Annotated in this window: 59 protein-coding genes and 3 tRNA genes; 29 read left to right on the top strand and 33 right to left on the bottom strand. The window is 69.9% G+C overall.

Translation table 11 applies throughout. The features are described from left to right. The 3 genes from ACLNEE_RS13080 to aroC form a co-directional block, all read left to right on the top strand. Positions 1 to 757 (top strand): photosynthetic reaction center family protein (locus tag ACLNEE_RS13080; protein WP_412007211.1); only part of this gene is annotated, 757 nt, incomplete at its 5' end. 205 nt (positions 758 to 962) lie between these two features. Further along, on the top strand, positions 963 to 1,835 hold the full coding sequence (locus ACLNEE_RS13085; protein ID WP_412007212.1) for a bile acid:sodium symporter family protein: 873 nt from the start codon (positions 963 to 965) through the stop codon (positions 1,833 to 1,835). An 80-nt stretch (positions 1,836 to 1,915) separates the two neighbouring features. After that, entirely contained in the window at positions 1,916 to 3,007 is a 1,092-nt protein-coding gene (gene aroC / locus ACLNEE_RS13090; RefSeq protein WP_411424667.1) for a chorismate synthase, read from the top strand. Positions 3,008 to 3,043: 36 nt separating this feature from the next. Here the strand turns inward: aroC and ACLNEE_RS13095 are convergent, their stop codons facing one another. From ACLNEE_RS13095 to psbO, 4 genes are all read right to left on the bottom strand, one after another. Beyond that, positions 3,044 to 3,703, bottom strand: a complete 660-nt coding sequence (locus ACLNEE_RS13095; RefSeq protein WP_411424666.1) for a bifunctional 4-hydroxy-2-oxoglutarate aldolase/2-dehydro-3-deoxy-phosphogluconate aldolase — start codon at positions 3,701 to 3,703, stop codon at positions 3,044 to 3,046. Continuing rightward, positions 3,687 to 5,531, bottom strand: coding sequence for an ATP-dependent zinc metalloprotease FtsH3 (gene ftsH3, locus ACLNEE_RS13100; protein WP_412007213.1), 1,845 nt, complete (start codon positions 5,529 to 5,531; stop codon positions 3,687 to 3,689). The genes ACLNEE_RS13095 and ftsH3 overlap by 17 nt, the downstream gene beginning before the upstream one ends. Positions 5,532 to 5,602: 71 nt before the next feature. Further along, positions 5,603 to 6,763, bottom strand: a complete 1,161-nt coding sequence (sat, locus tag ACLNEE_RS13105) for a sulfate adenylyltransferase (protein WP_411422155.1) — start codon at positions 6,761 to 6,763, stop codon at positions 5,603 to 5,605. 146 nt (positions 6,764 to 6,909) lie between these two features. Then, the gene (psbO, locus tag ACLNEE_RS13110) at positions 6,910 to 7,722 is read right to left on the bottom strand and encodes a photosystem II manganese-stabilizing polypeptide (RefSeq protein WP_411422154.1); all 813 of its coding nucleotides are present in this window, start codon (positions 7,720 to 7,722) and stop codon (positions 6,910 to 6,912) included. A gap of 139 nt (positions 7,723 to 7,861) precedes the next feature. On the opposite strand from psbO, the gene ACLNEE_RS13115 reads away from it, so the two are divergent. Beyond that, entirely contained in the window at positions 7,862 to 8,215 is a 354-nt protein-coding gene (locus tag ACLNEE_RS13115) for a hypothetical protein (protein ID WP_411422153.1), read from the top strand. Here ACLNEE_RS13115 and coaBC read toward each other — a convergent pair. Together coaBC and isiD are read right to left on the bottom strand one after the other, a co-directional pair. After that, positions 8,118 to 9,437 carry a bifunctional phosphopantothenoylcysteine decarboxylase/phosphopantothenate--cysteine ligase CoaBC gene (coaBC, locus tag ACLNEE_RS13120; RefSeq protein WP_411422152.1) on the bottom strand — a complete coding sequence of 440 codons (1,320 nt, stop codon included), beginning with the start codon at positions 9,435 to 9,437 and terminating at the stop codon, positions 8,118 to 8,120. The genes ACLNEE_RS13115 and coaBC overlap by 98 nt on opposite strands. Next, a complete protein-coding gene (isiD, locus tag ACLNEE_RS13125; RefSeq protein WP_411422151.1) occupies positions 9,427 to 9,636 on the bottom strand; it encodes a protein IsiD in 210 nt (69 codons plus the stop codon). Before isiD ends, coaBC begins: the two co-directional genes overlap by 11 nt. 31 nt (positions 9,637 to 9,667) lie before the next feature. Here isiD and ACLNEE_RS13130 point away from each other — a divergent pair. The 4 genes from ACLNEE_RS13130 (at position 9,668) to ACLNEE_RS13145 (ending at position 11,210) form a co-directional block, all read left to right on the top strand. Further along, positions 9,668 to 9,740 (top strand) — tRNA-Ala (locus ACLNEE_RS13130). Positions 9,741 to 9,769: 29 nt separating this feature from the next. Next, entirely contained in the window at positions 9,770 to 9,934 is a 165-nt protein-coding gene (locus tag ACLNEE_RS13135) for a PCP reductase family protein (RefSeq protein ID WP_411422150.1), read from the top strand. A 53-nt stretch (positions 9,935 to 9,987) separates the two neighbouring features. Then, positions 9,988 to 10,185, top strand: coding sequence for a hypothetical protein (locus ACLNEE_RS13140; RefSeq protein WP_186697351.1), 198 nt, complete (start codon positions 9,988 to 9,990; stop codon positions 10,183 to 10,185). Positions 10,186 to 10,871: 686 nt separating this feature from the next. Then, a complete protein-coding gene (locus ACLNEE_RS13145; protein ID WP_411422149.1) occupies positions 10,872 to 11,210 on the top strand; it encodes a DUF565 domain-containing protein in 339 nt (112 codons plus the stop codon). On the opposite strand, the gene ACLNEE_RS13150 is transcribed toward ACLNEE_RS13145, so the two are convergent. Both ACLNEE_RS13150 and ACLNEE_RS13155 read right to left on the bottom strand, forming a co-directional pair. Beyond that, positions 11,197 to 12,237: an aspartate carbamoyltransferase catalytic subunit gene (locus tag ACLNEE_RS13150; protein WP_411422148.1), complete on the bottom strand. Its 1,041-nt coding sequence runs from the start codon at positions 12,235 to 12,237 to the stop codon at positions 11,197 to 11,199. The genes ACLNEE_RS13145 and ACLNEE_RS13150 overlap by 14 nt on opposite strands. Positions 12,238 to 12,264: 27 nt before the next feature. Beyond that, on the bottom strand, positions 12,265 to 12,909 hold the full coding sequence (locus tag ACLNEE_RS13155; RefSeq protein WP_411422147.1) for a DNA-3-methyladenine glycosylase: 645 nt from the start codon (positions 12,907 to 12,909) through the stop codon (positions 12,265 to 12,267). On the opposite strand from ACLNEE_RS13155, the gene ACLNEE_RS13160 reads away from it, so the two are divergent. Continuing rightward, on the top strand, positions 12,908 to 13,045 hold the full coding sequence (locus ACLNEE_RS13160) for a hypothetical protein (protein WP_411422146.1): 138 nt from the start codon (positions 12,908 to 12,910) through the stop codon (positions 13,043 to 13,045). The two genes, ACLNEE_RS13155 and ACLNEE_RS13160, sit on opposite strands and share 2 nt — an antisense overlap. A gap of 32 nt (positions 13,046 to 13,077) precedes the next feature. Here the strand turns inward: ACLNEE_RS13160 and ACLNEE_RS13165 are convergent, their stop codons facing one another. Then, positions 13,078 to 13,368 (bottom strand): DUF6679 family protein, encoded by a 291-nt coding sequence (locus tag ACLNEE_RS13165; protein WP_411422145.1) that lies wholly within the window; start codon positions 13,366 to 13,368, stop codon positions 13,078 to 13,080. 64 nt (positions 13,369 to 13,432) lie between these two features. Here ACLNEE_RS13165 and ACLNEE_RS13170 point away from each other — a divergent pair, with 64 nt between their 5' ends. Together ACLNEE_RS13170 and gatC are read left to right on the top strand one after the other, a co-directional pair. Then, positions 13,433 to 14,239, top strand: a complete 807-nt coding sequence (locus ACLNEE_RS13170; protein ID WP_412007214.1) for a creatininase family protein — start codon at positions 13,433 to 13,435, stop codon at positions 14,237 to 14,239. A gap of 81 nt (positions 14,240 to 14,320) precedes the next feature. Further along, positions 14,321 to 14,614, top strand: coding sequence for an Asp-tRNA(Asn)/Glu-tRNA(Gln) amidotransferase subunit GatC (gene gatC, locus ACLNEE_RS13175; protein ID WP_411422143.1), 294 nt, complete (start codon positions 14,321 to 14,323; stop codon positions 14,612 to 14,614). 24 nt (positions 14,615 to 14,638) lie between these two features. On the opposite strand, the gene crtR is transcribed toward gatC, so the two are convergent. Together crtR and ACLNEE_RS13185 are read right to left on the bottom strand one after the other, a co-directional pair. Further along, the gene (crtR, locus tag ACLNEE_RS13180; RefSeq protein WP_411422142.1) at positions 14,639 to 15,661 is read right to left on the bottom strand and encodes a beta-carotene hydroxylase; all 1,023 of its coding nucleotides are present in this window, start codon (positions 15,659 to 15,661) and stop codon (positions 14,639 to 14,641) included. 55 nt (positions 15,662 to 15,716) lie between these two features. Next, positions 15,717 to 15,798: transfer RNA gene (locus tag ACLNEE_RS13185), tRNA-Leu, on the bottom strand. A gap of 140 nt (positions 15,799 to 15,938) precedes the next feature. Between ACLNEE_RS13185 and ACLNEE_RS13190 the strand changes: the two genes are divergently transcribed. Both ACLNEE_RS13190 and ileS read left to right on the top strand, forming a co-directional pair. Continuing rightward, positions 15,939 to 16,562, top strand: a complete 624-nt coding sequence (locus ACLNEE_RS13190) for a Ycf66 family protein (RefSeq protein ID WP_411422141.1) — start codon at positions 15,939 to 15,941, stop codon at positions 16,560 to 16,562. Positions 16,563 to 16,652: 90 nt separating this feature from the next. Next, positions 16,653 to 19,634 (top strand): isoleucine--tRNA ligase, encoded by a 2,982-nt coding sequence (gene ileS, locus ACLNEE_RS13195; protein ID WP_411422160.1) that lies wholly within the window; start codon positions 16,653 to 16,655, stop codon positions 19,632 to 19,634. Positions 19,635 to 19,696: 62 nt separating this feature from the next. Here ileS and ACLNEE_RS13200 read toward each other — a convergent pair whose 3' ends face one another. Genes ACLNEE_RS13200 through ACLNEE_RS13210 form a run of 3 tightly spaced genes read right to left on the bottom strand, consistent with a single transcriptional unit; the run spans position 19,697 to position 21,302 of the window. Continuing rightward, positions 19,697 to 20,326: a methyltransferase family protein gene (locus ACLNEE_RS13200; protein WP_411422140.1), complete on the bottom strand. Its 630-nt coding sequence runs from the start codon at positions 20,324 to 20,326 to the stop codon at positions 19,697 to 19,699. A 39-nt stretch (positions 20,327 to 20,365) separates the two neighbouring features. After that, positions 20,366 to 20,671: a DUF7734 family protein gene (locus ACLNEE_RS13205; RefSeq protein WP_411422139.1), complete on the bottom strand. Its 306-nt coding sequence runs from the start codon at positions 20,669 to 20,671 to the stop codon at positions 20,366 to 20,368. After that, positions 20,661 to 21,302: a DUF3177 family protein gene (locus ACLNEE_RS13210; RefSeq protein ID WP_411422159.1), complete on the bottom strand. Its 642-nt coding sequence runs from the start codon at positions 21,300 to 21,302 to the stop codon at positions 20,661 to 20,663. Before ACLNEE_RS13210 ends, ACLNEE_RS13205 begins: the two co-directional genes overlap by 11 nt. A 35-nt stretch (positions 21,303 to 21,337) precedes the next feature. Between ACLNEE_RS13210 and ACLNEE_RS13215 the strand changes: the two genes are divergently transcribed. The 4 genes from ACLNEE_RS13215 to ACLNEE_RS13230 are packed head-to-tail and all read left to right on the top strand — an operon-like array spanning position 21,338 to position 25,658. Next, positions 21,338 to 22,615, top strand: a complete 1,278-nt coding sequence (locus ACLNEE_RS13215; RefSeq protein ID WP_411422138.1) for an FIST signal transduction protein — start codon at positions 21,338 to 21,340, stop codon at positions 22,613 to 22,615. Continuing rightward, positions 22,615 to 23,307 (top strand): tRNA (guanosine(46)-N7)-methyltransferase TrmB, encoded by a 693-nt coding sequence (gene trmB / locus ACLNEE_RS13220; RefSeq protein WP_411422137.1) that lies wholly within the window; start codon positions 22,615 to 22,617, stop codon positions 23,305 to 23,307. Before ACLNEE_RS13215 ends, trmB begins: the two co-directional genes overlap by 1 nt. A gap of 17 nt (positions 23,308 to 23,324) precedes the next feature. Then, on the top strand, positions 23,325 to 24,650 hold the full coding sequence (locus ACLNEE_RS13225; RefSeq protein ID WP_411422136.1) for an IctB family putative bicarbonate transporter: 1,326 nt from the start codon (positions 23,325 to 23,327) through the stop codon (positions 24,648 to 24,650). Positions 24,651 to 24,656: 6 nt separating this feature from the next. Continuing rightward, on the top strand, positions 24,657 to 25,658 hold the full coding sequence (locus ACLNEE_RS13230) for an N-acetylglucosamine kinase (RefSeq protein WP_411422135.1): 1,002 nt from the start codon (positions 24,657 to 24,659) through the stop codon (positions 25,656 to 25,658). 67 nt (positions 25,659 to 25,725) lie between these two features. On the opposite strand, the gene glmM is transcribed toward ACLNEE_RS13230, so the two are convergent. Both glmM and ACLNEE_RS13240 read right to left on the bottom strand, forming a co-directional pair. Then, entirely contained in the window at positions 25,726 to 27,114 is a 1,389-nt protein-coding gene (gene glmM, locus ACLNEE_RS13235; RefSeq protein ID WP_411422134.1) for a phosphoglucosamine mutase, read from the bottom strand. A 116-nt stretch (positions 27,115 to 27,230) separates the two neighbouring features. Then, positions 27,231 to 27,467, bottom strand: coding sequence for a hypothetical protein (locus ACLNEE_RS13240; RefSeq protein ID WP_411422133.1), 237 nt, complete (start codon positions 27,465 to 27,467; stop codon positions 27,231 to 27,233). Between the two features lie 27 nt (positions 27,468 to 27,494). Here ACLNEE_RS13240 and ACLNEE_RS13245 point away from each other — a divergent pair, with 27 nt between their 5' ends. Then, positions 27,495 to 29,498 (top strand): transglycosylase SLT domain-containing protein, encoded by a 2,004-nt coding sequence (locus ACLNEE_RS13245; protein WP_411422132.1) that lies wholly within the window; start codon positions 27,495 to 27,497, stop codon positions 29,496 to 29,498. Here the strand turns inward: ACLNEE_RS13245 and ACLNEE_RS13250 are convergent. Further along, positions 29,495 to 29,971, bottom strand: a complete 477-nt coding sequence (locus ACLNEE_RS13250) for a hypothetical protein (protein ID WP_412007215.1) — start codon at positions 29,969 to 29,971, stop codon at positions 29,495 to 29,497. The two genes, ACLNEE_RS13245 and ACLNEE_RS13250, sit on opposite strands and share 4 nt — an antisense overlap. Further along, entirely contained in the window at positions 29,971 to 30,384 is a 414-nt protein-coding gene (locus ACLNEE_RS13255) for an NIL domain-containing protein (protein ID WP_411422130.1), read from the bottom strand. Before ACLNEE_RS13255 ends, ACLNEE_RS13250 begins: the two co-directional genes overlap by 1 nt. Before the next feature lie 78 nt (positions 30,385 to 30,462). Between ACLNEE_RS13255 and ACLNEE_RS13260 the strand changes: the two genes are divergently transcribed. Beyond that, positions 30,463 to 31,026, top strand: a complete 564-nt coding sequence (locus ACLNEE_RS13260) for a thioredoxin domain-containing protein (RefSeq protein ID WP_411422129.1) — start codon at positions 30,463 to 30,465, stop codon at positions 31,024 to 31,026. 7 nt (positions 31,027 to 31,033) lie between these two features. Further along, positions 31,034 to 31,759 (top strand): FAD-dependent thymidylate synthase, encoded by a 726-nt coding sequence (thyX, locus tag ACLNEE_RS13265; RefSeq protein ID WP_411422128.1) that lies wholly within the window; start codon positions 31,034 to 31,036, stop codon positions 31,757 to 31,759. On the opposite strand, the gene dcd is transcribed toward thyX, so the two are convergent. Both dcd and ACLNEE_RS13275 read right to left on the bottom strand, forming a co-directional pair. Next, positions 31,760 to 32,353, bottom strand: a complete 594-nt coding sequence (gene dcd, locus ACLNEE_RS13270; protein ID WP_411422127.1) for a dCTP deaminase — start codon at positions 32,351 to 32,353, stop codon at positions 31,760 to 31,762. A gap of 11 nt (positions 32,354 to 32,364) precedes the next feature. Then, positions 32,365 to 32,994: a cob(I)yrinic acid a,c-diamide adenosyltransferase gene (locus ACLNEE_RS13275; protein WP_411422126.1), complete on the bottom strand. Its 630-nt coding sequence runs from the start codon at positions 32,992 to 32,994 to the stop codon at positions 32,365 to 32,367. 209 nt (positions 32,995 to 33,203) lie between these two features. Between ACLNEE_RS13275 and ntcA the strand changes: the two genes are divergently transcribed. The 3 genes from ntcA to ACLNEE_RS13290 are packed head-to-tail and all read left to right on the top strand — an operon-like array spanning position 33,204 to position 35,707. Further along, complete coding sequence (gene ntcA, locus ACLNEE_RS13280; RefSeq protein WP_411422125.1) at positions 33,204 to 33,944, top strand: global nitrogen regulator NtcA; 741 nt, start codon at positions 33,204 to 33,206, stop codon at positions 33,942 to 33,944. A 57-nt stretch (positions 33,945 to 34,001) separates the two neighbouring features. Beyond that, complete coding sequence (locus ACLNEE_RS13285) at positions 34,002 to 35,213, top strand: DUF3084 domain-containing protein (protein WP_411422124.1); 1,212 nt, start codon at positions 34,002 to 34,004, stop codon at positions 35,211 to 35,213. Continuing rightward, positions 35,210 to 35,707 carry a RuvC family protein gene (locus ACLNEE_RS13290; protein ID WP_411422123.1) on the top strand — a complete coding sequence of 166 codons (498 nt, stop codon included), beginning with the start codon at positions 35,210 to 35,212 and terminating at the stop codon, positions 35,705 to 35,707. Before ACLNEE_RS13285 ends, ACLNEE_RS13290 begins: the two co-directional genes overlap by 4 nt. On the opposite strand, the gene ACLNEE_RS13295 is transcribed toward ACLNEE_RS13290, so the two are convergent. Genes ACLNEE_RS13295 through psbH form a run of 4 tightly spaced genes read right to left on the bottom strand, consistent with a single transcriptional unit; the run spans position 35,704 to position 37,182 of the window. Continuing rightward, positions 35,704 to 35,961: a DUF3146 family protein gene (locus ACLNEE_RS13295; RefSeq protein WP_411422122.1), complete on the bottom strand. Its 258-nt coding sequence runs from the start codon at positions 35,959 to 35,961 to the stop codon at positions 35,704 to 35,706. The two genes, ACLNEE_RS13290 and ACLNEE_RS13295, sit on opposite strands and share 4 nt — an antisense overlap. Before the next feature lie 4 nt (positions 35,962 to 35,965). Beyond that, complete coding sequence (gene pth / locus ACLNEE_RS13300) at positions 35,966 to 36,595, bottom strand: aminoacyl-tRNA hydrolase (protein ID WP_411422121.1); 630 nt, start codon at positions 36,593 to 36,595, stop codon at positions 35,966 to 35,968. 26 nt (positions 36,596 to 36,621) lie between these two features. Further along, positions 36,622 to 36,945 (bottom strand): TatA/E family twin arginine-targeting protein translocase, encoded by a 324-nt coding sequence (locus ACLNEE_RS13305; protein ID WP_411422120.1) that lies wholly within the window; start codon positions 36,943 to 36,945, stop codon positions 36,622 to 36,624. Positions 36,946 to 36,981: 36 nt separating this feature from the next. Next, a complete protein-coding gene (psbH, locus tag ACLNEE_RS13310) occupies positions 36,982 to 37,182 on the bottom strand; it encodes a photosystem II reaction center phosphoprotein PsbH (RefSeq protein ID WP_411422119.1) in 201 nt (66 codons plus the stop codon). 113 nt (positions 37,183 to 37,295) lie between these two features. On the opposite strand from psbH, the gene psbN reads away from it, so the two are divergent. Next, positions 37,296 to 37,445, top strand: coding sequence for a photosystem II reaction center protein PsbN (psbN, locus tag ACLNEE_RS13315; protein ID WP_412007216.1), 150 nt, complete (start codon positions 37,296 to 37,298; stop codon positions 37,443 to 37,445). 34 nt (positions 37,446 to 37,479) lie between these two features. Here the strand turns inward: psbN and ACLNEE_RS13320 are convergent, their stop codons facing one another. Continuing rightward, positions 37,480 to 40,413, bottom strand: a complete 2,934-nt coding sequence (locus ACLNEE_RS13320) for an alpha-mannosidase (RefSeq protein ID WP_411422117.1) — start codon at positions 40,411 to 40,413, stop codon at positions 37,480 to 37,482. A 185-nt stretch (positions 40,414 to 40,598) separates the two neighbouring features. Here ACLNEE_RS13320 and ACLNEE_RS13325 point away from each other — a divergent pair, with 185 nt between their 5' ends. Together ACLNEE_RS13325 and ACLNEE_RS13330 are read left to right on the top strand one after the other, a co-directional pair. Continuing rightward, positions 40,599 to 40,718: a photosystem II reaction center protein I gene (locus ACLNEE_RS13325; protein WP_006172424.1), complete on the top strand. Its 120-nt coding sequence runs from the start codon at positions 40,599 to 40,601 to the stop codon at positions 40,716 to 40,718. Between the two features lie 235 nt (positions 40,719 to 40,953). Then, complete coding sequence (locus ACLNEE_RS13330; RefSeq protein WP_411422116.1) at positions 40,954 to 43,401, top strand: DUF3769 domain-containing protein; 2,448 nt, start codon at positions 40,954 to 40,956, stop codon at positions 43,399 to 43,401. Between the two features lie 61 nt (positions 43,402 to 43,462). Here ACLNEE_RS13330 and leuD read toward each other — a convergent pair whose 3' ends face one another. The 7 genes from leuD to ACLNEE_RS13365 form a co-directional block, all read right to left on the bottom strand. Next, positions 43,463 to 44,098, bottom strand: a complete 636-nt coding sequence (leuD, locus tag ACLNEE_RS13335) for a 3-isopropylmalate dehydratase small subunit (protein WP_411422115.1) — start codon at positions 44,096 to 44,098, stop codon at positions 43,463 to 43,465. Positions 44,099 to 44,108: 10 nt separating this feature from the next. Then, entirely contained in the window at positions 44,109 to 45,515 is a 1,407-nt protein-coding gene (leuC, locus tag ACLNEE_RS13340; protein ID WP_411422114.1) for a 3-isopropylmalate dehydratase large subunit, read from the bottom strand. 32 nt (positions 45,516 to 45,547) lie between these two features. Further along, on the bottom strand, positions 45,548 to 45,865 hold the full coding sequence (locus ACLNEE_RS13345) for a hypothetical protein (protein WP_411422113.1): 318 nt from the start codon (positions 45,863 to 45,865) through the stop codon (positions 45,548 to 45,550). A 118-nt stretch (positions 45,866 to 45,983) separates the two neighbouring features. Continuing rightward, entirely contained in the window at positions 45,984 to 47,231 is a 1,248-nt protein-coding gene (locus tag ACLNEE_RS13350; RefSeq protein WP_411422112.1) for a competence/damage-inducible protein A, read from the bottom strand. After that, entirely contained in the window at positions 47,228 to 48,331 is a 1,104-nt protein-coding gene (locus ACLNEE_RS13355) for a glycosyltransferase family 4 protein (RefSeq protein ID WP_411422111.1), read from the bottom strand. The genes ACLNEE_RS13350 and ACLNEE_RS13355 overlap by 4 nt, the downstream gene beginning before the upstream one ends. 68 nt (positions 48,332 to 48,399) lie before the next feature. Continuing rightward, a complete protein-coding gene (gene glyA, locus ACLNEE_RS13360) occupies positions 48,400 to 49,689 on the bottom strand; it encodes a serine hydroxymethyltransferase (protein ID WP_411422110.1) in 1,290 nt (429 codons plus the stop codon). A gap of 150 nt (positions 49,690 to 49,839) precedes the next feature. Beyond that, a tRNA-Arg gene (locus ACLNEE_RS13365) sits at positions 49,840 to 49,913 on the bottom strand. 60 nt (positions 49,914 to 49,973) lie between these two features. On the opposite strand from ACLNEE_RS13365, the gene ACLNEE_RS13370 reads away from it, so the two are divergent. From ACLNEE_RS13370 to ACLNEE_RS13380, 3 genes are read left to right on the top strand one after another with little or no spacing between them, the layout of a single operon-like run. Then, a complete protein-coding gene (locus tag ACLNEE_RS13370) occupies positions 49,974 to 50,213 on the top strand; it encodes a hypothetical protein (protein ID WP_411422109.1) in 240 nt (79 codons plus the stop codon). Further along, on the top strand, positions 50,210 to 50,500 hold the full coding sequence (locus ACLNEE_RS13375; protein ID WP_411422108.1) for a DUF3181 family protein: 291 nt from the start codon (positions 50,210 to 50,212) through the stop codon (positions 50,498 to 50,500). Before ACLNEE_RS13370 ends, ACLNEE_RS13375 begins: the two co-directional genes overlap by 4 nt. A 24-nt stretch (positions 50,501 to 50,524) precedes the next feature. Then, the gene (locus ACLNEE_RS13380; RefSeq protein WP_411422107.1) at positions 50,525 to 50,785 is read left to right on the top strand and encodes a cytochrome-c oxidase; all 261 of its coding nucleotides are present in this window, start codon (positions 50,525 to 50,527) and stop codon (positions 50,783 to 50,785) included. 45 nt (positions 50,786 to 50,830) lie between these two features. On the opposite strand, the gene murJ is transcribed toward ACLNEE_RS13380, so the two are convergent. Next, on the bottom strand, positions 50,831 to 51,626 hold a 796-nt coding region (murJ, locus tag ACLNEE_RS13385), incomplete at its 5' end, for a murein biosynthesis integral membrane protein MurJ (protein ID WP_412007217.1).

The following is a 51,626-nucleotide window of genomic DNA, read 5'->3' on the forward strand; positions in this document are numbered from 1 at the left end:
CGGCGGTCCTTACCAGCTGGTTGTCTTCCACTTCCTGATCGGCGTCTTCTGCTACATGGGCCGCGAGTGGGAACTTTCCTACCGCCTCGGCATGCGCCCCTGGATCTGCGTCGCCTACAGCGCCCCTGTGGCTGCTGCCAGCGCCGTGTTCCTGGTGTATCCCTTCGGTCAGGGCTCCTTCTCCGACGGCATGCCCCTCGGCATCAGCGGCACCTTCAACTACATGCTGGTGTTCCAGGCTGAGCACAACATCCTGATGCACCCCTTCCACATGCTGGGTGTGGCCGGTGTGTTCGGCGGCAGCCTGTTCTCCGCCATGCACGGTTCGCTGGTGACCAGCAGCCTGGTGCGTGAGACCACCGAGAGCGAGAGCCAGAACTACGGCTACAAGTTCGGCCAGGAAGAGGAGACCTACAACATCGTGGCTGCCCACGGTTACTTCGGTCGCCTGATCTTCCAATACGCCAGCTTCAACAACAGCCGCAGCCTGCACTTCTTCCTGGCTGCCTGGCCTGTGATCGGCATCTGGTTCACCGCCCTGGGCGTGAGCACGATGGCCTTCAACCTGAACGGCTTCAACTTCAACCAGTCGATCCTCGACGGCCAGGGCCGCGTGATCAACACCTGGGCTGATGTGCTGAACCGCGCTGGCCTGGGCATGGAAGTGATGCACGAGCGCAACGCTCACAACTTCCCGCTCGACCTGGCCGCTGCGGAAGCCACCCCCGTGGCGCTGACCGCCCCGGCGATCGGCTGAGGCTGAACAGCCCGGCTGAGGCTTACGCCTCAGGATCAACAACGGAATCCCGCTGGCCCCCCTCCCACGAGGGGGGCTTTTTTGTGGTCGCCGTCCGGCTCGGGATCCGCTCCTGCAGTGACGCGCTCCTGCAGTGACAATTCCAGGCAGGTCAGAGCCACCTCCCTAGGGTTCGGGGCACTGGCCTGGCAACGCCCGCGCTCGCATGTTCGCCTCGATCACCCTGTTCACGATCATGCTGGCCCTGGGGATGGGCCTGAACCCTCAGGCTCTGGTCCGGATCCGCCAGCGCCCGGGGCTGTTCCTGAGGGTGCTGCCGGCCTCCTGCCTGCTGCTGCCGCTGGTGGCCCTGGCTCTGCTGCATCTGCCGGTCGGCCAGGGACTGGGGCCCTCCACCCGGATCGGCCTGGCCCTGATGGCCGTGTGCCCCAGCGCCCCCCTCACGCTCCGCAAGGCCGGCCAGAAAGGTGGAGACCGGGAACTGGCGGCGGTGCTGCAGGTGAGCGCCGCCATCAGCGCCATCGTCTCGGTGCCCGTGATGGCCGATGTGTACCGGGCGGCCTACGCCACCACAGCCTGGGACATCGGCCCCCTGGAGGTGGCCCTGCAGGTGGGTCGCACCCAGGTGCTGCCGTTGCTGGTCGGCATGGCGATTCAGGGGTTCAAGCCCGATCTGGCCAACCGGATCGAATCCCCCCTGAACAAGTTGGCCAATGGCCTCTTCCTGCTGCTGGTCGCCGCCGTGCTGTTCAAGGCCGGGCCCAAGCTGCTGCCCTACATCAGCGCCAATGCCATGGGCCTGCTGCTGATGGTGGCGATGGTGGTGATCAGCCTGGGCCTGGGCTACAGCCTGGCCGGCCAGAACCGCCGTGAGCGCATCACCGTGGCCCTGGTGACCTCCATGCGCAATCCCGGCATGGCCCTGATGTTTGCCACCACCCACGCCCGGGATCTGCCGGGGGTCACGGTGGCGGTTCTCACCTATGTGGTGGTGACCGTGCTGCTCTCGATCCCCTTCCTGAAATCGCTCAACCGACTGGAGGCCCAGGAGACCGGGCTGGCGGCCCGGGCGAGCTGAGCACGCCGGCAGGTCGCGCTGCAGGTCGCGCTGTCGCTGCAAGGGACCACCCCCTACGCTCGCTGGATCGGGTGGCAGCCATGGGCAGCAGCTTCGGCCAGCTTTTTCGCATCAGCACCTTCGGTGAATCCCACGGCGGTGGGGTGGGGGTGATCGTGGATGGCTGCCCGCCGCGCCTGGAACTGGATCTGGAGGCGATCCAGCGTGAGCTCGACCGCCGCAAACCCGGACAGAGCAGGATCACGACCCCCCGCAAGGAGGACGACCGGGTCGAGATCCTCAGCGGGCTGCTGGATGGGGTGACCCTGGGCACCCCCATCGCCATGGTGGTGCGCAACAAGGATCAGCGGCCGGGCGATTACAAGGAGATGGCGGTGGCCTTCCGCCCCTCCCATGCTGATGCCACCTACCAGGCGAAATACGGCATCCAGGCCCGCAGCGGTGGTGGCAGGGCCTCCGCCCGTGAAACGATCGGGCGTGTGGCCGCAGGAGCGATCGCCAAGCAGCTCCTCGCCAGGGCGAGCGGCACGGAGGTGCTGGCCTGGGTGAAGCGCATCCACACGATCGAGGCCAGCGGCATCGATCCAGCGGCCGTGAGTCTGGAGGATGTGGAGCGCACGATCGTGCGCTGCCCCGATGCCGCTGTCGCCGACCGGATGATCGAGCGGATCGAGGCCATCGGCCGGGAGGGCGACTCCTGTGGTGGGGTGATCGAGTGCGTGGTGCGCCGGGCGCCGTTGGGTCTGGGCATGCCGGTGTTCGACAAGCTGGAAGCCGATCTGGCCAAGGCGGTGATGTCCCTGCCGGCCACCAAGGGCTTCGAGATCGGCTCGGGCTTCGCGGGCACCCTGCTCAAGGGCAGCGAGCACAACGATGCCTTCCTGCCCACGGCCGACGGCCGGCTGCACACCGCCACCAACAACTCCGGCGGCATCCAGGGGGGCATCAGCAACGGCGAGGAGATCGTGATCCGGGTGGCGTTCAAACCGACCGCGACGATCCGCAAGGAACAGCAGACCATCGATGCCCAGGGGGCGGCCACCACCCTGGCCGCCAAGGGCCGGCACGATCCCTGCGTCGTGCCCCGGGCCGTGCCGATGGTCGAAGCGATGGTCGCCCTCGTTCTGGCGGATCACCTGCTGCGTCAGCAGGGGCAGTGCAGTTTCTGGTGAGGCCCGTGCCCTGCCGCTGAGGCTGGCGCCGCGCCATCAGCAGCGTCTGGGGAGATCAGCCAGTCTCCCGATCAGATCCCCCAGGGCCGACCAGGCATCCGGCGCGTCGAGGCGACCGCCCAGGGCCACGGCATCCACACCCGCCTCGAGCCAGGGCATCACATCCGGCACAGCCAGACCTCCAGCCGCCACGCAGACGGGCAAGGGGCCCAGGGGGTCCCGCAGCCGCCGCCAGTAGCCGCTGCCCACGGTGATCGCCGGGAACAACTTCACGACCGGGCAGCCAAGCTGCCGGGCACGGTGCACGTCGCTGGGGCTCATCACGCCGGGGACCAGCGCCAGTCCGCACTGCCTGGCCTGGCTGAGCAGGTCCTCGTCCAGCACAGGGGAGACGGCATAGGCCAGCCCGGCTGCAGCGGCCGCCTCCAGGGCGTCCCGACCGACCACCGAAGCCGCCCCCAGATTCAGGCGGGGGAAGGCCATCCGCAGCCAGGCGCACTGGGCGCTCCACTGGGGATGGCCGCTCCAGGCAATCTCCACCTGCCGCACCCCCAGGCCCTCCAGCCGCGCCAGGCGCTCACGGAGATCGAGGGGCCGCTCAGCGCGAAGCACCACCAGCAGGGGCTGGTGGTGCAGCGACTGGATCAGGGGCCCGTAGGCGTCGATCGGGCGGGATGGCTCAGACGTACTCGGCAACCCGGACGTCGCTGTGGAGCAGCAGCTCCTGCAGGTCTTCGGCGTCCACCGTCTCCTTCTCCACCAGCAGATCGGCGAGCTCATCGAGCACCGCACGGTTGTTGGTGAGCACCTCGGTGGCCCGGCGGTAGGCCTCCTCCACCAGCTGGCTCACCTCCTCGTCGATGGTGGCGGCGGTGTCCTCGGAGAAATCCCGCTCAGCCGCGATGTCCCGACCGAGGAACATGCCGCCCTGGCTGCGGCCGAGCGCGACAGGGCCGAGACGCTCACTCATGCCGAAACGGGTGACCATCTGGCGGGCGACCCGGGCGACCTGCTGCAGGTCGTTGGAGGCACCCGTGGTGACCTCGTCATCGCCGTAGACGATCTCCTCGGCAACGCGACCACCGAGGGCCACGGCCATCTGGTTCTGCAGATAGGCACGGGAATAGAGGCCCGACTCCATCCGCTCCTCACTGGGGGTGAAGAAGGTGAGACCGCCGGCCTGGCCGCGGGGAATGATCGAGATCTTCTGCACCGGGTCGTAGTCGGGCATCAGCGCGCCCACCAGGGCATGGCCGGCCTCGTGGTAGGCCACGAGGCGCTTGCGGCGCTCGCTCATGACCCGATCCTTCTTCTCCGGACCGGCCATGACCCGCTCGATGGCATCGTTGACCTCATCCATCGAGACTTCGGTGAGCTGGCGCCGAGCCGCCAGGATCGCCGCCTCGTTCAGCAGGTTGGCGAGGTCGGCTCCGGTGAAACCGGGGGTGCGGCGGGCCACCTTGTCCAGATCCACATCCTTGGCCAGGGTCTTGCCACGGGCGTGGACCTCGAGAATCTGCAGACGGCCGCTGTAGTCGGGGCGGTCGACCACCACCTGGCGATCGAAACGACCCGGACGCATCAACGCCGCATCGAGCACATCCGGGCGGTTGGTGGCCGCGACGATGATGATGCCGGTGTTGCCCTCGAAACCATCCATCTCCGTGAGGAGCTGGTTGAGGGTCTGCTCACGCTCGTCGTTGCCGCCGCCGAGGCCGGCGCCACGCTGGCGGCCCACCGCATCGATCTCATCGATGAACACGATGCAGGGGGCGTTCTTCTTGGCCTGCTCGAAGAGGTCGCGCACGCGGCTGGCACCGACGCCCACGAACATCTCCACGAACTCGGAGCCGGAGATCGAGAAGAAGGGCACACCCGCCTCACCGGCCACGGCCTTGGCGAGGAGGGTCTTGCCGGTGCCCGGAGGACCGACGAGCAGGACACCCTTGGGAATCTTGGCGCCGACGGCGGTGAAGCGATCGGGGTTCTTGAGGAAGTCGACCACCTCGGTGAGCTCGAGCTTGGCGCCCTCGATGCCGGCGACATCACCGAAGGTGACCTGGGTCTGGGGCTCCATCTGGACCCGCGCCTTGCTCTTGCCGAAACTCATGGCGGGGTTGCCGCCGCCGCCCTGGGCCCTGCGCAGCAGGAAGAAGAGACCACCGAGCAACAGGAGGGGGAAGATCAGACTCCCGGCGGCCTGCTGCCAGGCCGCCGGCTCACGGCTGGGCTGCACGGCGATGTCCACGTCGTGGTCCGTGAGCAGCTTGAGCAGGTCCTTGTCAGGGGCGAGGTTGACAACGGCGCGGCGGCCGTCATTCTCGACCACCTGGGCCGTGCCGCGGTCCGGGGAGATCACCACCCGGGAGACTTCGTTGTCCTGGACGGCCTCGACGAAGTCGCTGTAACGCAGCGTTCGCGGAGCATTGGCCGGATCGGGGCGATCGAGGAAGGCCGTGCCCACGGCGATCAGGACGACCACCAGGAGGACGTACAGACCCGCGTTGCGCCAACGTTTTTTCACGGCCACGCCTCAGCTGAGAAAGAAGTAACAGAATGTTAACCGGCCCCCGGGCCCGGAGGCCGGGCGGGGCGTCAGGCCGCAGCCCGAAGCACCTCGACCACACTACGGAAGGCGAACCATTCGGGGATCTCCTCGCCGCCCCGCAGCATCTGGCGGAACTGGGTGCCGCTCAGCTTCTTCACATGGAGACCCCGCGCCTCGGCATGCTCCGCGGTCACGTAGCCCTCCTCCTCGGTGTAGACGAGGTTGAGGGAGGGCACGGTCTCCATGCCCAGCTCGGTGGCGTTGTCGCGGGCGAAGTCCTGGGCCTGATACGGCCCATAGAAATCTTCGCCGGTGAGGCTGGATTTGCAGCCCGCCATGTCCCGACCGATGATGAAGTGGGTGCAGCCGTAGTTCTTGCGGATGATCATGTGCTGCAGGGCCTCCCGGGGACCGGCCATGTGCATCGAGTAGGGCAGGTAGGCCCAGCGGATGCGAGGGTTGTCGACCTCGGCCGCCAGGCGCTCGTAGGTCTGGAAGCGCACCGCTCCGGCGATGTCGTCATCCTGGGTGGGCCCGCAGGTGGGGTGCACCAGCACGACTCCCTGGGCGCTCACGTTGCCGGCATCGAGCGCCCGGGTGAACAGTTCGTAGTGGGCACGGTGAATGGGATTGCGGCACTGGAACGCCACCACGCTCTGGCCTTCGGGCAGCGTGGCCCGCACCTCCGCCGGGGTCTTGCAGGGGAACACCCGCCGGGGCAGCTCCAGCCCCTGAAGCTGTCCCCCCAGGTAGAAACGGCCCCGCTCGCCGCTGATCATCCGCACGGCGGGATGCTCGATCGAGGTGGTGCCGTAGCAGCCCTGGGCCTCCCTGGCCTTGTCGGGCTCCCACTTGCTCTCGACGGTGAACACGGCGAGTTCCTGGCCGTGGTAAGTCAGCAGCAACCGGTCGCCGATGGCGATGCTCTCGTCGTCGGTGTCGAAGACGATCGGCAGGCCGAACAACAGGCCACTGGTGGTGCGGTTCGTCGCCACCACCGCGTCATAGTCCTCCTGGTGCATGAAGCCCCGCAGGGGCGAGAAGCCCCCCACCACGAGCAACTCGACATCGCAGGCATTGCGGTCGCTGCACTCGACCCGCCGATCCGCACTGGCCCGCACCGCCTCCCGCTGCCCCTCGGTCACCATCAGATCGACGAGCGACCCGCCATGGGGTGCAATCAGACCGGTGGTGAGGGTGGCGGACATCGGACGCGTCGGACGTGGATCGGGCTGGATTCTCCCAGACCGGGGCCATTCCATAGAAAAAGGGGGCCTTCAGGCCCCCCGGGAAAAGGGGACCCTCAGGCCCCCGGGGAGTGGACGGCCGATGGACGGGCCGGCAGCTGGCGCGCTCAGGCCTTCTCCAGGCGACCGTAGAGCTGTCCGGTGATCTTGACGTCCAGGGCCTGCTTGGTGCCCATGTCGGTGTCAGACGGCTGGATGGCCGTGAACACGCCGGCGAACTCGCCGGTGGCGGGATCGACCTTGGTGATGGAGAGGTCCATGGTGCCGGTACCGTCCACATAACGCTTCACGGTCTCACCCGTGAAGTCGTCTCCGGCCGGCACCAGGCCCACGGCACTGCTGTAGCCGGTGGTGAGGCCCCGGGCCTTCGGATCCAGGAAGTTGGAGGTCCGGTAGCTCGGCACGCGGTAGCTGCCCGTGAAGTCGGTGCTGGTGCTGATGGAGGCTCCGTCAGCCTTGGCCTCGAGTTCCTTGCTGGAGAAGACGAACGGCACCTCTTCCCCACCGGGCAGCAGCACGGTGATCAGCTGGAAGTCGAGGCCGCCCAGCTCCTTGAAGCTCAGGCCGCCCCCGGTCACGTTGAGATCGCCGTAGACCTGATCAAGGCTGGTGGTGTAGCGGGTGAGGATCTTGCCGGCGACGAACTGGGACTCCTGCCGCTTGTTGGCGGGCTCTCCCTTCACATAGACCTCGCTGGGGTGCATGCAGATCTCCTGCAGCTTGTAGTCACCGGAGGGGTCGAGGGCAATGGATCCGCGGGCCGAATCCGGGAGGGTCGGGCAGTCATTGGCCAGACCGGTGTTGTGGATGTCGTCGTAGGTGAGGCTGGAACGGTCCCCGGCCTTGGCCCCACCGCTGCAGGCGGTCACCAGGGTCAGGCACAGCGCCAGGGCGAGGGCCAGCAGAGGACGAAAACGCATGGGGAGAACGCCGCAGAGAGGGGGCAGGAACTGGGCTGGGGCGGATCCTACCGGTGCAAAACCCTGATTCCCCGTACGATGTCGCGGCTCTCAACAACCTTTATCCGAGAGCCGAATCAACCCGCGCGCGAACCGGAATATGGCCCTGACAGCCGACCAGCAGAACCACCTCGACAGCCTGGTGAACCAGGTGGCCAGCCTGGCCGATGAGCTCGCCGAGCAGCCCGAGGGCCTGCTCGCCCTGCTGCGCCAGCTGGAGCAGCTGCACCGGACGATTCAGGACGGCCCCTTCCGGACCAGCCTCCCCGCCGATCGCAACCATCTCTTCACCCTGCTGCGCCAGATGGAGCAGAGCGGTGGCTGGCCTTACATCCCGAGGCTGCAGCTGCGCACGTTCATGGATCTGCTGCAGCGGGAACAGGCCGAGGCTCCCGCTCCGCTGGAATCCTCCAGCCCGGCGCCGCCGCAGGATCCGCATCAGCTGGCGGCCTGAACATCAGCAACGCCGTGAGCAGGCGATGGGCGATCGCGTGCTTGGAGTCGGCCTCCAGCGGCTCCACCGCATCGCCAGGGCCCAGCAGCCACCCCATGGTCTGCTCGGCCCCGAAGCCAAGGCCGGGCCGATCGATCGGGTTGGCGAACAGCAGATCACAGCCCTTGCGCCGGAACTTCAGCCGGGCCTGCTCCAGCACAGCGCCGGACTGGGCCGCAAAACCCAGAATCCGCTGCCCCGCCGGACGATGGGCAACGAGCTCCATCAACAGGTCCGGCACCGCCTCCCAGCCGCTGCAGAGGGCCTGCTCCAGCTCCCGCTTGCCCAGCTTCTCCGCCAGCGGTTCGGCCCTGCGGTGGTCGGCGACCGCCGCCGCCATGGCGATCGCATCGGCCTCCGGCTGGTTCGCCGCGAGGGCCACGGCCATCTCGGCCGCGGTCCGCACCGGATGGCAGGCGAGCCCCTCGAGCCAGCCCGGCTCCACGGCCAGGGGACCGTGGACCAGGTCCACACGGGCGCCCCGCAGTCGGGCGGCCTGAGCCAGCAGCACCCCCATCCGTCCGCTGCTGGGGTTGGTGAGGCAGCGGGCCGGGTCGAGGGGCTCCCGGGTGGGCCCTGCGCTCACGAGAAGACGCCGCCCCTGCCAGTCCCGCTCCCAGCCCCGCAGCACAAGCGATTCGAGGGCCAGCAGCAGCAGCTCCGGCGCGGCCATCCGGCCCTGCCCCTGGCGATCACAGGCCAGCAGACCCTCGGAGGGCCCAAGCGGCAGGACCCGGGGGAAAGCCCCGAGGCGCGTCCAGTTCTCGCGGACCCCGGGCGACTCCCACATGCCGGTGTTCATCGCGGCGGCCGCCAGAACGGGCACCTCGCAGGCCAGCAGGGTGCTGGCCAGCAGGGTGTCGCCGAGGCCGTGGACCCAGCGGGCCAGGGTGGTGGCGCTCAGGGGTGCGAGCAGCACCAGCTCAGCCCATTCGGCCAGGTCGATGTGGAGAGGCCGGGAGGTGCGATGGCTCCACTGATCCGCCTCCAGGGCGCAGGGCTGGCGACTCAGGCAGGCCAGGGCCTCCGCACTCACCAGCCGCTCGGCGCTGGGAGTCAGCACACAGCGCACCTCCGCACCGCGCTGGACCAGGGCACTCACGAGCAGGGGGGCCTTGACGGCGGCGATGCTGCCGCTGATGCCGACCAGAATCCGCCGCCCCGCCAGCGGATCAGTCTTCATCAAAGGGCTCCTGATCCACCAGGTGGACATAGGGACGGGCCAGCTCAGGCCTGTGGATCGCCAGGGCCCGCATCAGATGCCAGTCGGTGAGTCCGTCAAAGGGGGAGGGGTAGTCGTCCTCCTCAAGGCGCCGAGCCAGTTCCGCCGCCATGGCTTCGTCGAAAGCGGCCAGCCGTTCCGGTGTGATCGACGCGGTCATGGGAGTCGAGGGAGATAATGGGTGGCTGAAGGGGGAATTAGCTCAGCTGGTAGAGCGCTGCGATCGCACCGCAGAGGTCAGGGGTTCGAGTCCCCTATTCTCCATTCGAGCTCACGAACTGGACGCCCGGCCCTTGATCCCCTGGACGCCCGAAGCAGAGCAACACCTGAAGGAGGTGCCCTTCTTCGTCAGGCCAGCCGTCCGCAAAAGGGTTGAAGCCATGGCCCGAGAAGCGGGGCTCGACGGTATCGATGCGGCCTTCTACGCGCAGGCCAGGGCCCGATTCGGCCAGCGCTGACCCCTAGCCTGCCGGCGATAGGGTAAAAGAGACGGCACAGCCGTCGTCCATTCATGTCGCAGTCCAAGCGCGAACAGGTGGTCAGCCACCTGCGCTACATCCGCCAGGAGCTCCGCGAAATGCATCAGGGCGTGATGGAAGACGGGCTCCTCCCCGAGGCGGGCGAGGTCCGCGGCGTGATGGCCCAGATGGAAGCGCTGCTCGAACTGCTCGAGGGGAAGTCCTCCCGCAAGAAGGAGAGCGACAGCTGAGTCCAGCCCTTGCGCTGCACCCTCGGGCGTCAAGGGCCTCAGGGGACGCTCCGGTAAACGGCCCCAGCCCCTTGCTCTTCACAACTCGGAACGCTTCTTTAACGGCGTCCCCATCATCCGGCCCGGCCCCGCAGGTGCACCGGGCTTTTTTCATTGGAATCCCCTATCAGTAGCGGGGAACTGCTGTCAACACGCCAGAGATGGTGTAGACAAGTGGTGGCAGGGTCGGGTCGGGTGATGGGGATCATCCAATCGCTTCCCCCCCTGCCAACCCCTTTCCTGACATCGCCCCGATCCTGACCTCCATCCCGATCCTGACCTCCATTGTGGGAGATTCCTGTCAGGTGGGACATCCTTCCCGGAGACATCCGATCGGAACGGAATTCTCCTGTAGGTGATCCGTCCTGTGGATAGCCCGTCCTGTGGATAGCCCGTCCTGTGGATAGCCCGTCCGGTTGGAACCCGTCCGGTTGGTGACCCGTGCTGTTGCTGACCCGTGCTGTTGCTGATCCGTGCGGGGGGCGATCCGCTCGAGGCTGTTCCCCGGCAACGGGATCCGAAGTCCTGGCCAGGGCTCGCGCCAGACCCCAGACTGGGCCGACGCTCAGAACCGCCGCCAATCGCCCGTCGGATGGGCCCATGCCTGACCGCTTGCCTCGACCCGTCCCGGTCTTCCCCTGTTTCCCGTGGCGAATCTCCAGCAGACCCGCTTTCAGCAGACGGTCGCTGAGGCCGGAACCCGGCTCCAGACCTGGGCCGAGAACCCCTGGCGCCGCCTGTCGCTGCAGCTGATCGTGCTGCTCGGCAGCTTTTCGATCGGGGGGGCGGTGCCCTCGATCAGCGGACAGTTGTCCCAGATTGACCCGATCGGAGCCCTGGTCTGCGTCGCCGCCATGGAGATCGCGATCCGCGCCCGGAGACCCCTGCTGCAACAGCAGCGGGGGGCGCTGGGCCTCAGCCTCCTGGACATGGCCCGCATCGGCCTGCTCTACGGGTTGCTGCTGGATGGCTTCAAACTGCTGTGAATTCGGCCGGGGCCATGGCTTCCGCCGCCAGCAGGTAAAGCAGGGCCATCCGCATCGGGATCCCGTTGCGGACCTGTTCCTCCACCAGGCTGAGGGCCGGATCATCCAGCAGCGCACCGGCGATCTCCACTCCGCGGTTCACCGGCCCGGGATGGAGCACCGGAATGGTCCGGCCGCAACCGGCCAGGCGTCGGTGCGTCAGCCCATAGGCCCGGTGGTAGGCCTCCAGGCTGGTGAGCAGGTGCTCACGCATGCGTTCCTTCTGCAGCCTCAGCGTCATGACCGCATCGGCCCCGGCCAGGGCCGCATCCAGGTCACGGCTGACCCGCACCGAACCGCGTCGGGCCACCGGATCGGCCGCCTGACCGGGAGGCGGTGCCGCCACGAAGGCGGCGAACTCGGCGGGGACCAGGGTGGGAGGGCCGCACAGCACCACATCCACGCCACAGGCGGTGAGGGCCCAGAGATTGGAGCGGGCCACCCGGGAGTGCAGCACATCTCCCACGATCACGATCCGCTTGCCCCGCAGCACCTCCGGGGTTGGGGCCTCCGGAGCGAAGTGGCGGGCCAGGGTGAACAGGTCCAGCAGCCCCTGGCTGGGATGGCTGTGCAGCCCATCGCCGGCATTGAGCACCGCCACCCGTTCGCCAGCCCTGTCGAGGTCCTCCGCCAGCTGCTGGGGAACCCCGGCGCAGCGGTGGCGGACCACCAGCACATCGGCGCCCATCGCCACGTAGGTGCGGGCCGTATCGAGCAGGCTCTCTCCCTTGGAGAGGGAACTCGAGGCCGGAGAAAAACTCTGGACGTCGGCGGACAGCCGACGGGCGGCCAGCTCGAAGCTGCTGCGGGTGCGCGTGCTCGGCTCGAAGAACAGACTCGTCATCATCCGGCCCTGCAGGGCCGGGAGCCTGCGGGCACCGGTGAGCGGCATGGTGCGGAACCGCTGGGCCAGCTCCAGCACCATGGTGAAGTCCTCGAGCGAGAAGGCCGCCAGATCGATCACATGCCGGTGACCCCAGCTGCTCAAGACGCGGGAAGCGCACGCATCCACAACCTAGAGGCCGACGCCTGACGGCTCCAGTGCCACCCCGGGCCGGGGGGGTTGGCGATCGCCTGGAGCACGGCGGCTGACGCTGCGGCTGGAGCGGAGATACCAGCGCCAGAGCAGCTCTCTGCCCTCGCGGATGCCGATCCGCTGGGCCTGGGTGAGCACCGGTGCAGGGCCCAGGGTGCTGGGCCGGGGCGCCAGCCACAGGCCCGAGGCTGGATGCACGGGCAGGCCGTCATGGCGGCGGTCAAGACCGAAGCGCCTGGCCAGCAGGGCCGGACCGGCCGCCACCCGCTCGGGCTCCCCGGGCACGGCCACAGCCCGCAGCAACACGCCGTTGGCCCAGTCGGATCGCCCCGTCACCACGTTGACGCAGTGGTGGATGCCATAGCTCACATACACATAGAAACGACCTGGCTCACCAAACAGCGTTTCGTTGCTGGGGGAACGACGCCGGTGGCCGTGGCAGGCGGGTTCCTCCTGGGAATAGGCCTCCGTCTCGACGATCAGCCCGCTCAGCAGGCCGCCGTCGTCGAGGCGCCTGACCAGCCGGCAACCGACCAGTTCGGGTGCCACCTGCTCGGCGGGTCGCGCAAAAAAGCCCGCGGGCAGCAGACTGGGGCCATTCCATTCGAGCTCTCTCACGGCCATGGACTCCTCCGGTTTCACCCTGGCCACGGTCCTGCTGGCCACCAGCGGACTGTTCTGCCTGGCCACCCTGTTCTTCGGCACCAAGGGTGGCTACTACGACACGGACAACTACGACGGCAACGGCACGGCCCACTGACGACTGATTCCCAGCGGCACCGCCGGGACGGCTCAGCTGCTCAGCCGCTCCGCTTCGGGACAGTCCTCCGAGGTGGGAATGTCATCCATGCCGCTGCGGCTCACATAGGCCAGGCGGGTGCTGACGGCACCGATCGAGTCGAGCCGCACGCTTTCCTCCCAGCTGTGGGTTTCGTCGTCATCCTCGGCGTCGTAGCGGAGGGTGACCAGATCGCCCTCGATCTCGGTGATCAGGGCCTCTTCAATCCAGCGCTGCTGATCGCGCAGGAAGACCCAGACCGGGCGCTTCTCGGCACAGAACTGGTACAGCTTGCGGTGCAGCATGGCCCCACTGGCTCAGCACGCTGATGAATCCTAGGCAGACCCACCCGTGCCGCCGCTGTTCACCATGACCCAACCCGAAGCCTTGACGACCCTGCCCCGACCGGCGAGCACCACCGAGGCCATCCGGCTGCAGCTGCGCAGCTGGCCCGAGGTGGAGACCTACCTCCAGGACTGCAAAGGGGTGATCGTGCCGCTGGGCTCCACCGAGCAGCACGGTCCCACGGGAGCCATCGGCACCGATGCCCTCACGGCCGAGGCCGTGGCCCTGGAGGTCGGCCGCCGCTGCGGGGTGCTGGTCACCCCCGCCCAGGCCTTCGGGATGGCCGAGCACCATCTGGGCTTTGCCGGCACGGTGAGCCTTCAGCCCAGCACCCTGCTGGCGGTGCTCCACGACGTGGTGCTCTCGCTGGCCAGACACGGCTTCGAGCGGATCTTCGTGATCAATGGCCACGGCGGCAACATCGCCACCGCCAAGGCCGCGTTCGCCCAGGCCCACGCGAGCGCAGCGGCGCGGGGCCTGCCGCAGGCGGAGCGGCTGCGCTGCCGGCTGGCCAACTGGTTCATGGCCCCCCCCGTGATGCAGAAAGCCCGGGAGCTCTACGGCGAGCGGGAAGGGCACCACGCCACCCCCAGCGAAATCGCGCTGACCCTGCATCTGGAGCCGAGCCTGGTCGCCAAGCAGCGACCCCTGCCGACTCCTGCGCCGGCGGGCCCGATCCACGGCCCCGAAGACTTCCGGCGGCGCCATCCGGATGGCCGCATGGGCTCCGATCCCTACCTGGCCAGCGCCACGGACGGAGCGCTCTTCCTGGATCTGGCCGCCACCGCCCTCAGCAGCGATCTGGAGCGCTTCCTGGCGGAAGAAGCCTGAACCGATGCCGGGAACGGATGCCTGTACCGCTGGGGGGTGGGCAGGCCCGAGCGCTAGCGTCGGCCCAGCCCTACCGGTCGGATGAGCAGGATCAGCGCTGACGATGTGCGCAAGGTGGCCGACCTGGCCCGCCTCGCCCTTCCGGACGACAAGATCGCCACCTACACAGGCCAGCTGGAACGCATCCTGGATTACGTGGCCCATCTCGAGGCCGTCGACACCGAGGGGGTCCCCCCCACCACCCGGGCTGTGGAGGTGGTCAACGTCACCCGCGAGGACCGGGTGGAGGCCACTCCCGTGCGCGAAGCGCTGCTCGACCTGGCGCCCCAGCGCGAAGGCGATTTCTTCCGGGTGCCGAAGATCCTGGCTGACTGAATCGCAGCTCCCCCCTGGTGCTCCCTAGCGAACGGGTGAGACCGCCGTGCGGTGGAGCACCTCAAGAACCCGCCGGCGGGCATGGCGGGTCGGCATCAGGGCGGCCAGGGGGCGCAGCTTGCTGCGACGTTTGCGATGGCTGCGAACGCCGAGCAGGATGTCGTAGAGGAAATTCAGGCCGTCGGCCCGGGTTTCGAACAGACCGAGGCGCTGGGGAGATCCTTTGGCGTCAAGAATGTGCTTGGTGGCGTGATAGGCAGGCCGGTATTCGAACCAGGGAATTGATGGCCAGAGATGATGAATCAGATGGTAGTTCTGGCCCATGATCAGCCAGTTCATCAGTCGGCTGGGGTAGACCCGGGCATTATGCCAGCGGTTGCGTGATTGAAATGGGCGGTGCGGGAGGTAGTCGAAAAAGAGACCGAGGGTGACGCCCACCATCAGGGCCGGGGCGAACCAGCAGTTGAAAATGAAGGGCAGAAATCCGAACTTGGCAGCAGCCAGAACGATGGTGAGAAAAACGCCCCTGGCAATTCCCCACTCGAGCAATTCGTAGCGACGCCAGAGACGGCGACGGAAGAAAAACACCTCGTGGTAGAAGAATCTCGGGGCAATCAGCCAAAGAGGTCCGAAGGTGCTGACGATGTGATCCGGATCATGCTTCGGATCGTTCACATGGGCATGGTGCTGCAGATGCACCCGCGTGAACACCGGGAAGCTGAACCCCAGCAGCAGGGCAGCCCCATGGCCCATCACCGCATTCCAGAAGCGGCTCGGGTGGGCGGCGTTGTGGCAGGCGTCGTGGATGACGGTGCCCTCCAGGTGCAGGGCCAGAAAGCCGGTGATCAGCAACAGCGGCAGCGGCCACTGCCCCACGAACCAGCCCCAGATCGTCAGGGCGGCCAGACCGAAGCCTCCGAGGAACAGGCCGACGGTGGGATTCCACGGGTCGGGGGGATCGAGAAAGTGCTTGGGAACTGCGCTGGACGGGCTTCTGCGCGGCAGCTCAACGGCCACAGCCTGCTCGATAACCGGAGCCTGGGTCATGGACAAGGGAGCGGCCTGTGATCATCGCGCTGGCTGCAACTTAAGAAAAGGCCGATGCCCACCGGGGGACTTGAACCCCCACGACCGAAGCCACTGGAACCTAAACCCAGCGCGTCTACCAATTCCGCCAGGTGGGCGTGGGGAGACTGTAGGCACGGCCGCCGGCAGCGCCGACGCGCCTGCCTCTGCCTTGGCCCCCGCCTTGGCCCCAGACAGTGCCCCAGCAAGCGCCTTCTCCAAGGCCTGCGCCAAGAATGGAGGGGACTGCCCCTGCGCCATGCTTGCCGTCCTGGGTGGGGTCCTGGCTTTGCTGCTGGGTCTCACCGTCCTGCTGCTGCCCGTGCTGGCCACGGAACTGAGCCGACCCCGGGATTCGGTCTGGGGGGCGGTGGTGCTGCTGCTGGGCCTGGTGCTCGTGACCAGCTCCGACCGTCTGACGGGAGCTCCGATGCTGGGCGTTCTCTGCGGCGGCCTGCTGATCGGCCGGCTCGGCCTGGAGGTCGGGCAGGGCCGCTGGAGACAGCTGAGCCCCGAAGAGCAGCAGAGGCTGTGGTCCCAGGAGCGCTGGCAGACGAGCCTCCAGGAGCTCGCCGCCACCCTGGCTCGGCTGGTGGCTGTCAGCGGTGGCGCCGTGAGCGGCCTGGGCCGCTGGATCGCGGAACGCCGCCGCCCGCGAACCAGCAGCAAGCGCTGGGTGCGGCAGGACATGCCGGACCCCCACCCGGACCACCCGGCTGAAGCCCAGCAGCCGCCCACCGAGGAGGAGCCTCGGCTGGAGGTCACCTCGCTGGATGGGGTCGACCAGCTGCTGCGCAACGCCCCGGAGCCGGCTGCCCCCCCGGATCCGAGCGAGGCTGAAGCGCCCGAGGATCCGTCGCCCCCCAGGGCCGAAGCGGGATAATCCCCCTTTGCTGCCCGAGGCGCCGTGACCGCCAGCTCTGCGCCTGTCTCCTACAAGGACACCCTCAACCTGCTGCAGACCCCGTTTTCGATGCGGGCCAACGCCAAGCTGCGGGAACCGGAGATCCAGGTCTTCTGGGCGGAGCAGCGGATCTACGAGCGGCTCAGCCGGCAGAACAGCGGCCCGGTGTTCACCTTGCACGACGGCCCCCCCTACGCAAACGGGGCCCTGCATGTGGGCCACGCCCTCAACAAGATCCTCAAGGACATCATCAACAAGACGGCGCTGCTGCAGGGCCGGCGGGCGCGGTTCGTGCCTGGCTGGGACTGCCACGGCCTGCCGATCGAGCTGAAGGTGCTGCAGGGCCTCAGCAGCGGCGAGCGCGCCGAGCTCACGCCGCTCAGCCTTCGCCGCAAGGCCCACGCCTATGCCCTCGAGCAGGTGGAGGGCCAGAAGGCCGGCTTCCGGCGCTGGGGCATCTGGGCCGACTGGGAGCAGCCCTACCTCACCCTGCAGAAGACCTACGAGGCCGCCCAGATCGGCGTGTTCGGCGCCATGGTGCTGGCCGGCCACATCTACCGGGGCCTCAAACCAGTGCACTGGAGCCCCAGCTCCCGCACCGCCCTGGCGGAGGCCGAGCTCGAGTATCCCGACGGCCACACCTCCCCCAGCGTCTACGTGGCCTTCCCGGCGGTGGAGCTGCCGGAGCCGTTCGCCGCGGCCCTCGCGGAGGCCGGGCTGAGTCGCGAAGCCGCCACCGCCGCCGGCGGCCTGGCCGTGGCGATCTGGACCACCACCCCCTGGACCCTGCCCGCCAACCTGGCGGTGTCGGTGAACGAGCGGCTCGACTACGCCATCTGCGCCGTGGCGCCCCGCAGGGACCATCCCGGGGACACTCCCGCCCCGGCCGCCAGCCATCTGGTGGTGGCTGCCGACCTGCGCGAGAGCCTGGAGAGCAGCCTGGGCCTGGAACTCACGCCGCTGCTGCAGGTGAAGGGCGCCGCCCTCGAAGGGCTCGTCTACCGCCACCCCCTGCTGGAGCGCACCAGCCCGGTGGTGATCGGCGGCGACTACATCACCACCGAAACCGGCACCGGCCTGGTACACACGGCTCCCGGCCACGGCGTGGATGACTTCAACACCGGCCGCAGATACAACCTGCCGGTGCTCTGCCCGGTGGATGAGGCCGGCAACCTCACCGCCGAGGCCGGTCCCTTCGCCGGCACGAATGTGCTCAAGGACGCGAACCCCGCGATCGTGGCCGCCCTCCGGGAGGCCGGCGTGCTGCTGAGCGAGCAGTGCTACGAACACCGCTACCCCTACGACTGGCGCACCAAGAAGCCCACGATCTTCCGCGCCACCGAGCAGTGGTTCGCCTCCGTGGAGGGGTTCCGCCAGGCCGCCCTCGACGCCATCGCCCGGGTGGAATGGCTGCCGGCCAGCGGCCGCAACCGCATCGAGGCGATGGTGAGCGAGCGGGGCGACTGGTGCATCAGCCGCCAGCGCACCTGGGGCGTGCCGATCCCGGTGTTTTATCACCGCGACACCGGCGAGGTGCTGCTCAACGAAGCCACCCTCAACCACATCCAGGCCCTGATCGGCGAGCACGGCGCCGACGTGTGGTGGGAGCGCGATGAGGCCGGCCTGCTGCCTCCCGAGCTGACGGACCAGGCCGACCAGTGGCGCAAGGGCACCGACACGATGGACGTGTGGTTCGACTCGGGCTCCTCCTGGGCCGGCGTCCTGGGCGGGCTCACCCCGGGATCGGAAGCGGCGAACAGCGGCGCCGATGCCGATGCCGATGCCAATTCCGATGCCGATCCCGGGCCCGACATGCTGCGCTACCCCGCCGACCTCTACCTGGAGGGCAGCGATCAGCACCGCGGCTGGTTTCAGAGCAGCCTGCTCACCTCGGTGGCCGTGAACGGCCATGCCCCCTACCGGCGGGTGCTCACCCACGGCTTCACCCTCGATGAGAAGGGCCGCAAGATGAGCAAATCGCTCGGCAACGTGGTGGATCCGGCGGTGCTCGTGGAGGGCGGCCGGAACGAGAAGCAGGAGCCGGCCTACGGCGCCGACGTGCTGCGGCTGTGGGTGAGCTCGGTCGACTATTCCGCCGACGTGCCCCTCGGCCCCGGCATCGTGAAGCAGCTGGCCGATGTGTACCGCAAGGTGCGCAACACGGCGCGCTACCTGCTGGGCAACCTGCACGACTTCGACCCGCGGCCTCGCGAGCAAGGCGGTCACGCCGTCCCCGTGGAGGAGCTGCCGCTGCTGGACCAGTGGATGCTGCAGCGCACCGCCGCCCTGATCGATGCGGTGACGGGAGACTTCGAGCGCTACGAGTTCTACCGGTTCTTCCAGGCCCTGCAGAACTTCTGCGTGGTGGATCTCTCGAATGTGTACCTCGACATCGCCAAGGACCGGCTCTATGTGAGCGGGGCCGGCGACTTCCGCCGCCGCAGCTGCCAGACGGTGCTGAGCCTGGTGGTGGAGCGGCTGGCCGGCCTGATTGCGCCGGTGCTCAGCCACATGGCGGAAGACATCTGGCAGAACCTCCCCTATCCCGTGGCGGAGGCCTCGGTGTTTCAGCGGGGCTGGCCCACCGCCCCCGCGGCCTGGCGGCAGCCGGCACTGGAGCCGCCGATGGAGCGCATCCTCGAGCTGCGCGCCCTGGTGAACCGCCAGCTGGAAACCTGCCGCAAACAGGGCGGCCACGGGGCCGACCAGGCTGGCGGGGAGGGCATCGGCGCCTCCCTGGAGGCCCAGGTGCAGCTGACGATCAGCGGGGATACCGCGACGGCCCCCCTGCGCGAGGCCCTGGCCTGGCTGGCCAGCAGCGGCAAGCCGGGAGTCGATGACCTCGCCGACTGGCTGCTGGTCTCCGACCTCAGGATCGGTGGTCCCCCCCCCGATGGCGTGCTGGCCGAAACCGAGCAGAACGGCATCACGGTGCGCGTCGCCCGGGCGGCGGGCGAGAAGTGTGAGCGTTGCTGGCACTACACCAGCGACATCGGCACCTCCAGCGCCCACCCCAGCCTCTGCGGGCGTTGCGTGGCCATCCTGGTGTGATCTGCTGATCCGGCCCAGGGCCCTGCCATGCCCTGCCGGGAGCCTCAGCCCTGCCGGGAGCCTCAGCCCTGCCGGGAGCCCTGGAGACTCGGCAGCAGCAGGCCCGAACGCTCCCGGTACGCCTCGAACGCGGGATACCGGGCCAGGGAGGCATCTTTCCGGCGCATGTTCGGCAGGAAGACCCCCAGACCGAATCCCGCCAGCACCAGGTAGGGGAGCCAGTGCATCGCCAGCAGGGCGAAGGACAGGTAGATGAGCAGCTCACCGAGATAGTTGGTGTTGCGGCTGCGGGCGAAGAAACCCTCGGTGATCAGCCCCGGGCGGACCTGCAGGGTGAAGTGCTTCTGGGCATCACTGCAGAAGTGCAGAAACACCCCGAGGATGTTGCACGCGATCGCCGCGGCCACCAGGGGCAGGGGTGGCTCCAGCCCGCTGCTGATCAGCAGAAACGGAGCGATCCAGTACAGGCCCAGCATCAGGAAGCCGAGCACCGCCACCGGCCAGGCGATCGGTTGCTGCCACTGGCGGTCCGGAAAGATGGCGTCCTTGAGCAGCCAGATCAGGCCATAGGTGCCGTGCAGGGCCAGGTACACCCAGGGACCCAGCGTCATGTTGCCGTACCCGACCATCAGGCCGGCCACCACGAACGGGGTGAGGCCCTTGTGGAGGTTGATGACGTGGCGGAGCTGCATCGCGGCGTTTGGGACGCAGGCTAGGCAGTTGCGGCGGCCCTACTGCCAGGCCTGCGGCTCCAGGAAGTGCTCCGGCGCCAGGGGACCGGCCAGACAGTCCTCCGCCGCAGGGTCGAGCGGTCCGCGCAGCAGCTCGGCCCCCTCCAGGCTGGCCCCATCGGGCAGGACCGTCTGATCCGGGTCGAACGCCGTGGGATGGGTCGTGCTGCAGGAGAAGCCGCGGAAGATCAGCAGCTCCAGGGGCTCGGCGTCGATCCGGCCGCGCAGGCGAAGCACCCGGTCGGGGCGCTGGCGGCTGAGCTCCTCGAGCTGCCGCAGGAGATCGGATGGCGGCTCAGAACTCACCGGCCACCCTCCCCTGGCGCGGCAGACGCACCAGCAACCACTGCAGCAAGCCGACCGCATAGGCCACGAGCCCCAGGTAACCCACGAAGGCGGCCACCGCCGGTGTCCACTGCCCGCCGAAAATGAAGGCGAACAGGGAGGCGACGTGCCGATGCAGCTCCAGGGGCGGCTGAAGCCAGACCGCACAGCGGGGACTCTCCAGCCGGGCGGCGTCCATGCAGCCGAGGGCGGTGGCGCTGAACAGCGCGCCCAGCACGGCCCAGAAACTGATCGCCCAGCGCCAGATCCGCACCGTGAGCGGCAGGCCACGCCAGGACGGCAGGTCGGCGAGCTCCTCATTGAGATCGACCCAGAACCAGAGGCACACCAGCACCAGCACCTGCGCGACCACGGCCACGGCCAGGCCCAGGGGCTGGCGGTCCGTGAGCAGCAGCACCGTGACCAGCAGCAGGCTCGCCACCTTCCAGTAGATCCCCAGCAGACGCACCAGGGCCCGCTCCCGCCGCACCGCCGCCCAGACGAGCAGCACGAGCGGGAGTCCGACCGTGAACAGCACGGCCAGTCGGTAGTCGAGCCACACCATGGAGCGGTACAGCGAATCCGGCACGGCGAGGGTTCGGTAAGGCGCCATTATCCGCACCCTCCCGCAGGCGATAGGGTCCAGTGATGGTTGCCTTCCCGATGCCCGCCTGGCTGGCCCGTCGCCTGGGCTCCGGCACGGCCACTCCGTGGTGCCGCACGGCCCTGGCGACCAGCCCGTCCCTGCAGGACACCCTCGAGGCGATCAGCCGGCAGCTCAGGGGCGTCGGAAAGGCGGATCTGGGCCTGGTCTTCGTGTCGGCCAGCTATGCCAGTGATCTGCCGCGGCTGCTGCCGCTTCTGCGTGAGCGCTTCCAGGCCACCCACTGGCTGGGCTGCCTGGGCGGCGGGGTGGTCGGCACCCCGCAGGGGGGTGACAGCCGGGAGCTCGAGCGGGAGCCCGGTGTCAGCGTGATGCTGCTGCGGCTGCCCGGGGCGAGGCTGATGCCCTTCGCCATCGAGGCCGGTGAGCTTCCGGACCTCGACGGTCCGTCGGAACCCTGGCTGGCACTGCTGGGCAATCCCGACCCCGCCACGGCCCACTCGATGCTGCTGCTGGTCGACCCCGGCTTTCCCGCCATCAACGACCTGATCAGTGGCCTCGACTACGCCTGCCCCGCCGCGGCGAAGGTGGGGGGCATCGCCGGACAGCACAGCGCCCCGCATGGCTCGCTGCTGTTCGACGACCGGGTCTGTGGCGGTGCCGTCGGCTGCCTGATCGACGGAGCCTGGGGGCTCGATCCAGTGGTGGCGCAGGGGTGCCGCCCGATCGGCCCGGTGTTCGAAGTGGAGCAGGCCCGGCGCAACGTGGTTCTCGAGGTGAGCCAGCAGAACCGCCGCAACAGTCCCGTGGCGGCCCTCCAGGAGATCCTCACCCAGCTCACCCCGGAGGAGCGGGAGCTGGTGAAGCATTCGCTGTTCCTGGGGGTGGGCCGCAGCAGCTTCAGCCTCGAGACGGGCGACCAGCAGGAGCCCACGACGTTTCTGGTGCGCAACCTGATCGGGGTCGATCCGCGCAACGGGGCTGTCGCCGTGGCTGAACGGATGCGGGTGGGCCAGCAGGTGCAGTTCCAGCTCCGGGATGCCGAGGCCTCCCGCCAGGAGCTTCGCCAGCTGCTGAAGCAGCAGCAGGGCCGGCCGGCGCAGCCGCTGGCCGCGCTGCTGTTCGCCTGCCTCGGCCGCGGCCAGGGGCTCTACGGCCATGCCGATGGCGACGTGAGCCTGTGCCGGGAGCGCTTCGGGGCGCTGCCGTTGAGCGGCGCGTTCTGCAACGGCGAGATCGGGCCGATCGCCGGCAGCACCCAGCTGCATGGCTACACCGCCAGCTGGGGTTTTGTGGTGCCCCGTCGCCCGGAGGGGCCCTGATGGTGCGGCAGCACGTCAATCCCCTCAGCCGCTTCTACCAACAGCCCCGCCCCCTGCCACCCCCCACCGCGCTGTTCCCCGACCCGGGACGTCCGCTTCATCTCGATATCGGCTGCGCCCGGGGGAGGTTCCTGCTGGCGCTGGCCCCGACGGAGCCCCGCTGGAACCACCTCGGCGTGGAGATCCGGCGAACCCTGGTCGAGGCGGCCGAGACCGAACGCAAGGCCCTGGATCTGCAGCACCTCCGCTTCCTGTTCTGCAACGCCAACGTGAGCCTGGAGGAGTGGCTGGCGGCACTCCCCTCCGGCCTGCTGCAGCGGGTGACGATCCAGTTCCCCGATCCCTGGTTCAAGAAGAAGCACCACAAGCGCCGGGTGCTGCAGCCGGCCCTGCTGCGGTCCCTGGCCACCGCCCTTCCGCCCGGGGGCGAGCTGTTCATCCAGAGCGACGTGCTGGCCGTGATCGAGCCGATGGCGCTGCTGATCGACACCAGCGGCTGCTTCGAGCGCCCCGCCGAGGATGGGAGGCCCTGGCGGGCGGGCAGTCCCCTCCCCCTGCCGACGGAACGGGAAACCCATGTGCTCGCGCGGGGGCTGCCGGTGTACCGGGTGCTGTACCGCCGCACTCCTCAGCCCGTCCCCGACCTGGCCCAGCTGGAGCAGGCTCTGGAGGCAGCCGATAATCCGGCCTGACATGAGCCGTCCCTGCCTTGGGTGACCCCGCCATCCCCGCGCCCACTCCCCTGCTGCTGCGCTGGCAGGGATGGTGGGCCGACAGCAGCCACGGGCCGCTGGGCCAGCGGCTGATCCCGATCGCGGGGCTCACCCTGTGTGCGCTGATGGCGGGGCTGCCCGTGCTCACCCGGGGCGGGTTGATGCTGCTGATCCTGGCCAGTGGCCTGCTGTGGGCGCTGCTGGCCCTGGGACGGCCTGCGGAGGGGGGAATCGGCAGCATCCATGGCTGGATCCTGGCGATCCTGGGGGTGGCCCTGCTGGCCACCGGGTTCTCACCGGTACCCATGGCGGCCGCCAAGGGGCTGCTGAAGCTGGCCAGCTACCTGGGGGTCTACGCCTTGATGCAGGAGGTGCTCCACCGGGCCCCCCAATGGTGGGATCGCATCGTGGCCGCCCTCCTGGCTGGACAACTCCTGACCAGCGTGATCGGCATCCGCCAGCTCTACGGAGACACCGGGGAGCTGGCGCGCTGGGCCGACCCCAACTCGGTGAGCGATGGCACCGTGCGGATCTACAGCACCCTGGAGAACCCCAATCTGCTGGGGGGCTACCTGCTGCCGGTGCTGCCGCTGGCCCTGGTGGCCCTGCTGCGCTGGCGCGGCCTCGCCCCCCGGCTCTACGCGCTGACGGCGTTGCTGCTGGGCACCACGGCCCTGGTGCTCACCTACAGCCGCGGCGCCTGGATGGGTCTGGTGGCGGAGGGAGCGGTGATCGTGGTCCTGCTGGCCATCCGGCTCACCCGGTCCTGGCCGCTGCTGTGGCGACGGCTGTTTCCGCTGCTGCTGCTGCTGGTGGCCAGCGCCGCCCTGGTGGTGGTGGTGACCCAGGTGGAGCCCCTGCGGGTGCGGGTGGAGAGTCTGGTGGCCGGGCGACAGGACAGCTCCAACAATTTCCGGATCAACGTCTGGGAGGCGGCGCTGGACATGATCCAGGCGCGGCCATGGCTCGGGATCGGGCCGGGCAACGATGCCTTCAACCAGATCTATCCGCTGTTCCAGAAGCCCAAGTTCAACGCCCTGAGTGCCTATTCGATCCCCCTGGAGCTGGCGGTCGAGGCCGGGATCCCCGGGCTGCTGGTGGGCTGCGGTCTGGCCCTCGCCAGCCTCCGCCAGGCCGTCGCCACCTGGCGCGGCGATGGGCCCTTCGCCCTGCCGGCCCTGGGCGTCCTGGCCGCCATCGCCGGACTGACGGTTCAGGGGCTCACCGACACGATTTTCTTCCGGCCTGAGGTGCAGCTGAGCGCCTGGTTCTGCCTGGCCACCCTGGCGGCCGCCGCCAAACGGCAAGACCCCAGCCGCTGACACCACGTGAGCGGCCCTGCCCTGATCGCCGGCTTTGATGCCGGCCAGACCCACACCACCTGCCGGCTGGTCAGGGAGGGGACGGTGCTCGCGGAAGGGGAGGGCCCCGGTGTGCGCCACCTGGCTGCTCCAGGAGGCGAGCAGGCGTTCGGGGACGCCCTGCGGCAGAGCCTCGCGCAGGCGGGGGCCGCCGCCGGGCTGCCGGCACCTCTCCGCCTTGACGCCGCCGCGATCGGCGCCAGCGGCATCGAGGTGGGCACCCCCGTGCAGCAGCGGGGACGCCAGCTCGCCGCCGCCACCCTGCAGCTGCCCCTGGCCCGGGTGGCGGTCACCGGAGATGAACGCACCGCCCTGCGGGGTGCCATGGGCAGCCACGGCGAGGGTCTGGTGCTGATCAGCGGCACCGGCACCATCGCCGTGGGGCGCAACCGCCTGGGGAGGGAGCATCGCTGCGCCGGCTGGGGCTGGCTGCTGGATGGCGCCGGCTCCGCCATGGACATCGGCCGCGATGGGCTGGCCCGGTCCCTGGAGATGGCCGATGGTCGACGACCGGAGAGCGGGCTGCGGCAGAGGCTCTGGCAGCAGCTGGGGATCGACAGCCACGCCCCCGGCGCGGCCCAGGCGCTCAAGGCCCTCGTGGTGCAGCCGGACTTCGGCCCGGCCGGGTTCGCCCGGCTGGCCCCGCTGGTGGTGGCTGCCGCCGAAGCCGGAGATCCGGAGGCCCGGGGGATCGTGGCCCACAACGCCGCGGCGCTGGCCGCCATGGCCGTCACCATCTGCCGCGAGCTGGAGCTGAGCTGTCCGTTGATCTGGCCGATGGGCGGCGCCCTGGAGCATCTGCCGGCACTGCGGCGCCGGCTGGAGGAGGCCCTGGGGCAGAGGCTACCGGGGGCCAGCCTCGCCGTGCCGGCGGGGGATGCCTGTGCAGGCGCCCTGACGATGGCCGCGGAACTGCTGCGACCGCCCCCGGGAGCAGGCGCCCCAGAGGGTCGCAACTCGCTCAGCTAGATCCCGATCAGCTAGACCCCGTTCAGCGAGATCGCCTTCAGCCGGATCGCGTTCAGCCAGATCGCGCTCAGGCCGCGTTGAGGTGCTGCTCGGCTGCCTTCGCCAGGCAGGAGGACCAGTGGTCCACCGCGGCCTGCTCCGAAGCCTCCACCATCACCCGCAGCAGGGGTTCGGTACCGCTGGCCCGCACCAGCACGCGACCCTGGCCCATCATCGCGGTTTCAGCCTCCTCCACGGCCCGGCGCAGCGGGTCGCACGCCTGCCACTGCTGACGACGCTGGCGGTCCGGCACCGTCACGTTCACCAGCACCTGGGGGTAGGGCCGGAAGCTCGTGTCGAGCCAGTCGGCCAGGCTGCTGCCCTCGGCATGGAGAAGGGTGGCGACCTGCAGAGCCGTGAGCAGGCCATCGCCGCTCATGCCATGGCGGGCCGAGAGGATGTGACCCGACTGCTCCCCGCCCAGAGCGGCCCCGAGTGCCTCCATCGCCTGGTGGACGTACTGGTCGCCGACGGCCGTCCGCTCCAGCAGGCCGCCCTTGGCCTGCCAGGCCCGCTCGAAGCCGAGATTGGACATCACGGTGGCGACGATGCGGCGCTCCGGGAGATGGCCCGCCTGCAGCAGGGCCGTGCCCCAGAGGTAGAGGATCTGGTCACCGTCCACGACGCGGCCCCGGGCGTCGACGGCCAGCATGCGGTCGGCATCCCCATCGAAGCCGAAACCCATCGCCGCCCCGGACTGCAGCACGGCCTGCCTGAGGGGTTCGAGATGGGTGCTGCCGCAGCCCACGTTGATCCGCTCGCCGTCGGGCTGGCCATGGAGCACGGTGACATCCGCCCCGAGCTCCCGGAAGACGGCTTCGCCGCAGGCCGTGGCCGAACCGTGGCAGAGGTCGAGAACGATCCTGCAGCCATCGAGCCGGCGCCCGTCGACACTGGCCACCAGGCTGCTGCGGTAGTCCGCCATCAGGTCGGTCCGCTGCCGCGAGGTGCCGGCCCCGCTGAAGGCAGCGACGGGTTCCCGGCCCGCCAGACCCGCCTCGATGGCCTGCTGCTGCTCGCGGCTGAGCTTGGCACCGGAGGCGCCGAACAGCTTGATGCCGTTGTCATGGGGGGGGTTGTGGCTGGCCGAGACCATCAGGCCTCCGGCCGCCCCCAGCCGACGGATCACACCCGGAACCGCGGGGGTGGGGCACAGGCCGAGCTGCCAGACCTCACGACCGGCGGCCGTCAGACCGGCCGTGAGGGCCGCCGCCAGCATCGGACCGCTGCTGCGGCTGTCCATGCCGATCACCACGGCCCCCTCCCGGGGCAGGACCTGGCCGCTCCAGTAGCCCAGCTGCAGGGCCAGGGCAGGGGTGACCTGGGAGCCGACCCGACCGCGGATGCCATCGGTGCCGAAGCTTGCCCACCCCTCCCCCAGGGGACGACCGAGAGGATGGTGGACCAGCTCGACCATCGCCGCGCTCCGGAAGCCGGAAGGTTAGGCCGAGCGGCGGGTGGTGCCGGGATCCGGATCGCCATCGGCTGGCCCGCACCCCCCGCCAGCCCTGACGGCCCTCCCCCCGGGCGGACTCACTGCCAGCGCCGCGGCCACCAGATCCAGACCACCAGCTCGAACACCGCCCAGAGCAGCAGCGCCCCCACCACCCAGCCGGGCAGCAGGCTGAGCGGCCAGAACGGCCGCAGGAGCATCACCGCTCCCGCCGCAGCCCAGACCCGAAGCGCCCGCAGGCGCTGGGTGGCGCCGGGCAGGCTGGAGAGCAGTGGGGGGAGGGAAGGCAGCCGCACCGAAGAGCAGGGGGAAACCATCCCCAGAATGCCCACGACCCCGCGGCCATGTTCGTGCGTTCCCTTGCCTGGCTTCTGGCCCTGACCTGCCTGGGCAGCGGTGCCGCCCTGCTGGGCGGGCGGCAGCTGCTGCAACAACGGCCGCTGCCGGACCCGGGGACCCCGCTGGGGACGCTGGAGCGCCTGCAGCGGTTCGACCCCGATCCCATGCGGCGCCGGGAAGCCGCGCTGCTGTTGCTGGCCGACCTCGATCGCCAGCCCGGCGGTGGGGATCCGGTCCGGGCCGGCCAGCTGCTGCGCAACCAGGCCTGGGGACGGGATCCCCTGGCGGCCGTGGTGCTGAAGCGTGATGCCCAGGCCGCAGCCCAGCGCGGCGACCGCCAGGGCAGCGATCGCCGCTGGCGCCAGCTGCTCAGGCGTTTCCCGGGCAGTCCTGCCAGCGCCGACGCCCTCTACGCCCTCGGCCGCCAGCAGCCGGAACGCAGAAGCCAGCTGCTGCGACGCTTCCCAGCCCACCCGGCCGCCCTGGCCGCCGCCGTGGAGGCCGGCGGCCGGGATGGGGCCCTTCACCTGGCCCGCTGGGGGGTGCGCTGGCCGGGAGCCAAGGCGGTGATCGAAGCGCGCTGCAACCCTGCCGAGCGCCCAGGCAACCCCGACGAGCGAAACCTGCTCGCCCGGGGCCTCGCCCAGCTGGGCGACAGCAAAGCCGCCCTGGCCTGCCTCGACACGATCCCACCCAGCCCATCCACCCAGCTGGCCATCGCCCGCAGCCTGGGACGCGGCGGGGAGCGCGGCCTCCAGGCCGAAGCGCGGATGCTGAGCCTGGCCCAGACCTGGCCGACCAGCCCCGAAGCCGCCGAGGCGGCACATTGGCTGGCCGACAGTGACACCCCGACCAGCCTGGCGGCCCTGGAGGAGCTGCCCGCGGCCCTCCAGGACAGTGCCCCGGTCCAGGCCCGCCGGGCCCTCGTGCTGGGACAACCCTCCGCAGCCCTGATGGTGATGCGGCGCTGGCAGGACGATCCGGCCAGCTGGGAGCTCCAGTGGCAGCTGGCTCGTCAGGCCCTGCTCTCCCAGGACTGGCGCGGGGCCGCCGCCCTGCTGGGAACCTCCGCCCTCGATGGGGTCACGCTGCCCGGCCCCCTGGAGGCCCGGCGGCGATTCTGGTTGTCCCTGAGCCAGTGGCAACTGGGGGACCAGGCCCAGGCCAAGGCGGGCTGGGCCGAGCTCCTGGCCAACCATCCCGGCGGCTACTACGGCTGGCGAGCGGCCGTCAGGCTCGGCCGCGACGACATCGACCTCGATCCGGACACCGCCCCGGGCCTGGTTCCGCCTCCATGGCACCCCCTGGACAGCGGCCGCCAGGATCTTGATCGGCTCTGGCGCCTCGGCCAGACCCTGGAGGCGTGGGAACAGTGGCGCCATCTCCGCGGCGAACCCGCCACCCCAGACCCCGCTCAGCTGCTGGTGGAGGGCCGGCTGCGCCGTGGGGTCGGCGATCACTGGATGGGCCTGGAGCAGCTGGAGCAGGCCAGCCTGCGGCTGCCCACGGGTCAGTGCCCGCAGATCCTGACCCTCGAGCGCAGTCTGGACGAGCCCGCCTTCACGGACGAACTCAACCTGGCGGCCCGGGCCGCCAGGTTGCCGGCGACGTTGCTGGCCGCCGTGGCCAAGCAGGAATCGCGCTTCAGTGCCGCGGTGCGATCGCCGGTGGGGGCCACCGGGCTGCTGCAGCTGATGCCGGAAACCGCCGCCGAGCTGGCGGGCGCCCCCCTGCCGGACGAGGCCCTCACCGACCCTCAGCGCAACGCCAGCCTGGGTGCCCGCTACCTGAGGCAGCTGCTCGACCGCTGGGAGGGCAATCCCCTGCTGATGACCGCCAGCTACAACGCTGGGGCCGGGGCGGTGGAGGGATGGATCAGCCCGCTGCTGCAGGTGACCCCGGAACTGTGGGTGGAGGCGATTCCGTACCCGGAGACGCGCCTGTACGTCAAGAAGGTTCTGGGCAACCTGTGGAGCTTCCAGGAACCCCGGCTGCCGCTGTGCCGCTAGCCGGAGGCCTCCCAGGCCAGCCAGCGACCGAAACCGGCACCCAGCAGCACCAGGGTGGACATGGACACCGCGAGCACCAGCGGTGGCGGAGAGACGCGGACACGGGCCAGATCCAGGCGCGCGAGCAGCACCGCACAGGCCAGGATCAACAGGTTGGTCAGCACTTTGAGGTCGAGGAGGTACAGACCGCCCACCGTGACCAGCAGCAGGGTGACCACCAGGCTGACCACCCGACTCGCGGCCATCAGGTTGGCCAGCTGCTTGAGCAGCAGGTCGAACAGGGTGCAGACGACCACCACCAGCAGGGCGTGCAGCAGGTCAAGCGACCAGAACAGGCTGGAGAGCTGCGCCAGTTCGGCCGCTGCGGCCGAGGCTGGCCGGCTCCACTGCATCCCTTCGTAGACCGACACGGCCGCCAGCAGCAGCAGCATGGGGGCGCGGAAGGGCAGCAGCAGCAGGCGGAGCAGGGCCATCACGGCTGATCGAGCACCAGGCTGATCGCCTCCAGCGGACAGCTGGGGATGCACTGCTCGCAGACGAGGCAGCGGGGAGCCTCGAAGTGCAGCTTCCAGGCCGGGGCCGTGAAACCCAGGGCGCCGCTGGGGCAGACGCTCGAGCAGATGCCGCAGTCCACGCAGCGGTCACGATCGACCGCGATCTGTCCCGGCGCCCGGTTGAGGGCGAGGCCCTGGCTTTCGAGCCAGCTCTCTGCCGCCTCCAGCTCGTCAATGTCCCCGGAGAGCTCGACCACCATGGTGCCGCTCTGGTTGGGGGCGATCTGGGCGCGGAGAATCTTGGCCGCGATGTCGAAGTCCACGGCCAGGCGGTAGGTGATCGGCTGATGCACCGCCTCGCGGGGGAAGTGGAGAGTGAGGCGCCGCTTCACGGGTCAGGAGGCTGGCTGGGCTGGCAGGGCTGGCAGAGTGCACCACGTCTGGGGCCGTCCCCACCAACACTATCCACGATGAGCGGTTCCTCCGGTTCACCCGGCCCTGGCCAGCGGGAGCGGCTGGCCCTGCTGGTGATCGCCGCGCTGCTCACGGCGGCGGTGCTGTGGCTGCGGGGCGGGCTGCAACCCCAGGCCCCCCTCGAGGCCCTGGCCCGTCGCTCGCCCGAGCTCTCCGTGGCCCTGACCAACGGTCGGCCGACCCTGGTGGAGTTCTACGCCGACTGGTGTGAGGCCTGCCGCGCCATGGCCCCCGCCATGCAGACGCTGGAGGCCGACTACCACGGCCGCCTCGACGTCGTGCTCCTGAACGTCGACAACCCGCGCTGGCATCCCGAACTGGAGCGGTTCGAGGTGAATGGCATTCCGCAACTGGAACTGTTCGGCGGGGATGGAACCCCGGTCGGTCGCTCGATCGGGGCCCGCAGCCGCACCGACCTGACGGCCCTCGCCGAGGCCCTGGTCAACGGCGTGCCCCTCCCCAGCCTGCCGGGCGTGGGCGCGGTGAGCCGGCTGGATGGTGCGGCCGAGATCGCCGGCGCCGCGCCTGCCACGATGGCCGGACCCCGCAGCCACGGCTGAGGCCAGCATGGATTCCCGCTTCCGGGTGGCCCTGATCGCCGCCACGCCCAACCCCCAGCAATGCGTCTATGCCGGGATGCACCAGGACTACAGCGAGGGCTTCGTCGCTGGCGAACGGGACGACTGGCCGGATGAACAGAGGGCCGGAGAGATCTGCGTGAAGCGGTTGCTCGCCGGTGAGCGGGGCCACTACGGCCCCCTCGAACATGCCCAGATCGTGCTCAACGTCGGCTGGTTCCCCCACTCGGTGATGCAACAGGCCCGCACCCACCGGGTGGGCGTGAGCTTCGACGTGCAGTCGATGCGCTACACGGGGGAGCGCATCTGCCGGGCCGCCACCGGCGAGCTGGATCTCGAAGAGGTGTTCTACCTGCGTCCCGAAGGCACCTATGCGGATCGGCAGGGCAAGAAATATGCGTACAGCGCCGACCAGCGGGCCCTCGATCTGGACCACTGCAGACAGGCCGCCTGTCGCTATCGCGATCTGCTCGCGGCCGGGTTCGCCGAGGAGCACGCCCGCGGCATCCTGCCGTTCGATTACCGGCAGCACTTCGTGGTGAGCTTCACCCTGCGCGCCTTTCTGCACTTCCTCGACCTGCGCGCCAAACTCGACGCCCAGCAGGAGATCAGGGAACTCTGTGACCTGATGTGGCCCCATCTCCAGGCCTGGACACCCCAGTTCGCCGAGTGGTACGAACGGACCCGTCTGCACAAGGCGCGGCTGGCGCCCTGATCAGACCTTCGCCAGGGTCACCCGCTCGGGTTGATGCTGGTACTTGCCCGCCCGGTCCCGGTAGGTGGTGTCACAGGGATCGCCCTCGAAGAAGAGCAGCTGGCAGATCCCCTCATTGGCATAGATCCGGCAGTCGGCCCCGGAGGAATTGCTGAACTCCAGGGTCAGGTGTCCCTCCCAGCTGGCTTCCGCCGGCGTGGTGTTGACGATGATCCCGAGACGGGCGTAGGTGCTTTTGCCGAGACAGATCACCGTGATGTTGGAAGGGACTCGCATCCGCTCCAGAGCCACCCCGAGGCCATAGGAATGGGCCGGCAGGATGAAATAGCTGCCGTCCTCATCATCCCGCAGGGGCACAGGCTCGAGGTTCGCCGGATTGAACCGCTTGGGGTTCATCACCGTGCCGGGCACGTGGCGGAAGATCAGGAATTCCTGGGGCGAGAGCCGCAGGTCATAGCCGTAGGAGGAACAGCCGAAGCTCAGCACGGGACGGCCGGCGCTGTCCGGATCCAGATGGCGCACCAGCGAGGACTGGAAAGGATCGAGCATGCCGGCGGCAGCCTGTTCCTTGATCCAACGGTCGTTCTTGAGCATCGGAAGCCGGCCTAGACGCCGCGACGGAGCTGGGTGACCTGATCGGCCATCGCCATGAGTTCAGGCCCCATCGAGGGTCCCGTCAGGATGACATCCAGATGGGCCGGCCGCTGCTCCAGCACCCCCAGAACCTCGGCCAGGGGGAGATAGCCCAGCTCGACAGCCAGGCCGAGTTCATCGAGCACCATCAGGTCCACTCCGCCTTCGAGCAGGCACAGCCGGCTGTACTCCCAGACCTCCTGAACCGCCGCACACACCTCGTCCGGATGGTCGGTGGCCGGCTCGGCCAGACAGCTCGGAACGGCGGGGCGCAGCCACTGGAGCCGGCCACAGAGCCAGGGGCTCGCCTCCAGCCCCTGGGCGACCCCTCCCTTGAGCAGCTGGGTGATGAGCACCCGGCTGCCGAGCCCGGCGCTGCGCAGGGCCTGGCTCAGCACGGACCCCACACTGCCCCGGAAGGGCGCGGTGTGCACCTGCAGCAAGCCCTCCGGCTGCGGCACCAGCCGCAGGGGCACAGCCGCAGGGGCCGTCTCGAGCGCCTGGGCAGGGAACACCTCGTGGCGCTGGGCACGCCGCAACCCGGCACCACCCGACCTGGCCACGCTGCCAGGACCGGAGCTGGTCGGGAGACTGACGGTCATGGATGCGCAACGACGCAGGACTGAATGTAGCGGGATCGAGCCGGATTCCAAGCGATGGACACCATCCCTGGTGGATACATCCGTACTGCCCACGGCCTCGACGCGGCCCGCCCACCGGCGGGCGGGACAGCGCGCCGCAAAGCGTGCCCGTTGTTACAGGGAGAGCCCCCGCTGATCTATAGGGTCCGCCCAACTGCCTGCCCCTCTCCATGGTTGGCGCCCCACGCGGATTCAGCAGGACCGCCAACACACCGAGCGGCGGGGCCCCCGGGGTTGTGACCGGCCTCGGCACGGCCGGCCAGGGCAGCCACACCCTGCTGGAGGTGATCCGCGGTCTGGGCGGCAGCAATGTCGAGACCATCGAGCGGGGCAAGACGATCTTTTTCCCCGGCGATCCGGCGGAACGCGTCTACCTGCTGCGGCGCGGCGCGGTGCGTCTGTCGCGGGTCTATGAATCGGGCGAGGAGATCACGGTGGCGCTGCTGCGGGAGAACAGCCTGTTCGGCGTGCTCTCCCTGCTCACCGGTCAACGTTCCGATCGCTTCTACCACGCCATCGCCTTCACCCGGGTCGAGCTGCTCAGCGCACCGGCCACCTCGGTGCGCAAGGCGATCGAGCAGGACGCCAGCGTGGGGCTGTTGCTGCTTCAGGGTCTCTCCTCACGGATCCTCCAGACGGAGACCATGATCGAGACCCTGACCCACCGGGACATGAGCTCCCGGCTGGTGAGTTTCCTGCTGGTGCTCTGCCGGGACTTCGGGGTCCCCAGCACCGAAGGGATCACCATCGACCTGCGCCTCTCCCACCAGGCGATCGCCGAAGCGATCGGCTCCACCCGGGTGACCATCACCCGGCTCCTGGGTGATCTGCGCAACGAGGGACTCGTTCAGATCGATCGCAAGAAGATCACCGTGTTCGACCCCATCGCCCTGGCCAAGCGTTTCAGCTGACACCCCTGGCATGGAGCCACCGCAAGCGGGGGATACTGGGCCGATTCGGGACCGCACGTGTCGGGCTGGCTGCTGATCCTGGCGCTCCTGCTCCTCGGGGGTGTGCTCGCCACCCTGGGAGATCGGCTGGGCAGCCGCGTCGGCAAGGCGCGACTCAGCCTGTTCAACCTGCGCCCCCGGCGCACGGCCGTGCTGATCACGGTGTTGACGGGGAGCCTGATCAGCGCAATGTCCCTCGGCCTGCTGCTGCTGGTGAGCGAGCGGCTTCGCACCGGTCTGTTCGAACTCGAGCGGCTGGAGGAACGCCTCAGCACGGCGCGGCGGCAGCTTGAAGCCAGCCAGCAGAGCCTGATCACCAGTCAGGCCGAGGTGGCCCGCGCCCAGCAGGGCCAGCGCAAGGTGGCGCGGGAACTGGCCCAGTCCCAGGCCCGGGCCACCGCGCTGCGCCGGGAACTCGCTCCTCTGCAGGCCCAGAGGATGGCGCTGGAGCGTGAGCGGGACCGGCTGGCCGGCGAGGTCGGTGCCCGCGACGCCGAGATCCGCCGCACCGAAGCGGAACTGGCCGAGGTGCGACGACGGATCGAGGCCGGCGCCCGGGAGCTCGAGGACCTGGAGGACAACCTGCTCGCCCTGCGCCGGGGCGATGTGGTGATCACCACAGGCCAGCCGCTGGCGAGCGCGAAGGTGACCCTCGAGCGCCCGGAACAGGCCAAGGAGGTGATCACCGCCCTGCTGCAGCAGGCCAACATCACGGCCTTCAAACGGGTCCTGCCCGGCCAGCCCGTCGACCGCCAGATTCTGCTGGTGCCCACGACCGACGTCGCCCGGCTGGAATCCCTGCTCACCCGACCGGGAAGCTGGGTGGTCAGCATCCTCTCCGCCGCAAACGTGCTGCGGGGGGAACGTCAGGTGCTGGCCTTCCCGGATCTCCGTCCCAACCGCCCGGTGGTCAAGGCCGGTGACGTGCTGGCCAGCACGACGGTCGAGGCCGATCTCCGCGACCCCGAACAGCTGGTGCGGCGCCTCAATCTGCTGCTGGCGGCCGCCTACGCGCGGGCCCAGCGGCAGGGTTCCCTGGTGGACGGGCTGCAGTTCGACGCCGCCATGTTCAACCAGCTGGCACGCACCCTGGCCGCACGTCCCCCCGGCACGGTGATCCAGCTGGTGGCCGTGGCCCTGCGGGACGCCGAGACGCCGGACCCGATCACCGTGGAGCTGCGCATCGCCGGTGGCGCCCCTGCGGAGAGCCCGCCCCTGCGACGGCCATGAGCGAGCCTGCCGTCCCGCCGCAGGCGTCCCGCCTGGCCGGGCTGGATCCCGGCCGCAGCAAATGCGGCCTGGTCCTGGCCGATGCCGGCCTGGGCACGATTCTCGCCGCGGCCATCCTGCCGCCGGCGGAGAGCCTGGCCTTGCTGCGTCAGTGGCAGCAGCAGGCCGGCCTGGTCACCGTGGTGCTCGGCAACGGCACTGGCAGCCGGAGCTGGCCCCCCCAGCTGGCGCGCCTGGGGCTGCAATCCGAGACGGTGGAGGAAGCGGGCACCACCCTGGCCGCCCGCCGGCGCTACTGGCAGCTGGCCGGCAGCGGCGGCTGGCGGCGGCTGCTTCCCGAGGGGCTGCGGCTGCCGCCGCGGGACATCGACGACGTGGTGGCGCAGCTGCTGGTGGAACGCCATCTCGGCCAGCCGCTCTCACGGCGCGGTCCGGGCGTGCTTCGCGAGCTGGCCGATCAGGCCCACCTCAGCGCGAGGGAGAACGCCACCTAGAAACGGGCCCGCACCGTGAAGGCATAGTCCCCGCCGGGTTCGAGCTGGTAATCCGCCTTGAGCAGAAAGCGCAGCAGGGCGTCCTGAATCAGCGCACGGCCCAGCGAAGGCTCGACGCTGAGCTCGCCGCGATCAAAGGCCCAGCTGAACGTCCAGTGGAACCCCCCGGCTGTCACCTCCCCCTCCAGCACCCGCTGGCTGAAGCTCTGGTGCAGCACCCTGAGCTGGGCGGTGGTGGCAGGCAGACGGGCCATGCCTTCAGGCTGGAGCCCTCAGGGGCTGGAAACTGTTCAAACGATTACCGGCACGCTCCAGGCCCAGGCGCTGGATCAGCCCGATCCCGGCCGCCACTTCAGCCAGCACGTCCTCGAGACAGGGCTGTTCGGAGGCATGGAACCGGCCCAGCACATGGCCGACCGTGCGGGCCTTGCGATCGGAGGGATCGGAGCACGGCGCGCCGATGCCGATCCGCAGCCGCGGAAAGTCCTGGGTTCCCAGATGGCTGATCGTGCTGCGGAGACCGTTGTGCCCGCCGGCACTGCCGCCGGCCCGCAGGCGCAGCTTGCCGAGCGGCAGATCCATGTCATCCACCACGACCAGCAACTCCTCCGGCTCGATGGAGAACCAGTCGAGGGCGGCCCGGATCGAGCGGCCACTGTCGTTCATGTAGGTCTGGGGCATCAGCAGCCGCAGCCGTGCCGCCCCCTGGCCCAGCTCCGCCAGCAGGCCATGCAGCTTGGGGTTCTGGCGAAAGCCCGTGGCGCCCTCAGCCGCCAGCCTCTCGAGGGCCATGAAACCGACGTTGTGACGGGTTCCGGCGTACTTGCTGCCGGGGTTGCCGAGTCCCGCCACCAGCTTCAGGGCAGGCAGGGGGGCCTGAGCCGTCACGGGAAATCCTGCGGAGGCACCCGGACTCAGCCTTCAGACGGAGACTCGGCCGGAGCGGTCGCCGGGACAGCCGCGCCTGCCTGGGGCGTGATCGGCTCTGGCTCCCCCTGCGGCAGGGGCGCAGGAGTGCCCGCCTGGGGCTCCGCTGCGACCGAGTCCGCCGAGGCAGGTTCCGACGTGGCGATGGCGGTGCGGAACTCCCGTTCGAACTCGGAAGAGGCACTCTGAAAACCCTTCAGAGTGCGGCCAAGGGTGCGGCCCAGCTCCGGGAGACGCTTCGGACCGAAGACGAGCAGGCCGATCGCCGCAATCACGGCCATTTCGGGCAGGCCGATTCCGAAGATGTTCATGGGTCCTCCCGTGTAGGCCGCCGCTCGCCTGGACGCTCAGCCGGCGCCGTTCCAGTTGACGTTGATGCCTTCGAGGAGAAGGGACTGGTTGTACAGCTGAAGGATCACCAGCAGGAAGACCAGGAAGAGCAGCATGAACACGCCCATGACCGGCGTGGTGCCCCAGCCGGGCACGACCTTCCCGTATTCGGAGTTGAGGGGGCGCAGCAGGTCTCCCAGACGGGTGCGTTGAGCCATGGCAGCTTGGTCCTCTCGCGCAGGGAATCGCTCTGGCTAGTGTAAAGGCCTCGACAGCCCGGCGCGCCGGGCTGTCGAGAGTTGTGACGGAAGCTCCCACCAGCCTGATTCCCATGGACCCCAGCACCACCGGCTCTCCCGCCCTATCGGTGGCCCTGGCTGTGCTCGCGGTCCTGCTGGCCCTCACCGGTTTCGGCATCTATCTGGCCTTCGGCCCACCGTCCAAGCAGCTCACCGACCCCTTCGACGATCACGAGGACTGAACACGAGGCCTGAACGGCAGCCACCAGCCGGGGATCAGGCCGGTGCTCCGCTCGGACGGAGGCGCCAGAACCCCAGCTGCCAGGGCCGCAGGAGCATCCGCTCCGCCTCGCCTGACTGGGCAACCGGACCCTCGTCGAGCCCATTGACCCGGGCCAGCACCTCCCAGGCCTCGCCCAGCTCCAGATGGCAGCGGCGAGGGGACTGGTTGGCCACCGCCAGCACCGCTTCGCCCGGCACCGCAGTCGGACGCAGCCCGATGAGCTGCAACCCCGGGGCCAGGGGCGGCAGAAAACGGCGCGGCGTGGCCGCAGGCTCCGCTGCTGACCCCGCCGGCCGCAGCCACAGGGGCTCCCGAAACCCCTGGGCGTGCTCGGGCACGGCGGCCTGGGGCCAGTTCGGGCTGGCAGGGAGCAGGGCCAGCCGTTGGCGGCGGCGACCGTTATCAGCGCCGGGATCGGGCCAGGTGGGCCCGCGCAACAGCGAAACCCCGAGGCTCCCGGCCGCCGCCGAGACCCCCTGGGGGCCATCCAGCAGGAGCGCCAGGCCGCCGCGGGGGCCGACCGAGCACAGCCAGCTGATCGCCGGCACCTCCCATCGGGCCTTCTCCCGCGCCGTCAGCGGTTCGGCCGGGCGCTCCAACACCCCCCCGGCGGTATCGGCAGCCCATCGCACGGCGCGGGAGGCGAGGGGCACCTCCAGCCGCAACAGCTCATGGCGCTGCCGCCAGTCGACGCTGAAGACCAGCTCCAACCAGGGCGTGCCGGCGAGCAGGCGCCCCTCGAGCCGCACCCGACTGGCCCCGAAGCGTCCGCGCCAGACGAAGCTGGCACAGAGCGGCCCCCGCTCCCGCCAGGCGGGCAAGCCCTGCCAGGACCAGGGCAAGGGGTGGTCGGCATGGTCCGCTGCCAGGTCCCAGGCGTCCCAGAACTCACCCCGGTCGGCGAACCGCTGCCAGAGCAGCGGGGCCGCCAGCAGCGGCAGCCCCTGCCGGTCCCAGAGCTGCTCCACCCCTCGGGGCCCCAGCTCCACCGACAGCATGCCGTTGCCGGCCCGCAGGCCCGCGACCCAGACGGGCTGGTGAACGCTGCTGGGCGCCGGGGCCGTGGCATCCGGCGGGCCTGGATGGTGCTGCAGGGGCTGGGCCACCATCCCAGCGGCGGGGGGGAGCTGCACCCAGCACCCTCCGGCCATGGCGCCCTGGGTGGGCAAGGCCTGCCACTGGGCCGGCCCCTGCTCCTGTCCCTGCGCCTGCCACTGGCCGGCCGGGAGCCGCACGGTGCGGTGACGCCCGGCCAGGGGCACCAGCTGAAGGGCCCACCAGGGCCGGCCGGTGCTGACGGGTCGCGGCCGATCCCAGGGAGCGCCCCCCCCCAGGCAGGCGGCCAGGTCCCGATCCCGCCGGCGGCGGGCCTGGCGCCGGGCGGCCCGCCACTGGGGCTCGGCCTGCTCGAACACCTCGGGGATCGCCGTGCCCGGCAGGATGTCGTGAAACTGCTGGAACAACAGGGGGCGCCAGTCCGCCCCAGGGCCCGAGCCCGCCAGGACGGCGGCGATCTCCGCCTCCCGCAGCAGCCGCTCGAGCGTGCGGTTGTGGCGCTTCTGATCCGGCCGGGTGGTGGCACAGCCCCGGTGCAGCTCGAGGTAGAGCTCATCCCGCCAGACCGGCAGGGCTGGCGCGTGGGGCTCCAGTCCGGCGAGATAGGCCCGCAGGGTCCCGTGGGCCTGGGGAGCCGCCTCGGGCTGATGCTCCCAGAGTTGCAGCTGCTCGAGCATCTCGGCGGTGGGGCCGCCGCCGTGGTCGCCGACGCCCGGCAGCCAGAGGGCCCGGGCCAGCCCGGTGGAGCGCTGCCATTCCAGGCGGTAGCGCTCCATCGCCAGCGGGTCCCCGTCGGTGCCGATCGGCGCCGTCATCAGCGCCAGCACTTCCGTGCCGCAGCGGCTGCGCCAGCGGAAGAGGCGATGGGGGAAGGGGTTGGTCGCATTCCAGAACAGCTTGTGGGTGCAGAACCAGCGCACGCCCGTGGCCCCGGCCACCGCGGGGAGGCCGGCGGCGAAGCCGAAACTGTCCGGCAGCCAGGCGAGCTCATGGGCCAGCTGGGGGAAGCGGCGGCGGCTGTCCCACTGCCCTTCCTGGAACTGGCGCAGCAGGGAGGCCGTGCTGATCAGCACGCAGTCGTTCTCCACCCAGGGGCCGTTGATCGGCTCGAAGCGACCGGCGCGCACCGCCGCCTGGATGGCGGCCATCAGGGCTGGACGGTGCCGTTCCAGCCAGCCATAGAGGGCCGGAGTGGAATGGGCGAAATGAAGCCGGGGGAAGCGCTCGAACAACGCGAGCACCGAAGCGAAGGTGCGCTCCGCCGCCTGCCAGGTGTCCGCCACCGGCCACAACCAGGCCAGATCGAGGTGGGCATGGCCGAGCAGATGCCAGCCCGCCTCCGGTTCCGGGAGATCCGGCCGGCCGGCCTCGCGGCGCAGGTTCACCAGGGCGGCGCGGGTCTCGGCAAGAACCCCGAGCGGGTCAGAAGGATCCAGGGGCTCCAGCTCGATGCGGCTGTGCAGGAGGGCACCGTCGTCATGCAGCGGACTCCTCAGTCGCAGCTCGAGCTGCAGCGGCTCCCCCCGCCACCACTGCTCCGGCAGGACCCAGCGGCACGCCGTGTCGAACAGGTCCCCGGCATGGATGGCCGTGCCGTCGACCCGCAGTTCCGCCTGGTCGGCCCACCAGCGCAACACCAGCCGGGCGCGCAGCCCGGGCGGATCCGCCTGGAGGGCCCGCCAGGCATCCGGACAGACCAACCGCTGGCTCAGCCGGCGCCACTGCCCCCCCCGGGGCCAGACCACCAGCCCCCGGGCCACCCAGTCGGGACGATGGAGCGGGCCCCAGGGGTGATCGAGGGCGGAGCCCAGATCTCCCCCGGGCTGCGGGCACAGCCAGGCGGCCTGGAGGTCGAGCAGGGAGGGGGACACCGATGGGGGCTCAGAAGGTGACTGAATCGTTTCAATCTGAGGCTGCTCACCCGTTGCAGAGACCGGGGGCATCGTTGGATGGCAGGCCAGGTCCCATAGGATGATCTGGCTGCCGGGGGGACGACCAGCTCCTCAGAGGCGGCCGTCACTCCCTGTCACCCGCCCGCTTCGCGCCAGACCGAACCATGCTCGCTCTCAAGATCTCGGTTTATTCGGTCGTCTTCTTCTTCATCGGGATCTTTGTGTTCGGCTTTCTCGCCAGCGACCCGAGCCGCACCCCCAGCCGCAAGGATCTCGAAGACTGACGCGCCTGACGTCCTCCCGGGGATGGAAGCCCAGGCCTGAACCCGGTCTGCCGGCAGCCAGGGCCCGCGCCGGGCCGGCTCTCCCTTGCGGCGATCCCCCCCCTCAGGGGCCTTCCCTAGCTGCGTTCAGTTCAGATCCCGTCCTCCCCGCACTTCAACGCGGTGCATCCAACCAGCAGGCTGGGGCGCTGAAGGCCTGTCCAAGGGGCACGATGCTCGCCTCCCCGCACCGACCATGGCCGTGAGCAGGAGCCCGATCAACTGGCGAGGGGTCTCCGTGGCCATGCTGGTGGCCACGTCCGGTCTCAGCGTCGCGGCCCGGTCGGAACCGCTCGACGCTCCCGCTGCCGAGGTTCCACGTCCCGAGGGCCCCGGGGCCCCCACGCCTCGGTTCCTCGTGGTGCGCTCCGACCGCCAGAGCTACGACCGCCAGACCGGCCGGCTGACCGTGAGCGGCAACGTGGAGGCCCGCCTGGAGGGCTGGCGGCTGCTCGCCGACAGGGTGGAACTGAGCGAGGGCCATCGCAGCGTCTTCGCCAGCGGGCGCATCCGGCTCTTCCGTGGAGACCAGTACCTGCAGGCCGGCACCCTGCGCTACAGCGACTGGGAGGGCAGCGGCGAGATCAGCGATGTGTATGGGGTGGTGGACGAGGAGTCCCTCGCCGGCGACATGGCCTCCCTGGGCCTGGCCCTGGGACACCGTCCGAAGGGAGTGCTCAAGGGCCCGCCAACGGCGCCGGGCGAGCAGGCCGTCGCCAGACCCGAGCCCGAGGACGACAGCTTCGCCTGCCCTGAGCTGAGCACCGACCCCGGAGCCCGGCCTGTGCAGCAGCTGCTGCCTCCCCGCCGCACGGCGCTGCCCACCATGCCGGCTCCCGAGGGCTGTCCAGGCGCCGGCGATGGTCAGCGCGCCCGCCCCCTCAACCAGCTGCTAGAGGAGGTGGCGCTGGAGCCGCGTACCGATCGGGGGCAGCCGGCCGGCCCCTCGACCTTGCCACCCCCCACCGGATCCGGGCCAGGCCTCGTGGTCCCCGCCACCGGGGAGGTGCCCGCCGGGGCCATCCGCCAGCGGGTCAGCAACGTGCGCTTCAGCCAGAGCGTCGACACGACATTCCGGCTGAACCTGGTGCCCCTGATCGAATCGGAGGACAACCCCCCCGGTGGCGGTGGCACCTACCGACCTCTGCGGCAGGAGAAGGGCAACCTCACCCGGCTGCGGTTCCAGGCCTCGAGCCTCCGCATCCGCAGGAATGGCTGGTTCGCCGAGGAGGTCGCATTCACCAACGACCCCTTCACCCCGGCCAAGGCCTGGACCATCGCCCGGGGTGTCGAGGCCGCGATCAATCCCGCCGGGGTCACCACGATCCGGGCGCGAGACAGCCGGATCCTCCTGGGCGAGAGGCTTTCCCTGCCCAGCATCCGCGACGTGCAGATCGGCCAGCAGCAGCTGGCCGTGACCCTGGATGCGGATCGGCGCGACCGGGACGGCGTCTTTCTCGGTTACAACCTGCCGCCACTGCGGCTCGGCGGGGAGGGGAGCCTCCGACTCCAGCCCCAGCTGCTGATCCAGCGGGCCATCGATGGACGCACCGACAGCTACACCCGGCCCGGTCGCAGCCTGGTGGGGCCGGATGTGGTGCAGGACGCCAAGGTCAGCGATCTGTTCGGCCTGGCCGCCCTGATGGACCTGCCCCTGGGCCGGTTCCGCTTCTATGGCGATGCCAACCTCTCCACCTTCAACCCCGACAACTTCCGCGCCGGCACCCGCAGCAACGCCATGCTGAGCACACCTCTGGGCCTTCCCCTCCACAGCTTCTCCAGGGGCGCCCTGTTCGGCAGCTACCGGGAGCGCGTCTACAACGGCAGCCTCGGCCTGCAGACCGTGGTGTATTCCTACGGCGCCGAGCTGGAGGGGCGGGCGAGCCTCAACCCCGCCCCCTCGCCAGAGGCCCCCCGACCGACCACACCCTACTTCACCCCGGTCGAGCTGAACTGGCGAGCCCAGAGCGGCAACTACCAGGCGGCCCTGTTCGACACGGACCAGCTGGACACCCAGTGGCGCACCGCGCTCCGGGGTGGGGTGACCAGCTCACTGCGGCTGTGGGAGAGCGGGTTGAAGGGCGATCCCGACCCGCTGCAACAGCTGCGCTATTCGGCGATCCCCGTGGTTCCGGGGGTGGGGCTGGATTTCGGGGTCAACGGCAGCAGTGCCTTCTACCAGGACGGCTCCCAGCAGAACACCCTCACCGTGGCCGCCGGCCCCTCGTTCACGCTCGGCCGCTTCGAGCGCACCTACCTCGACTACACCCGGTTCTCCGCCTCCTTCAGCGAGACCTTCCGGGACGGCAGGAGCCCGTTCGGGTTCGATCGGGCGGTGGATCTGCGCACGGTGAGCTTCAACGCCGCCCAACAGATCTATGGCCCGCTGGTGCTCGAAGCCGGCGCCACCTTCAACATCGACAGCACCTCGCCCTACTACGGCGACGTGAGCTTCTCCTACGTGGAGCTGAAGCTGCAGCAGCGGGCCTACGAACTGGGTCTGTACTACAGCCCCTACGACGGCATCGGCGGCATCCGGGTCCGGCTGAACGACTTCGATTTCACGGGTGGCGGCACACCGTTCGTGCCACGGCCCCAGCATCGGGGCGGGGACCTGGTCACCCAGCCGGAGGACAGGCCCTGATGGAGGCTGGCCCGGACTGGGTGGCCGGACCGGCTGGTGGGCCTGCCCTAAGAACCGGCCGCTAGAAGCCGTTGGCGTAGGGCAGGGCGGCCAGGGTACGTGTCAGCTCCGCGTCATGGGCGAGCAGCTGGCTGGTGGCATCCCACTGCCCACTCAGCAGCATCCGGTGGGGGCCGGCATCCAGGTACACCGGCCAGCGGTTGGCGCCCACAAACTCGCTCTCCAGCTCCACCTCCAGGGCTTCCAGATCCAGGTAGAGCTCGGCGGCCGGATCGAGGGCGATGGCCTGCTGCAGGGCCCGGATGGTGTCCGGCTCAGCCGTGAGGCAGGGCAGGCCGAGGGCCAGGCAGTTGCCGAAGAAGATCTCGGCGAAGCTCTCGCCGATGAGCGCCCGGATTCCCCAGCGCATCAGGGCCTGGGGGGCATGCTCGCGGCTGGAACCGCAGCCGAAGTTGCTGTTCACGACCAACACCGAGGCCTCCTGATGGACTGGCCGGTCGAAGGGGTGCTCGCCGTTGAGCTCGGTCCTGTCATCGGCAAAGGCTCCGGCAGCCAGGCCCTCGAAGGTGACGCACTTGAGAAAGCGGGCCGGGATGATCCGGTCCGTGTCGATGTCGGAGCCGACCACGGCCACTCCCCGGCCACGGTGCGAGGCGACCGGACCTGCGGGGAAGGGGGCGGCACTGGAGCTGGACATGGCAGAACGCTCAGGACATCAGCTGACGGACATCGGTCACACGACCGTGGACGGCGGCAGCGGCCACCATCGCCGGGCTCATCAGCAGGGTACGGCCGGAGGCTGAACCCTGGCGGCCCTTGAAGTTGCGGTTGCTGGAGCTGGCGCTGATCTGGCGCCCCTCGAGGCGGTCGGGATTCATGGCCAGGCACATCGAGCAGCCGGGCTCGCGCCACTCGAAACCGGCCTCGGTGAAGACGCGATCCAGCCCCTCGGTCTCGGCGGCTGCGGCGACCTGTTCACTGCCCGGCACCACGAAGGCCTTGATGCCCGGAGCCACATGGCGGCCACGCACCACGGCGGCGGCGGCCTGCAGGTCGCTGAGCCGGCCGTTGGTGCAGCTGCCGATGAAACAGACGTCGACCGGAGTACCGGCGATCGGGGTGCCCGGCTGCAGGTCCATGTAGCGGTAGGCCTCCTCGGCGAGCGGCCGCTCATCGGGGGGGGTCTCCGCGAGGCTCGGCACGGCCTCGTCCACGCCGATGCCCTGGCCGGGGGTGATGCCCCAGGTCACGGTGGGGGCGATGGATCCCGCATCGAAACGCACCTCGTCGTCGAACACGGCATCCGGGCCGCTGGCCAGGGAACGCCACCAGGCCACCGCCCGCTCCCAGGCATCGCCGCTGGGGGCGCAGGGGCGGCCCCGGAGGTAGGCGAAGGTGACGGCGTCCGGGTTCACGTAGCCGCAGCGGGCGCCGCCCTCGATCGCCATGTTGCAGAGGGTCATGCGCTCCTCCATCGCGAGCGCCGCGATCGCCGGTCCGGCGAATTCATAGGCGTAGCCCACACCGCCCTTGACGCCGAGCGTGCGGATGATGTGGAGCACCAGATCCTTGGCATAGACCCCCGGCTGGAGCTGCCCGTCCACCCAGAGGCGGCGCACCTTGAGCTTGCCCATCGCCAGGCTCTGACTGGCGAGCACGTCACGCACCTGGCTGGTGCCGATCCCGAACGCGATCGCGCCGAAGGCGCCGTGGGTGGAGGTGTGGGAATCGCCGCAGGCCACGGTCATGCCGGGCTGGGAGAGGCCGAGTTCCGGGGCGATCACATGCACGATGCCCTGGCGGCCGCTGCCGAGGCCGTGCAGGGTGATGCCGTGCTCGGCGCAGTTGCGCTCCAGGGTGGCGAGCATCTCCTCGGCCAGGGGATCGGCGAAGGGCCGCGCCTGGGAGGTGGTGGGCACGATGTGATCGACCGTGGCCACGGTGCGCTCAGGGTGGCGGACACCCAGGCCGAGATCCTTCAGGGCCGCGAAGGCCTGGGGGCTGGTGACCTCATGGATCAGATGCAGGCCGATGAAGAGCTGGGTCGCCCCCCCAGGCAGCTCGGCCACCCGATGCAGGTCCCAGACCTTGTCGTACAGCGTGGCGGCGCTCACCGGATCCCTTGACGCGCAATCGGCAACCCTAATCAACGGATCCCCGGGCAGGCCTGGCTCATGGCCACCACCTGACCGGCGGTGATCGCGTCGATCTCCACCTCCGTGAAACCCTCGCGGGCCAGGGGGGCGTTGAGCCGGCGCAGCAGCCCCGGCTCCCAGAGCGAGTGGCCCTGGGCGTTGGCGTCCCGCCAGATGGCACAGAAACTCAGCAGGTGGGGCCGGCCGACCCCGAGGTAGAAATCGCGGTAGCGCTGCCAGTCGCTCGACGTTGCCGTCGAGGCAGCCCTGCCCTGGGGGGCGAAGCCACCCAGGAGCACCGTGGCCAGCAGCAGCAGCGAGACCCGCATCCTGGGTTGAACGTGTGGGTGAAGGAGGCCAACCCTGCCAGGCAACGGCTCCAGCCGCCAGAGGCCAACGGGTGGCGGCCGCGAGCGGGGCTGTCGAAAGCGCGCCTGGGGCGGGGATTCAGGAGGCGAGCAACCGCAGGCGCAGCCGGTTGAGCGCCTCGCCGGCCGTGAGCGCCTGGATCCAGTGGCGGCCACGGCTGCCGCCGAAGCGCACACCCTCGCTCCAGACCCCCGCGGCCCCCGCCACGGCGATGTGCACCAGGCCCACTGGCTTCTGCTCACTGCCGCCACCAGGTCCGGCGATGCCGGTGACGGCGATCGCCCAGGTGGCGCCCGTGAGGCGCCGGGCCCCGGCCGCCATCGCCAGGGCCACCGGATCGCTCACGGCTCCATGCCGCTCCAGATCCTCGGCGCTCACCCCCAGCAGCTGCTGCTTGACGGCGTTGGCATAGGCGATCACCCCGCCCAGGAACACGTCCGAGGCCCCGGGCACCGCCGCCAGGGCCGCACCGAGCCCTCCGCCGGTGCAGCTCTCGGCCACCGCCACCGTCTCACCGCGGCGCCGCAGCTGCTCGAGCACCACCGCCGCCAGGCTCTCGTCATCCACCCCGAAGCAGCTCTGGCCGGCCCGGCGGCGGATCTCCGCCTCCAACGGCGCGAGCATCCCGGCGGCGGCCGCCGCCGTCTCCGCCCGGCCCGTGAGCCGCAGCTTCACTTCCCCGCCCCCCGCGTACGGCGCCACAGTGGGGTTGGTGCCCTCCAGCAGATCGGCCATCGCTTCGGCCAGGGCCGATTCGGCCACGCCCCAGAAGCGCAGCAGCCGGCTGGCATACACCCCCTGGGAGAGCCCCGCCTGCTGCAGCCAGGGGGCCGCCGTGGCCTCCCACATGGCGCGCATCTCACTGGGCACCCCCGGGAAGGTGAGCAGCGTGAAGCCCGACACGGGGCTCCAGATCATCCCGGCTGCCGTGCCGGTGGGATTGGGCAGCACGGCCGCGCCCTCGGGGAGCAGGGCCTGGCGGCGCACGCTGGGGGAGAGCTCCCGCCCCCTGGCGCGTGCCTTGGCCTCGATGTCGGCCCACACCTCCGGCCGCTCGGTGAGGGGCGTGTCGAAGGCCGCGGCGATCGCCTCGGTCGTGAGATCGTCGGGAGTGGGGCCGAGGCCGCCGGTGGTGATCAGCACGCGGCAGCGCCGGGAGGCCTCCTGCACGGCAGCGATCACCCGGTCGCGGTTGTCACCCACCACCTCCTGGCGCCGGTGGGGAATGCCGAGGGCCGCCAGCTGCTCGGCGATCCAGCGGGCGTTGCCGTTGGTGATGTTGCCCAGCAGCAGCTCGGTGCCGATGCAGAGAATCTCGGCCGTCATCGCAGGCGGGCGGAGGGGCGGTCCTGGCGCTGGAGCTCGCGACGGGTGCTCACCAGGACCCAGATCAGCAACGCCGTGGCCAGGGCCAGCCAGAGGAAGCGCATCTCCGCATTCACCAGCACCAGGGCCACGGAGGCCAGCCACTGGGTGAAGGCATAGATGAGCAGCACCGTGCGGCGTTGGCTGAGGCCGGTGCGCAGCAACCGGTGGTGCAGATGGCGGCGGTCGGGATAGAAGGGGGAGTGGCCCTCGCTGAGCCGGCCCATGATCACCGCCGACATGTCGGCCAGGGGAAGGGAAAGGATCAGCAGCGGCAGCAGCAGGCTGACGCTGGTGAGCCCCTTGGCGGGGCCCACGATGCTGATCGCGGCCAGGGCGAAACCGAGGAAGTAGGAACCGCCGTCGCCCATGAAGATCCGGGCGGGATTGAAGTTGTGGCGCAGGAAACCCAGACAGCTGCCGGCCAGGGCGGCGGCCAGCAGGCCGGCGGCAGGCTGGTGCAGGCTGAAGCTGACCGAGAGCAGCCCCACGGCGGCGATGCCGCTCACGCCGGCGGCCAGACCATCGAGGCCATCGAGCCAGTTGATCGCGTTGGTGATCCCCACCAGCCACACCATGGTGGCCAGCAGGCTCAACCAGTCCGGCAGCTGCAGCGCCGAAGGTACCGATCCCATCCAGCCGAACGGCAGCTCGATGCTGCCGATCCGCACGCCCTCCTGCCAGACGACCAGCGACACCAGCAGCTGGCCGAGCAGCCGGGGCAGCGGCGGCAGCGCGAACAGATCATCGGCGAGGCCGATCACGAAGAAGCAGAGCGCGCCTCCCAGGGTTGTCCAGATCAGGGCGTCCTTGCTGGGCTCCAACTGGGCAAAGCCTCCCAGGATCCAGGTGAGGCTCAGGGCCAGACTGAAGCCGATCACGATGCCGATGCCACCCAGCCGCACCATGGGCTTGGTGTGCTGCTTGCGGGAGTCGGGGGTGTCGGTGAGGCCCCAGTGCAGACCCAGCCGCCGCACGATCGGCACCACGAGTGCGGTGAGCACCGTGGCCACGGCGAAGGTGAGCAACGCTGCCGCGTTGGGGCTGTAGGCAAGAGTCACGGCAGCGGGCCGACGCGGGTGCCGGAAGGCAGTGCTTGGGGCGCCACCTTACGGGGCATCAGGGCAATTCAGGCGTGCTGGAGCTCACGCTCGGCGGCATAGAGCGGGAAGCGCTGGCAGAGCTGGGCCACCCGCTGACGGCAAGCCGCCTCGATGGCGGCGTCCTCCGGGTTGAGCAGCCGATCGGCGATCACGTCGGCCACCTCGCGGAAGGCCGCCTCGTCGAAACCGCGGGTGGTGCAGGCGGCGGTGCCCAGCCGCAGGCCGCTGGTCACGAAGGGCGACTGGGGGTCGAACGGCACGGTGTTCTTGTTGGCGGTGATGTGGACATCACTCACCAGCAGGTCGGCCACCTTGCCGGTCATGCCGATGCTGCGCAGATCGAGCAGCACCAGGTGATTGTCGGTGCCGCCGCTCACCACAGCGATGCCGCGCTCCTGGATGCGGGCGGCCAGGGCCTGGGCGTTGGCCACCACCTGCTGGCTGTAGGTGCGGAACGCCGGCTGGAGGGCCTCACCGAAGGCCACCGCCTTGGCGGCGATCACGTGCTCCAGCGGGCCGCCCTGGCTCCCCGGGAACACCGCCTTGTCGAACGGCTTGGCGAACTCGGCGTCACGGCAGAGGATCAGACCGCCGCGGGGGCCGCGCAGGGTCTTGTGGGTGGTGGTGGTCACCACGTCACAGACGGGGACCGGGTTGGGGTGCACGCCGGCGGCCACCAGCCCGGCGATGTGGGCCATGTCGGCCAGCAGGTAGGCGCCCACCTCATCGGCGATGGCGCGGAAGGCCTCGAAATCGATGGTGCGCGGATAGGCCGAGTAGCCGCAGACGATCAGCTTCGGCCGGTGCTCCAGAGCCAGCTGGCGGATGCTCGCAAAGTTGAGCTGCTGGGTTTCGGGGTCGACGCCGTAGTGCACGGCCTTGAACCACTTGCCGCTCACGTTCACCGGCGAGCCATGGGTGAGGTGACCGCCGTGGCTGAGGTCCATGCCCAGGATCGTGTCGCCGGGCTGCAGCAGCGCCAGGAACACGGCGAAGTTGGCCTGGGCGCCACTGTGGGGCTGGACGTTGGCCCAGGCGGCGCCGAACAGCTGCCTGGCCCGCTCGATCGCCAGCTCCTCGATCGCGTCGACGTGTTCGCAGCCCCCGTAATAACGCTTGTGGGGCAGGCCCTCGGCGTACTTGTTGGTGAGCACCGAGCCCTGGGCCTCCATCACGGCGCGGGAGGCGAAGTTCTCGGAGGCGATCAGCTCCAGGTGGGTCTGCTGGCGTTCCAGCTCCTTGCCGATCAGGGCGGCGATGGCGGGATCCCCAGCCGCCAGGGACTGGTTGATCGCGGCGGCGGCGGTGTCGGCCATCGGTGGGAAGGGAGGGGGGAGGCTGGTCCTGCTAGGGATCGTAAGGAAACACCTCCCTGGGCAGGAAGCAGGGGAGAACCCTGCCGCCCCCTCCGGCAGGGGATCCACAAAAAACCGCCTCCCACGGATGGGAAGCGGTGCACTGGTGAACGCGCCTGGAGAGATTCGAACTCCCGACCCTCTGATCCGTAGTCAGATGCTCTAATCCGCTGAGCTACAAGCGCATGGGACCATTCTCACCGCACGGAGGGCCCATCCGTCAAACATCCCGCCCGACCTTCCCCATGCCCATCCGCTGGTACGGCCCCGCCAACCCCGAAGACCCCACCTATCGGCACTTTGAGCGGATCGTGAACCTCACCCTCCACGCCGCACTGTTCTCCGCGATCAACAGCGGGCTCTGGGTGGTGCAGGAACTGCGCCATCCCTGGAGCCGGCTCAACTGGTTCACCCTGACCTGGCTGGCCGTGCTGATGGTGCACGCTGGGTTTGTTCTGGCCCTGCGTCCCGCCCGCGAAGCATGAGCCTTTCCGCCAGCCAACTCAAGGACCTGGAAGTGGCCCTGGCCGACCGCCTCTACCTGCAGGTGGCCGGCTGGCATCTGTATCTGGGGGATGCGGGCCTGGCCCAGACCCTGGCGATCGAATGCGCCGCCCGGATCGACCAGGGCAGCACCGTCTGTGCCCGCCAGGCCCTGGAAGCCGTCCAGGTGCCGATCGGCGGCGGCGTCACCCGGCTGCCCCTGGCGCGCCTCATGCCGACCGGCCAGTTGCGGGACCTGGAGGAAGTTCTGGAACCGTTTTGCGGATAGGGTTGCGGCCACTGCAAGCGGGCCGTGCTGCTGATCGAGGTCACCAACGCCCGCGAGGTCATGCGCCAGCGGATCGGGCGCCTCGGCAGCCGCCTGATCGGCAAGGTGGTCGATGCCGAGGCCCAGGTGGAGAAGGCCCTGATCCAGGAACTTGAGACGGCCTTCCGCGAATTCGGCATCGAGGCGCGGATCCTCTCGGTGCAGGGCCCGCGGATGCTGGGCCGCTGCCACCTCGAGATGCCCGTGCAGGTGCGGGAGGAACGGCGGGTCGGACCCGAGAGCTGAGCGGATCCCCCCTGGGGCCGGCCCCCTTCTGCGGCTGGCGCGCCGCTAGCGGTTGAAGCGCGGCAGCCGACGCGTCAGCTGCTGCACCACGTGCCGGGCTTCCGGCACCCCGGCGGCATGGGCGAGCACCGCATAGAGGACCAGGCCAGCAGCACTGCTGAGGCCGGTCTGGAACAGACGTCCGACCAGCCCGCTGGGCCAGCCGATCAGGCCGGCCAGCGCCCAGGCCACCAGGGCACCGGCCACGGCCGCCAGCAGCAGCAGGCCGGTGTCCCGCCCCCAGCGCAGCAGCGGCAGGCCGTCCAGGCGCCCATGCAGCGCCAGCAGCAGGCCGGCGCAGGTGATCAGGTTGACCGCCACGGTCGCCAGCACGAGCCCAGCGGCACCGCAGTAGAGCATCGGCAACAGCTGCGCGTTCCAGGGGGTGGGGCCACCGACAAAGGCCCAGCAGAAGAGGGCGTTGAGGCCGATGCCCGCCAGGGACCAGCGGAAGGGGGTGACGCCGTCCCCGAGGGCGTAGAACACCCGCACGAGCACGTCCCGCCCCAGGTACGCCGGCATGCCGATGCCGTAGGCCATCAGAAGCTGGCCCACCAGGGTGGCGGCACCGGCATCGAAGGCGCCTCGCTCATAGATGAGGGCCACGATCGGCACGGCCAGGGCCGTCATCAGCGCCCCCAGCGGCAGCATCGAGGCATTGGAGAGCATCAGCCCCTGGCGGATGCGCGCGATCAGCTCAGGCCGGTCCTCGGGCCCCGTCAGCCTGGAGTACACCGGCAGCAGCGGCACCAGCAGGGCATTGGAGATCAGCCCCAGGGGGGTCTGCACCAGCAGGTTGGCG

The organism is Aphanothece stagnina RSMan2012, from assembly GCF_046764815.1.
Taxonomy (GTDB): domain Bacteria; phylum Cyanobacteriota; class Cyanobacteriia; order PCC-6307; family Cyanobiaceae; genus NIES-981.

What these genes read in the sequence shown, in the direction of transcription:
- ACLNEE_RS13370 (WP_411422109.1), top strand. Translation starts at nt 49,974, where the DNA reads ATGCCCATCCGCTGGTACGGCCCCGCCAACCCCGAAGACCCCACCTAT.
- ACLNEE_RS13330 (WP_411422116.1), top strand. Translation starts at nt 40,954, where the DNA reads ATGGCCGTGAGCAGGAGCCCGATCAACTGGCGAGGGGTCTCCGTGGCC.
- leuD (WP_411422115.1), bottom strand. Translation starts at nt 44,098, where the DNA reads ATGTCCAGCTCCAGTGCCGCCCCCTTCCCCGCAGGTCCGGTCGCCTCG.
- ACLNEE_RS13240 (WP_411422133.1), bottom strand. Translation starts at nt 27,467, where the DNA reads ATGGTTTCCCCCTGCTCTTCGGTGCGGCTGCCTTCCCTCCCCCCACTG.
- ACLNEE_RS13350 (WP_411422112.1), bottom strand. Translation starts at nt 47,231, where the DNA reads ATGACGGCCGAGATTCTCTGCATCGGCACCGAGCTGCTGCTGGGCAAC.
- ACLNEE_RS13210 (WP_411422159.1), bottom strand. Translation starts at nt 21,302, where the DNA reads ATGGCGCCTTACCGAACCCTCGCCGTGCCGGATTCGCTGTACCGCTCC.
- glmM (WP_411422134.1), bottom strand. Translation starts at nt 27,114, where the DNA reads ATGGTCGAGCTGGTCCACCATCCTCTCGGTCGTCCCCTGGGGGAGGGG.
- psbO (WP_411422154.1), bottom strand. Translation starts at nt 7,722, where the DNA reads ATGCGTTTTCGTCCTCTGCTGGCCCTCGCCCTGGCGCTGTGCCTGACC.
- ACLNEE_RS13170 (WP_412007214.1), top strand. Translation starts at nt 13,433, where the DNA reads ATGACCCAACCCGAAGCCTTGACGACCCTGCCCCGACCGGCGAGCACC.
- ACLNEE_RS13305 (WP_411422120.1), bottom strand. Translation starts at nt 36,945, where the DNA reads ATGAACATCTTCGGAATCGGCCTGCCCGAAATGGCCGTGATTGCGGCG.
- crtR (WP_411422142.1), bottom strand. Translation starts at nt 15,661, where the DNA reads ATGACCCAGGCTCCGGTTATCGAGCAGGCTGTGGCCGTTGAGCTGCCG.
- ACLNEE_RS13200 (WP_411422140.1), bottom strand. Translation starts at nt 20,326, where the DNA reads ATGCAGCTCCGCCACGTCATCAACCTCCACAAGGGCCTCACCCCGTTC.
- isiD (WP_411422151.1), bottom strand. Translation starts at nt 9,636, where the DNA reads ATGACCGCGTCGATCACACCGGAACGGCTGGCCGCTTTCGACGAAGCC.
- ileS (WP_411422160.1), top strand. Translation starts at nt 16,653, where the DNA reads ATGCGGGCCAACGCCAAGCTGCGGGAACCGGAGATCCAGGTCTTCTGG.
- ACLNEE_RS13250 (WP_412007215.1), bottom strand. Translation starts at nt 29,971, where the DNA reads ATGGCCCTGCTCCGCCTGCTGCTGCTGCCCTTCCGCGCCCCCATGCTG.
- ACLNEE_RS13140 (WP_186697351.1), top strand. Translation starts at nt 9,988, where the DNA reads ATGTCGCAGTCCAAGCGCGAACAGGTGGTCAGCCACCTGCGCTACATC.
- ACLNEE_RS13160 (WP_411422146.1), top strand. Translation starts at nt 12,908, where the DNA reads ATGGACTCCTCCGGTTTCACCCTGGCCACGGTCCTGCTGGCCACCAGC.
- ntcA (WP_411422125.1), top strand. Translation starts at nt 33,204, where the DNA reads ATGGTTGGCGCCCCACGCGGATTCAGCAGGACCGCCAACACACCGAGC.
- ACLNEE_RS13275 (WP_411422126.1), bottom strand. Translation starts at nt 32,994, where the DNA reads ATGACCGTCAGTCTCCCGACCAGCTCCGGTCCTGGCAGCGTGGCCAGG.
- ACLNEE_RS13245 (WP_411422132.1), top strand. Translation starts at nt 27,495, where the DNA reads ATGTTCGTGCGTTCCCTTGCCTGGCTTCTGGCCCTGACCTGCCTGGGC.
- ACLNEE_RS13290 (WP_411422123.1), top strand. Translation starts at nt 35,210, where the DNA reads ATGAGCGAGCCTGCCGTCCCGCCGCAGGCGTCCCGCCTGGCCGGGCTG.
- ACLNEE_RS13325 (WP_006172424.1), top strand. Translation starts at nt 40,599, where the DNA reads ATGCTCGCTCTCAAGATCTCGGTTTATTCGGTCGTCTTCTTCTTCATC.
- thyX (WP_411422128.1), top strand. Translation starts at nt 31,034, where the DNA reads ATGGATTCCCGCTTCCGGGTGGCCCTGATCGCCGCCACGCCCAACCCC.
- ACLNEE_RS13260 (WP_411422129.1), top strand. Translation starts at nt 30,463, where the DNA reads ATGAGCGGTTCCTCCGGTTCACCCGGCCCTGGCCAGCGGGAGCGGCTG.
- ACLNEE_RS13190 (WP_411422141.1), top strand. Translation starts at nt 15,939, where the DNA reads ATGCTTGCCGTCCTGGGTGGGGTCCTGGCTTTGCTGCTGGGTCTCACC.
- ACLNEE_RS13295 (WP_411422122.1), bottom strand. Translation starts at nt 35,961, where the DNA reads ATGGCCCGTCTGCCTGCCACCACCGCCCAGCTCAGGGTGCTGCACCAG.
- ACLNEE_RS13375 (WP_411422108.1), top strand. Translation starts at nt 50,210, where the DNA reads ATGAGCCTTTCCGCCAGCCAACTCAAGGACCTGGAAGTGGCCCTGGCC.
- coaBC (WP_411422152.1), bottom strand. Translation starts at nt 9,437, where the DNA reads ATGAAGACTGATCCGCTGGCGGGGCGGCGGATTCTGGTCGGCATCAGC.
- glyA (WP_411422110.1), bottom strand. Translation starts at nt 49,689, where the DNA reads ATGGCCGACACCGCCGCCGCCGCGATCAACCAGTCCCTGGCGGCTGGG.
- ACLNEE_RS13115 (WP_411422153.1), top strand. Translation starts at nt 7,862, where the DNA reads ATGGCCCTGACAGCCGACCAGCAGAACCACCTCGACAGCCTGGTGAAC.
- ACLNEE_RS13215 (WP_411422138.1), top strand. Translation starts at nt 21,338, where the DNA reads ATGGTTGCCTTCCCGATGCCCGCCTGGCTGGCCCGTCGCCTGGGCTCC.
- ACLNEE_RS13085 (WP_412007212.1), top strand. Translation starts at nt 963, where the DNA reads ATGTTCGCCTCGATCACCCTGTTCACGATCATGCTGGCCCTGGGGATG.
- trmB (WP_411422137.1), top strand. Translation starts at nt 22,615, where the DNA reads ATGGTGCGGCAGCACGTCAATCCCCTCAGCCGCTTCTACCAACAGCCC.
- ACLNEE_RS13345 (WP_411422113.1), bottom strand. Translation starts at nt 45,865, where the DNA reads ATGCGGGTCTCGCTGCTGCTGCTGGCCACGGTGCTCCTGGGTGGCTTC.
- psbH (WP_411422119.1), bottom strand. Translation starts at nt 37,182, where the DNA reads ATGGCTCAACGCACCCGTCTGGGAGACCTGCTGCGCCCCCTCAACTCC.
- aroC (WP_411424667.1), top strand. Translation starts at nt 1,916, where the DNA reads ATGGGCAGCAGCTTCGGCCAGCTTTTTCGCATCAGCACCTTCGGTGAA.
- psbN (WP_412007216.1), top strand. Translation starts at nt 37,296, where the DNA reads ATGGACCCCAGCACCACCGGCTCTCCCGCCCTATCGGTGGCCCTGGCT.
- sat (WP_411422155.1), bottom strand. Translation starts at nt 6,763, where the DNA reads ATGTCCGCCACCCTCACCACCGGTCTGATTGCACCCCATGGCGGGTCG.
- gatC (WP_411422143.1), top strand. Translation starts at nt 14,321, where the DNA reads ATGAGCAGGATCAGCGCTGACGATGTGCGCAAGGTGGCCGACCTGGCC.
- ACLNEE_RS13165 (WP_411422145.1), bottom strand. Translation starts at nt 13,368, where the DNA reads ATGCTGCACCGCAAGCTGTACCAGTTCTGTGCCGAGAAGCGCCCGGTC.
- dcd (WP_411422127.1), bottom strand. Translation starts at nt 32,353, where the DNA reads ATGCTCAAGAACGACCGTTGGATCAAGGAACAGGCTGCCGCCGGCATG.
- ACLNEE_RS13155 (WP_411422147.1), bottom strand. Translation starts at nt 12,909, where the DNA reads ATGGCCGTGAGAGAGCTCGAATGGAATGGCCCCAGTCTGCTGCCCGCG.